The organism is Caloranaerobacter sp. TR13, assembly GCF_001316435.1.
Taxonomy (GTDB): domain Bacteria; phylum Bacillota; class Clostridia; order Tissierellales; family Thermohalobacteraceae; genus Caloranaerobacter.
Genome location: NZ_JXLL01000010.1, coordinates 1 through 57,671 on the forward strand (window position 1 = coordinate 1; position 57,671 = coordinate 57,671).

Annotated in this window: 48 protein-coding genes and 1 riboswitch (1 of these 49 running past the window's edge); of the genes, 44 read left to right on the forward strand and 4 right to left on the reverse strand. The window is 30.8% G+C overall.

The window, feature by feature from the left end:
• Window positions 1-204 precede the first annotated feature (204 nt).
• The 31 genes from TR13x_RS07640 to tsaD all read left to right on the forward strand — a co-directional run bounded on the left by TR13x_RS07640 (window position 205) and on the right by tsaD (window position 38,372).
• A complete protein-coding gene (locus tag TR13x_RS07640; protein WP_054871330.1) occupies window positions 205-570 on the forward strand; it encodes a flagellar protein FlaG in 366 nt (121 codons plus the stop codon).
• Between the two features lie 188 nt (window positions 571-758).
• On the forward strand, window positions 759-2,456 hold the full coding sequence (fliD, locus tag TR13x_RS07645; protein ID WP_054871331.1) for a flagellar filament capping protein FliD: 1,698 nt from the start codon (window positions 759-761) through the stop codon (window positions 2,454-2,456).
• Between the two features lie 184 nt (window positions 2,457-2,640).
• Window positions 2,641-3,033 carry a flagellar export chaperone FliS gene (fliS, locus tag TR13x_RS07650; RefSeq protein ID WP_054871332.1) on the forward strand — a complete coding sequence of 131 codons (393 nt, stop codon included), beginning with the start codon at window positions 2,641-2,643 and terminating at the stop codon, window positions 3,031-3,033.
• A 15-nt stretch (window positions 3,034-3,048) separates the two neighbouring features.
• Complete coding sequence (locus TR13x_RS07655; protein ID WP_161802937.1) at window positions 3,049-3,534, forward strand: flagellar protein FlgN; 486 nt, start codon at window positions 3,049-3,051, stop codon at window positions 3,532-3,534.
• 799 nt (window positions 3,535-4,333) lie between these two features.
• Window positions 4,334-4,864: a ribosome hibernation-promoting factor, HPF/YfiA family gene (hpf, locus tag TR13x_RS07660; protein WP_054871334.1), complete on the forward strand. Its 531-nt coding sequence runs from the start codon at window positions 4,334-4,336 to the stop codon at window positions 4,862-4,864.
• A 301-nt stretch (window positions 4,865-5,165) separates the two neighbouring features.
• Window positions 5,166-7,907 (forward strand): preprotein translocase subunit SecA, encoded by a 2,742-nt coding sequence (gene secA / locus TR13x_RS07665; RefSeq protein ID WP_255351326.1) that lies wholly within the window; start codon window positions 5,166-5,168, stop codon window positions 7,905-7,907.
• Between the two features lie 251 nt (window positions 7,908-8,158).
• Window positions 8,159-9,263, forward strand: a protein-coding gene (gene prfB, locus TR13x_RS07670) for a peptide chain release factor 2 (RefSeq protein ID WP_242851744.1) whose coding sequence is annotated in 2 segments (ribosomal slippage) — window positions 8,159-8,224 and window positions 8,226-9,263 — 1,104 coding nt in all. Because the reading frame shifts where the segments join, the coding sequence is not laid out codon by codon here.
• A 125-nt stretch (window positions 9,264-9,388) separates the two neighbouring features.
• On the forward strand, window positions 9,389-11,506 hold the full coding sequence (locus tag TR13x_RS07675; RefSeq protein ID WP_054871336.1) for a methyl-accepting chemotaxis protein: 2,118 nt from the start codon (window positions 9,389-9,391) through the stop codon (window positions 11,504-11,506).
• A 131-nt stretch (window positions 11,507-11,637) separates the two neighbouring features.
• Window positions 11,638-13,791 (forward strand): Tex family protein, encoded by a 2,154-nt coding sequence (locus TR13x_RS07680; protein ID WP_054871337.1) that lies wholly within the window; start codon window positions 11,638-11,640, stop codon window positions 13,789-13,791.
• 226 nt (window positions 13,792-14,017) lie between these two features.
• Entirely contained in the window at window positions 14,018-15,304 is a 1,287-nt protein-coding gene (locus TR13x_RS07685; RefSeq protein WP_054871338.1) for an MFS transporter, read from the forward strand.
• Window positions 15,305-15,556: 252 nt separating this feature from the next.
• Window positions 15,557-16,822 (forward strand): sugar ABC transporter substrate-binding protein, encoded by a 1,266-nt coding sequence (locus TR13x_RS07690; RefSeq protein WP_054871339.1) that lies wholly within the window; start codon window positions 15,557-15,559, stop codon window positions 16,820-16,822.
• An 81-nt stretch (window positions 16,823-16,903) separates the two neighbouring features.
• Window positions 16,904-17,797 carry a carbohydrate ABC transporter permease gene (locus tag TR13x_RS07695; protein WP_054871340.1) on the forward strand — a complete coding sequence of 298 codons (894 nt, stop codon included), beginning with the start codon at window positions 16,904-16,906 and terminating at the stop codon, window positions 17,795-17,797.
• Window positions 17,798-17,876: 79 nt separating this feature from the next.
• Window positions 17,877-18,785 carry a carbohydrate ABC transporter permease gene (locus TR13x_RS07700; RefSeq protein ID WP_082394834.1) on the forward strand — a complete coding sequence of 303 codons (909 nt, stop codon included), beginning with the start codon at window positions 17,877-17,879 and terminating at the stop codon, window positions 18,783-18,785.
• Between the two features lie 63 nt (window positions 18,786-18,848).
• Window positions 18,849-20,471, forward strand: coding sequence for an alpha-glucosidase (locus TR13x_RS07705; RefSeq protein ID WP_161802938.1), 1,623 nt, complete (start codon window positions 18,849-18,851; stop codon window positions 20,469-20,471).
• 134 nt (window positions 20,472-20,605) lie between these two features.
• Window positions 20,606-21,613 carry a substrate-binding domain-containing protein gene (locus TR13x_RS07710; RefSeq protein ID WP_152912135.1) on the forward strand — a complete coding sequence of 336 codons (1,008 nt, stop codon included), beginning with the start codon at window positions 20,606-20,608 and terminating at the stop codon, window positions 21,611-21,613.
• A gap of 90 nt (window positions 21,614-21,703) precedes the next feature.
• Window positions 21,704-22,387: a YesL family protein gene (locus TR13x_RS07715; protein ID WP_054871342.1), complete on the forward strand. Its 684-nt coding sequence runs from the start codon at window positions 21,704-21,706 to the stop codon at window positions 22,385-22,387.
• A 16-nt stretch (window positions 22,388-22,403) separates the two neighbouring features.
• A complete protein-coding gene (locus tag TR13x_RS07720; protein ID WP_054871343.1) occupies window positions 22,404-23,312 on the forward strand; it encodes a glycosidase in 909 nt (302 codons plus the stop codon).
• Window positions 23,313-23,328: 16 nt separating this feature from the next.
• Complete coding sequence (locus tag TR13x_RS07725) at window positions 23,329-24,273, forward strand: DUF1861 family protein (RefSeq protein ID WP_054871344.1); 945 nt, start codon at window positions 23,329-23,331, stop codon at window positions 24,271-24,273.
• A gap of 171 nt (window positions 24,274-24,444) precedes the next feature.
• Complete coding sequence (locus TR13x_RS07730; protein WP_054871345.1) at window positions 24,445-26,733, forward strand: ATP-binding protein; 2,289 nt, start codon at window positions 24,445-24,447, stop codon at window positions 26,731-26,733.
• Window positions 26,711-27,871 carry an amidohydrolase gene (locus tag TR13x_RS07735; RefSeq protein WP_054871346.1) on the forward strand — a complete coding sequence of 387 codons (1,161 nt, stop codon included), beginning with the start codon at window positions 26,711-26,713 and terminating at the stop codon, window positions 27,869-27,871. The genes TR13x_RS07730 and TR13x_RS07735 overlap by 23 nt, the downstream gene beginning before the upstream one ends.
• 331 nt (window positions 27,872-28,202) lie before the next feature.
• A riboswitch (FMN riboswitch) is annotated at window positions 28,203-28,320 on the forward strand.
• A 97-nt stretch (window positions 28,321-28,417) separates the two neighbouring features.
• On the forward strand, window positions 28,418-29,020 hold the full coding sequence (locus TR13x_RS07740) for an ECF transporter S component (protein WP_054871347.1): 603 nt from the start codon (window positions 28,418-28,420) through the stop codon (window positions 29,018-29,020).
• 336 nt (window positions 29,021-29,356) lie between these two features.
• Window positions 29,357-30,544: a pyridoxal phosphate-dependent aminotransferase gene (locus TR13x_RS07745; RefSeq protein ID WP_054871348.1), complete on the forward strand. Its 1,188-nt coding sequence runs from the start codon at window positions 29,357-29,359 to the stop codon at window positions 30,542-30,544.
• 318 nt (window positions 30,545-30,862) lie between these two features.
• A complete protein-coding gene (tsaE, locus tag TR13x_RS07750; RefSeq protein WP_054871349.1) occupies window positions 30,863-31,321 on the forward strand; it encodes a tRNA (adenosine(37)-N6)-threonylcarbamoyltransferase complex ATPase subunit type 1 TsaE in 459 nt (152 codons plus the stop codon).
• Window positions 31,321-32,043 carry a tRNA (adenosine(37)-N6)-threonylcarbamoyltransferase complex dimerization subunit type 1 TsaB gene (gene tsaB / locus TR13x_RS07755; protein WP_054871350.1) on the forward strand — a complete coding sequence of 241 codons (723 nt, stop codon included), beginning with the start codon at window positions 31,321-31,323 and terminating at the stop codon, window positions 32,041-32,043. Before tsaE ends, tsaB begins: the two co-directional genes overlap by 1 nt.
• A complete protein-coding gene (rimI, locus tag TR13x_RS07760; protein WP_054871351.1) occupies window positions 32,036-32,482 on the forward strand; it encodes a ribosomal protein S18-alanine N-acetyltransferase in 447 nt (148 codons plus the stop codon). Before tsaB ends, rimI begins: the two co-directional genes overlap by 8 nt.
• Window positions 32,483-32,647: 165 nt before the next feature.
• Window positions 32,648-33,904, forward strand: a complete 1,257-nt coding sequence (locus TR13x_RS07765; protein ID WP_054871352.1) for an efflux RND transporter periplasmic adaptor subunit — start codon at window positions 32,648-32,650, stop codon at window positions 33,902-33,904.
• The gene (locus tag TR13x_RS07770) at window positions 33,901-34,578 is read left to right on the forward strand and encodes an ABC transporter ATP-binding protein (RefSeq protein ID WP_054871353.1); all 678 of its coding nucleotides are present in this window, start codon (window positions 33,901-33,903) and stop codon (window positions 34,576-34,578) included. Before TR13x_RS07765 ends, TR13x_RS07770 begins: the two co-directional genes overlap by 4 nt.
• A 37-nt stretch (window positions 34,579-34,615) precedes the next feature.
• A complete protein-coding gene (locus TR13x_RS07775) occupies window positions 34,616-35,839 on the forward strand; it encodes an ABC transporter permease (RefSeq protein ID WP_054871354.1) in 1,224 nt (407 codons plus the stop codon).
• Window positions 35,840-35,943: 104 nt separating this feature from the next.
• On the forward strand, window positions 35,944-36,678 hold the full coding sequence (locus TR13x_RS07780) for a Yip1 family protein (RefSeq protein ID WP_054871355.1): 735 nt from the start codon (window positions 35,944-35,946) through the stop codon (window positions 36,676-36,678).
• A gap of 84 nt (window positions 36,679-36,762) precedes the next feature.
• Window positions 36,763-36,966, forward strand: a complete 204-nt coding sequence (locus tag TR13x_RS07785; protein WP_054871356.1) for a hypothetical protein — start codon at window positions 36,763-36,765, stop codon at window positions 36,964-36,966.
• Between the two features lie 380 nt (window positions 36,967-37,346).
• The gene (gene tsaD, locus TR13x_RS07790; RefSeq protein ID WP_054871378.1) at window positions 37,347-38,372 is read left to right on the forward strand and encodes a tRNA (adenosine(37)-N6)-threonylcarbamoyltransferase complex transferase subunit TsaD; all 1,026 of its coding nucleotides are present in this window, start codon (window positions 37,347-37,349) and stop codon (window positions 38,370-38,372) included.
• Window positions 38,373-38,754: 382 nt separating this feature from the next.
• Here tsaD and TR13x_RS07795 read toward each other — a convergent pair whose 3' ends face one another.
• Both TR13x_RS07795 and abc-f read right to left on the reverse strand, forming a co-directional pair.
• The gene (locus TR13x_RS07795; protein ID WP_161802939.1) at window positions 38,755-39,306 is read right to left on the reverse strand and encodes a biotin transporter BioY; all 552 of its coding nucleotides are present in this window, start codon (window positions 39,304-39,306) and stop codon (window positions 38,755-38,757) included.
• Between the two features lie 106 nt (window positions 39,307-39,412).
• A complete protein-coding gene (gene abc-f, locus TR13x_RS07800) occupies window positions 39,413-41,332 on the reverse strand; it encodes a ribosomal protection-like ABC-F family protein (protein ID WP_054871358.1) in 1,920 nt (639 codons plus the stop codon).
• Window positions 41,333-41,664: 332 nt separating this feature from the next.
• Between abc-f and TR13x_RS07805 the strand changes: the two genes are divergently transcribed.
• The 11 genes from TR13x_RS07805 to groL all read left to right on the forward strand — a co-directional run bounded on the left by TR13x_RS07805 (window position 41,665) and on the right by groL (window position 54,493).
• A complete protein-coding gene (locus TR13x_RS07805; RefSeq protein ID WP_054871359.1) occupies window positions 41,665-42,303 on the forward strand; it encodes a redox-sensing transcriptional repressor Rex in 639 nt (212 codons plus the stop codon).
• A gap of 164 nt (window positions 42,304-42,467) precedes the next feature.
• The gene (locus tag TR13x_RS07810; protein ID WP_054871360.1) at window positions 42,468-44,486 is read left to right on the forward strand and encodes a methyl-accepting chemotaxis protein; all 2,019 of its coding nucleotides are present in this window, start codon (window positions 42,468-42,470) and stop codon (window positions 44,484-44,486) included.
• A 113-nt stretch (window positions 44,487-44,599) separates the two neighbouring features.
• A complete protein-coding gene (locus tag TR13x_RS07815; protein ID WP_054871361.1) occupies window positions 44,600-46,198 on the forward strand; it encodes a spore germination protein in 1,599 nt (532 codons plus the stop codon).
• A 1-nt stretch (window position 46,199) separates the two neighbouring features.
• Complete coding sequence (locus tag TR13x_RS07820; protein ID WP_054871362.1) at window positions 46,200-47,378, forward strand: Ger(x)C family spore germination protein; 1,179 nt, start codon at window positions 46,200-46,202, stop codon at window positions 47,376-47,378.
• A 14-nt stretch (window positions 47,379-47,392) separates the two neighbouring features.
• The gene (locus tag TR13x_RS07825; RefSeq protein WP_054871363.1) at window positions 47,393-47,605 is read left to right on the forward strand and encodes a hypothetical protein; all 213 of its coding nucleotides are present in this window, start codon (window positions 47,393-47,395) and stop codon (window positions 47,603-47,605) included.
• A gap of 5 nt (window positions 47,606-47,610) precedes the next feature.
• On the forward strand, window positions 47,611-48,702 hold the full coding sequence (locus TR13x_RS07830; RefSeq protein WP_054871364.1) for an endospore germination permease: 1,092 nt from the start codon (window positions 47,611-47,613) through the stop codon (window positions 48,700-48,702).
• 268 nt (window positions 48,703-48,970) lie between these two features.
• On the forward strand, window positions 48,971-49,783 hold the full coding sequence (locus TR13x_RS07835) for an Asp23/Gls24 family envelope stress response protein (RefSeq protein ID WP_054871365.1): 813 nt from the start codon (window positions 48,971-48,973) through the stop codon (window positions 49,781-49,783).
• Window positions 49,784-49,958: 175 nt separating this feature from the next.
• The gene (locus tag TR13x_RS07840; protein ID WP_054871366.1) at window positions 49,959-51,212 is read left to right on the forward strand and encodes a Glu/Leu/Phe/Val dehydrogenase; all 1,254 of its coding nucleotides are present in this window, start codon (window positions 49,959-49,961) and stop codon (window positions 51,210-51,212) included.
• A gap of 61 nt (window positions 51,213-51,273) precedes the next feature.
• Window positions 51,274-52,152, forward strand: coding sequence for a DNA-3-methyladenine glycosylase (locus tag TR13x_RS07845; RefSeq protein ID WP_082394835.1), 879 nt, complete (start codon window positions 51,274-51,276; stop codon window positions 52,150-52,152).
• 279 nt (window positions 52,153-52,431) lie between these two features.
• Entirely contained in the window at window positions 52,432-52,713 is a 282-nt protein-coding gene (groES, locus tag TR13x_RS07850) for a co-chaperone GroES (RefSeq protein WP_054871367.1), read from the forward strand.
• Window positions 52,714-52,864: 151 nt separating this feature from the next.
• Window positions 52,865-54,493: a chaperonin GroEL gene (gene groL, locus TR13x_RS07855; RefSeq protein ID WP_054871368.1), complete on the forward strand. Its 1,629-nt coding sequence runs from the start codon at window positions 52,865-52,867 to the stop codon at window positions 54,491-54,493.
• A 34-nt stretch (window positions 54,494-54,527) separates the two neighbouring features.
• On the opposite strand, the gene TR13x_RS07860 is transcribed toward groL, so the two are convergent.
• Both TR13x_RS07860 and TR13x_RS07865 read right to left on the reverse strand, forming a co-directional pair.
• Window positions 54,528-54,794: a spore coat protein gene (locus tag TR13x_RS07860; RefSeq protein ID WP_054871369.1), complete on the reverse strand. Its 267-nt coding sequence runs from the start codon at window positions 54,792-54,794 to the stop codon at window positions 54,528-54,530.
• A gap of 207 nt (window positions 54,795-55,001) precedes the next feature.
• On the reverse strand, window positions 55,002-55,244 hold the full coding sequence (locus TR13x_RS07865; protein ID WP_054871370.1) for a hypothetical protein: 243 nt from the start codon (window positions 55,242-55,244) through the stop codon (window positions 55,002-55,004).
• A 417-nt stretch (window positions 55,245-55,661) separates the two neighbouring features.
• Between TR13x_RS07865 and TR13x_RS07870 the strand changes: the two genes are divergently transcribed.
• Both TR13x_RS07870 and TR13x_RS07875 read left to right on the forward strand, forming a co-directional pair.
• Complete coding sequence (locus TR13x_RS07870; protein ID WP_054871371.1) at window positions 55,662-56,663, forward strand: LacI family DNA-binding transcriptional regulator; 1,002 nt, start codon at window positions 55,662-55,664, stop codon at window positions 56,661-56,663.
• Between the two features lie 237 nt (window positions 56,664-56,900).
• Window positions 56,901-57,671 carry the 5' portion of an ABC transporter substrate-binding protein gene (locus tag TR13x_RS07875; RefSeq protein WP_054871372.1) on the forward strand. It continues 480 nt past the right edge of the window, so 771 of the gene's 1,251 nt are visible here — the first part of the coding sequence; the start codon lies at window positions 56,901-56,903; its stop codon lies beyond the right edge, outside the window.

Here is a 57,671-nt window from a genome sequence, read left to right on the forward strand (position 1 = left end):
AAAGTACTACAAAGTACTACAAAGTACAAGGTTACAAAGTACAAAGGTATTAATATTAATTAGTTTAGTTTTTATTAGTTTAGTTTTTGTAGCGCACAATTCATTGTGCGGTATACAATTTTAGTTTCAAAATTTTTTTATTAAAGTTATCGCTGTATTTTGTCGATATAATGTATAGAAAAGGATAAATAAGGAGGAAATCAGATGAGGATTAATAGTGTTGTTTCAACAACGCCTGTACAAAAACCTCAACAGGTTTCATCTGATGAAAATTTAGAAAAACGACCGATAAATAGTGGGGAAGTGGGCGTTGAAGTACCTTCTACTGATGAACAAAGAAAAATAAGTGAAGAAGAACTAATACATGCAATAGAGGAAGCAAATAAAAGTGTTAAGATATATGATAGAAGATTAGAGTTTTCAATCCATGAAAAAACTAAAGAAATAATGGTAAAGGTTATTGATACAAATACTGATGAAGTAATACGAGAAATACCTCCAGAAAAGATATTAGATATGGTTGCAAAGCTATGGGAAATGGCTGGTATATTAGTGGATGAGAAAGTATAAACAAAACTATTTATGGTTTTGAATTTTAAATTGTAAATGCTAAATGTTAAATATTTAGGAAATTAGGATTATTTTTACTAAAGTTGAGCTTATTTATAATCCATGATTTATTTAAATCAAAGATTTTGTTCAAATTCAAAATTTAAAATTTAGAATTCTCCTGAAAGGAGTTTCGGGGTGGTGTTAAAATGAATAATCTTAGAATTGGTGGTTTAGCTTCCGGCATGGATATAGATCAGATAGTAAGCGACCTTATGAAAGCAGAAAGAACAAAGGTAGATAAATTAGAACAGGACAAGCAGTTAATTGAATGGAAACAAGAAGCGTATCAAGAAATAAATTTAGACTTTGCAAACTTTATTTTGGATACTAAAAAAGAGTTTGGATTAACTACTACAACATCTACTGGAACATTAGTAAACAAATCAGTTAGTAGTTTAGATTGGGTAAAAAGCGCAACATCTTCAAATGAAAGTATAGCTACAGTTAGCGCAATTTCAAGTGCAGTTAGAGGTACCTATAATATAACTGTAGATAGATTAGCAGAAAACTTCTCTGCAGCAAGTAGTAGCAATATATCAACTGGTGACACATCAAACATAGCTAGTCAATTTGGTTTAGCCGCAGGTGATACAATAGAATTTACTATTACAACTAATACAGGGCAAAAGACATTTACATATACTAATTTGGATACAGTATCTTTAAGCGATATTGTTAGCGATATTAACAGTGCTAATTTAGGTGTAACAGCAGTTTATGACAGTACAATTGATAGATTTTTCTTACAGACTGATAACACTGGCTCATCTAATTGGGTTAAAATAACAGATACAAGCATCGATTCAGGAGGAGGAAACATAGATTTTATAACAGGTGCAGGAAGTTTACTTAAATTAACTTATGATAATGCTGGTACTCCAACAACCCTATCAGATGGTACAACATATTCAGGTGTAGATGCTCAAATTGACTTTGGTCAAGCACAAAATATTATAATGAGTTCAAACCAATTTACGATAAATGGAATAAGCTTTAATTTAAAATCTACTGGTAGTTTTACAGTTCAGGTAGCTACTGATGTAGATGCAGTATATGATAAAATAAAAACTTTTGTTGAAAAATATAATGAAATTGTAGATAAAGTTAGTACTAAGCTTAATGAGAAAAAATATAGAGACTATTTACCACTAACTAAAGATCAAAAAGAAGAATTGTCTGAAAAGGAAATAGAGCTTTGGGAAGAAAAGGCTAAAAGTGGACTTTTAAGAAATGATTCTATATTGTCAAGAACTATGTATAGTATTAGAAGTGGAATGTATGAACAAGTTTCTGGAGTGACAGGTTCTTATGACCAGCTTACAGAAATAGGTATAACAACTGAAAGTTATGTATCTGGTTCTGTAGGTGGTAAATTGGTAATTGATGAAGCTAAGCTTAAGGAAGCAATACAAAATGATGTTGATGGTGTTTTAGAATTATTATTTAAAGAACCAAGCGATACTTTAGCAAGCAAATCGGAAAGTGACATGACAGCAGCAGAAATTCAACAAAAGAGAAGTGAAAGTGGTCTTATAAATAGGCTTTATGATAATATGATTGCTGGGATGAAAGAAATAATCAATAAATCAGGACCTGGAGATGATTCCGAAACTTTCAGGAATGTAAAATCTAATATATTAATTGATTTCATTACTCAATATAGTGGTATAAGTATGTTAGACAAAGATATTATTGATATTAATGAAAGAATTGATGACATGTATGATTATTTAGATAGTGTTGAGGACAGATATTGGAGACAATTTACTCAAATGGAGAAGGCAATTTCACAAATGAATCAGCAGAGTGCGTGGCTGATGTCACAACTAGGTGGAGGAATGTAGGCATAAAGAATGCAAAACATTCTTTATGAATTTTAAATTTAAAATGTAAAATTGAAAATAAAAATATAAGAATGAGGAAATAACGAAATGAATAACGTATAGTAGCTTCGAATTTATTCGAAGCTTAGAATTATATATAAAGTATATATAGTAACGCAAAGAATTTATGGAAGGATGAAAAAGTATGGCAATAAAAAATCCATATGCACAGTATCAGCAAAATTCGATAATGACAGCAACTCCTGAAGAATTAACTTTAATGCTATATAATGGAGCTATAAAATTTATAAAGCAAGGCAAAATATTTATAGAGCAAAATGATATACAGAATGCTCATAATTCTATAATTAGAGCTCAAGATATAATTAGTGAATTAAATATTACTTTAAATATGGATTATGAGATATCTAAAAATTTAAGAAGTTTGTATACATTTATTTTAGACAAGCTAATGGAAGCTAATATAAAAAAGGATTCAAAAATATTAGAAGAGATATTACCTATTGTGGAAGATTTAAGAGATACCTGGAAAGAGGCTATGAAATTAGCTAGACAAAGCAAAAGGGCTATTAAATAGTTGGGAGCTGATAAAGTGTCAGATGATCTGATAAAAGAACTTATTGATTTTAGTGAAATAAAGCTATCTTTAGTTAAAGAGATATTAGAAATTACTAAAAAGCAGTCAGAGTGTATAAAAAATAACGATATCAAAAGGCTCCAGGTTTATATTGATATAAAACAAAATAAAATAGAAGAAATAAACAAGATAGATAGTGCTTTTGTAGAAAAGTATGAAGAATTTAAAATGATAAATAAAATAGATTCTATTGAAACGATTGATGTTGAAGAATATCCTAACTTAAAGCGTCTTAAAGAAACAATAAATAAGATTTTATTAATATTAAAAGAAGTGCAAGTAATAGAAACTGATAATAATGAGAAAATTAAAAATGAATTTGATAGTGTTAAACTTAAACTGAAAAATGTTAAACAAGGTAAAAAGATTGTAAAAGGATACGACAATGCTTATAAAATTAGAAATATGAATAGTTCGATATTTATTAATATAAGGAAATAGAAACTTGTAGCCCACATTTAAATGTGGGTTTTGAATTTTTTTAAATATTTTTTTTTTGAATATTTGTAGCTCACATTTAAATGTGAGCTACTCGATTTCTTTTCCCTGATCTCTGTCCCCTGTCCTCTGTTCCCTGTTTTTTATTCTAGTACCCAGTACCAAGTACTCATAAACTCCACATATTGTATATAAAGAAAATGTAACTACTAGCAAAAAAATAAATATAATTGTTAAAAAATTTCATATTATGTCTAAAATCAGATAAAAAAGGAAAAATTTTTTTATCCACTACATATACACATAGTTTTCCACAATAAAATATGTACAAATATACTTTTTCCACAGACTTATCAACATTATCCACAGAACGACACGCATTTTATCCACATATTATTAATAATTTTATTGTGGATAAGTTGTATTAATATTTATGCAACCAGCTGTATATCGAAAAATAATGTATATATCTGTATTAATAAATAAAAAAACATAATTATTTGTTTGTTTTTTGAGTAAATGTAGAAATGATTTGAAAATTTTAAAAAGAAAATAGAAAAATTTTTCTTTTTAAAATTTATTGTTAGTTACTCTGTATATGTGGGTATCATAAGAATATAAAGTCTTAAATAAAAATATATTAAATAAAATATATTAAAGAAAATATTTTTGGGGGGATTAAATTAAAAACAATTACAAAATTAAAGTCTTTTTGACGAAAGACAAAAATTAATTATCAAAGAACTTGAAGTAGTATTTAATCTTTTAATAACTTATATAAATTGAAAGGGGTTGGAAATACATGAAAATCATAGTAAGTGGAAAAAATATAGAGGTTACAAGTGCCCTAAAGGATGTAGTAGTAAAGAAGATGGAAAAGTTAGATAAGTATTTTCATAAAGATGTTGAGGCACATGTTACAATGAATGTTGAGAAAAACAGACAGATAATAGAAGTGACTATACCTTTTGCGGGTGGTATCATTAGAGCTGAGGAATCAAATGGTGATATGTACACTTCAATTGATAAAGTGATAGATATTTTAGAAAGACAAATAAGAAAGCATAAAACTAAATTACAAAAAAGAAATCATAGTGGAGCAACAATAAGATTTGAAAATATAATACCTTTAGAAGAAAACGGAAATGATGAGCCAAAAATTGTTAAAACTAAACGTTTTGCTATTAAACCTATGGATACTGAAGAAGCTGTACTACAAATGGAGCTTTTAGGTCATAATTTCTTCGTTTTTAGAAACGCAGTAACTGATGATGTAAATGTAGTATATAAAAGGAAAGATGGGAATTATGGTTTAATAGAGCCAGAGATTTAAAATAGAGTGTAGAAGACGGTGGAGATTACTCTCCACCGTTAAGTTTTTTGACAGAATAGCTATTTATGAAAATAAATTTGTTTATAACTAAACGGTGGAAGTTGTTTTTACCGTTTTACTATTGTAGCCCACATTTAAATGTGGGCTACATAATGATAATTAAAACAAAATATTATTTATATAACTAATAGCGAAAATTGAACGACCAATATCGAATGACAAATGACGAAAAGCGTTCCACTTGTTCCTTACAAATTTTAGTGATAAAATATAAAGATAAGGTAAAAATAACCGAAGGGTGATGAGAGTGAAAGGACTATTTAAAAAGATTTTTGGAACTTATAGTGAGAGGGAAATTAAAAGATTAAATCCGTTAGTTGAGAAAATAGAATCATTAGAAGATGAAATGAAGAAGCTTACCGATGCACAATTGAAACAAAAAACTCAAGAATTTAAGAATAGATTGGCAAACGGAGAGAATTTGGATGATATTTTGCCAGAAGCTTTTGCAGTTGTTAGAGAAGCTGCTGATAGAGTTCTTGGTATGAGACATTATAGAGTTCAGTTAATAGGTGGTATTGTTCTTCACCAAGGAAGGATAGCTGAAATGAAAACAGGCGAAGGTAAAACTTTGGTAGCTACTTTGCCTGTTTATCTTAATGCTCTTACAGGAAAAGGTGTTCATGTAGTAACAGTAAATGACTATCTAGCTAAAAGAGATAGAGATTGGATGGGTAAAATTTACGAATTTTTAGGACTATCTGTAGGTTGTATAGTTCATGGATTAGAAAGCAAAGAAAGACGTGAGGCTTATAATTGCGATATAACATACGGTACAAATAATGAATTTGGATTTGACTATTTAAGAGATAATATGGTTATATACAAGAGTGAGATGGTGCAAAGGGAATTAAACTATGCAATAATAGACGAGGTTGACAGTATTTTAATAGATGAGGCAAGAACTCCTCTAATTATTTCAGGAACAGGAGATAAGACAACTAGTCTTTATTTTGCAGCTAATTCTTTTGTACAGACATTAAAGGGAACAAAAGTAGATCCTAATGAGAAAAAAGATCGTTTTAACTTCGAGATGAAGGAAGAAAAAGGAGATTTTGTTATAGATGAAAAGGCACGTACTGTAGTTCTTACTGAACAAGGTGTAAAAAAGGCAGAGAAATTTTTTAATATAGAGAATTTAGCTGACCCTGTGAATATGGAACTAACTCATCATATTAATCAAGCTTTGAAAGCTCACAATCTTATGAAAAGAGATAGAGATTATGTAGTTAAGGATGGCGAAGTTATAATAGTTGATGAATTTACAGGAAGACTTATGTTTGGTAGAAGATACAGTGATGGTCTTCATCAGGCGATAGAAGCTAAAGAAGGTCTTAATGTAAGAAGAGAATCAAAGACTTTAGCAACTATAACATTCCAAAATTACTTTAGAATGTATAAAAAGTTAGCTGGTATGACTGGTACAGCGAAAACAGAAGAAGAAGAGTTCAGAGAAATATATGGTATGGATGTAATAGAAATACCTACAAATAAACCAGTTATTAGGATAGATTATCCTGATGTTGTATATAAAACTGAAGAAGCTAAATTTAAGGCAGTTGTAGAAGAGATTAAAGAGAAAAATGCGAAAGGACAGCCTATTCTTGTAGGTACTATTTCTATAGAAAAATCTGAAGTACTAAGTAAAATGCTTAAAAAAGAAGGAATAAAGCATGAAGTGTTAAATGCTAAGCATCATGAAAGAGAAGCTGAAATTGTTGCTCAGGCAGGTAGATATAAAGCTGTAACAATTGCAACAAATATGGCAGGTAGAGGAACTGACATTGTTTTAGGTGGTAATCCTGAATTTTTAGCTAAAAGTGAAATGAGAAAGAGAAATTATAGTGACCATTTAATTTCTCTTGCAGATAGTTTTGAAGATACTGATGATCCAGAAATTTTAGAAGCTAGAAGGGTATACAAGGAAATATTAACTAAAACTAAAGAGGCTTTAAAAGATGAACAAAGAAAGGTAATTGAAGCTGGAGGGCTTCATATTATAGGTACAGAAAGACATGAGTCACGTAGAATTGATAATCAGCTTAGAGGGCGTTCTGGACGTCAGGGAGACCCTGGTTCTTCTAGATTTTATATTTCGCTTGAAGATGATTTAATGAGGCTGTTTGGCAGTGACAGAATTAAAGGCTTGGTTGAATCTTTAGGTATGCCAGATGATGAACCTTTAGAGCATTCTCTACTTTCAAAATCAATAGAGACAGCACAAAAAAGAGTTGAAGCTAGGAACTTTAATATAAGAAAACATGTTCTTCAATATGATGATGTTATGAATAAACAGAGAGAGGTTATATATGCTGAGAGAAGAAAGGTTCTAGAAGGCGAAAATATTAAGGACCATATAATTTCAATGGTAGAAAATATTATAGATGCAGCTATCGGCATTTATACAGCTGATGCTAAATATCCCGAAGAGTGGGATTTGAAAGGTCTTGAAGATTATTTAGCAAATATATTCTTACCTAAAGGAATGCTTAAAATAGAAGACATAGAGTCTTTAACTAGAGAAAGTTTAAAAGATATAATAATGGATGTAGCTACAAAGTTATATAAACAGAAGGAAAATGAAGTAGGAGAGAAGCAGTTAAGAGAACTTGAGAGGGTAATACTACTTAGAGTTGTAGATACTAAATGGATGGACCATATTGATGCTATGGACCAATTAAGACAGGGTATTGGCTTAAGAGCAATGGGTAATGAAGATCCTGTTAGAGCATATCAGATTGAAGGATATGATATGTTCCAAGAAATGATAAAAAATATTCAAGAGGATACAGTAAGATATTTATTTAATCTACAGCCTGCTGAAAGAATAGAAAGAGAAAGGGTAGCTAAGATAACTAATGCAAGTCATGGAGAAGGTGGTAAACCTAAGACTGTTGTTAAAGGTAAAAAAATAGGAAGAAATGATCCATGTCCATGTGGTAGTGGTAAGAAGTATAAGAAGTGTTGCGGGAAGAATGTTTAATGGGTACTAGGTACTGGAATTGATGATAGGGTACAGGGGACAGAGAACAGGGAACATGGAACAGGGTTGCTGTTCCCTGGCAACTGGTAACTGGCAACTAAAGAAAGCTGTCCGACATTAAATTGTAGCGCAGAATTAATTCTGCGCTACTAATGAATAGCCAATATTGAATAGCGAAAAGCGAAAGGCGAAATTAATCCTGTCCTCTGTACCCTGTCCCCTAACAAACTAATAAATAGCGAGGTGTTACAATGATAGATTTAGTAGAATTTAAAGAAAAAGTATCTAGTTTTAGAGAGCAAATACAAGAAATAGGTGTTTCTCTTTGACGTAGAAGGATTAGAGCATAAAATTAAAAAACTTGAAGAGGAAATGTCAAAACAAGATTTTTGGAATGACCACAAAAGAGCTCAAAAAGTAGCTCAGGAACTTAAAAATATAAAAGACAAAGTGAAAGAATACAAAGATATTATTAAGGAAATTGAAGATGTTGAAGTGCTTTTAGAATTAGCTCAAGAGGAAGAAGATTTATCTTTAATTGATGAGATAAAAGAGACAATTGATGTTATTGATAAAAAAGTTAATGATATAAGGATAAATACTCTTCTTAATGAGGAATATGATAAGAATAATGCTATATTATCAATACATTCAGGTGCAGGTGGATTAGAGGCTCAAGATTGGGCACAGATGCTACTGAGAATGTATCGAAGATGGTGTGAAAGAAAGGGTTATGCAGTTGATGTTTTAGATATATTACCAGATCCAGAAGCTGGGATTAAAAGCGTAACCTTGCTTGTAAAAGGGCTTAATGCCTATGGATACTTGAAATCTGAAAAAGGGGTTCATAGGCTTGTTAGGATATCTCCATTTGATTCATCTGGAAGAAGGCATACGTCTTTTGCATCGGTTGATGTAGTTCCTGAGATAGAGGATGATGTAGATATAGAGATTGCTCCTAGTGAAATAAGAATTGACACATATAGAGCAAGTGGTGCTGGCGGTCAGCACGTAAACAAGACAGAGTCAGCTGTAAGGATAACTCATATACCTACTGGGATTGTTGTACAATGTCAAAATGAAAGGTCGCAGCATAGCAATAAAGCGACAGCCATGAAGATACTAAAAGCTAAATTAATAGAGATAAAAAGGCTTGAACAGAAGGAAAAAATTGAAGATTTACAAGGAGAATATAATCAAATTGCTTGGGGTTCTCAAATAAGATCTTATATATTTCATCCATATAATCTAGTAAAGGATCATAGAACTGGCGCAGAAGTTGGAAATGTGAATAGTGTTATGGATGGGGATATAGATTTATTTATAAATGAATATTTGAAGTCTAAAGCTAGATAAGCCACCATTTTTGGTGGTTTTACTTTTTTAAAAACAAAAATATTCAGAAAATAAAGAGGATTATGTAAAAAAACGTAGAATATAATTTAGGATAGTGAAAATTTTAATTAAGGGGTGTTACTTGAGTGGGGTTATTTAAGAGAAAAAAATCAAAACTTACTTTTTCGAAAAAACTATATAAAAAAGATAAAAAGAAAACACCAAAGAAAAAAAGTGTATTGTTATCTAAATTTGTAAAAAAAGAGAAAAAGAAAACTATAAGAAAGCATAAAATTAAAAATCAGATAATGGCGATTGTTTTAATACTCACAATAATACCTATCGTTTCTGTAGGATTAATAAATTACTATTTCCAAACTAAAAATGTAGAAAAGAGTATAGAAACTACAAATCTTGCTATAGCTAAATCTCTTGCAAAGCAAGTAGATATATTTATTTTAAGCTCTTTTGATATTTTAGAGACTTTAACCGCAACTCATGATTTCATGAGTATGAGTAAATTTGATTGTGCAACTGTACTAAATTCTACAGTAAATAAAATAGATCAAATACAAATGCTATACATATATGACATGAGAGGTAATGAGTATATATCTACATCTAATAAAAAAGATAGTAGAAATGTAAGTAAAGAGGAATGGTTTAAGAAGGCTTTAAAGGGAGAAAAGGCAGTTTCTGATTCTTATGTTGACGAAACTAATAGGCTTTCCGGAGTAAATATAGCTATGCCTATGAAAAATATGTTTGGAAAGCAAACAGGTGTGATAGTTGCAAAAATAGCTTTAAATGATTTAGTAGAGTTATCAAAAGCACATAAGATCGGGCAAACTGGTATAGCTTATATAGTTGATAAGACCGGAGTTGTAATTGGACATCCCGAGTTTAGGGAAAAGGTATTAAATAGATTTAATGCAAAAGAGAACGGAATTATAGGTGCAATTAATGCGCTTGATGGAAAAACAGGTATTGAATTAACATATAAAAATGATAAAGGAGTAGATGTAGTAGGAGCATATACAGTAGTGCCTTCAACAGGTTGGGGTGTTATAGTTGAGCAGAATAAAGATGAAATAACACAAAGTTATCTAAAAGATTTATATAGAACCTTGTATGTTACAATAGCTGCAATTATTTTAGCTATTATATTTACATCTATTGTAGCTAAAATATTCTCAAATCCTATTGTAAAATTAGTAAATGTAGCAAATAGAATTAAAGATGGAGATTTAACTAACAGAGCAGATGAAAATGCAAAAAATGAGATTGGAGACTTACAGAAAGCTTTTAATCAGATGCTTGATGCATTGCATATGATAATATCTAATGTTCAAGCTGCTGGAGATGAGATAAATATATCTTCTGAAGAATTAAAAAACAGTGCTGAGCTTACCGTTAAATCTTCAGAAGAAATTTCAAATATCATTGAACAAGTTGCTGCTGGAACAGAAAGACAGCATAGAAGTATGGATGAAGCTGGTGAAGTTATAAATAGAATGGCAGAGAGTGTGAAAAATGTAGAAAATAAAACTAGACATATTTTACAAGCTACAAATACTGCTTCAGATATAGCTAAAGCAGGTTCTGATGATGTAAAGATGTCAGAAGAAACCATGGATTTAATTACGAAAAGAGTTAGAGAATCAGCTGACAAATTAGAAAAGTTAAAGCAGCATACAATGGAAATTGGCAATATAGTTACATTTATTGATAACATATCAAAACAAACTAATCTTTTAGCGTTAAATGCTGCTATTGAGGCAGCGAGAGCAGGCGAATATGGAAGAGGCTTTACGGTTGTTGCTGAAGAAGTAAGACAACTTGCAGAACAGACAAGCAATGCATCAAATGATATAGTTAAGATAGTAAATGAAATACAAAATGAGATGAATGAAGTTGTAAAATCTATGGACGAAGGAATAAGTGAAGTAGATAGAGGAAGAAAAATAATTAGTAATACGACAAAGTCATTTAACAATATTATTGCTGAAACAAATAAAGTATCTAATATTGTTGAAGAGTTTTACGGTATAGTAGAAGAGTTATCTCAAGAAATGAATGGAATAGAAACAGCATTTGTTCAAGTTGGTGAGATTTCTCAAGAAACGGCTTCAGGAACTCAAACAATATTAGCGAGTACAGAAGAACAGCAGTCAATTATTCATCAGATAAATGAATCTGCTGAAAAATTACGTGATATGGCTTATAGATTAGATACGTTGATAAAAGGGTTTAAGTTAGAATAGTTGAGAGTATATGCGGCTTTTAGCCGCATTTTGTTTGTGGATAAAGTATGTGGTAAGTAGCCTCATCCCTTGTTTAATAATGCATAAAATTATATAATTAAGTGGGAGATTGCGTGAAGGAGAGAAAAAATATGGATATTGTTAAAAAGCTAATAGAAGAGTTCGGACTGAAACGATATCAGGTAGAAAATACTATTAGGCTTATTGATGAAGGAAATACTATTCCTTTTATAGCTAGATATAGAAAGGAGCAGACAGGAGAATTAAGTGATGTTGTTTTAAGAGAGTTTAGTCAAAGGCTTTCTTATTTAAGAAATTTAGAAAGTAGAAAAGAAGAAGTTATAAGGCTTATTAGTGAGCAGGGTAAATTGACTGATGAGTTAAAAAAGGAAATTATTGAGGCGGATGTACTTCAAAGAGTAGAGGATTTATATAGACCTTTTAGACCTAAACGTAGGACAAGAGCTACAATTGCGAAGGAAAGAGGACTTGAGCCTCTAGCAAATATAATATTAGCTCAAGAAACAGTAGAAATAAGTTTAGAAGATTTAGCTAAACAATTTGTAAATGAAGAGAAGGGTGTAAATAATATTGATGATGCTTATAATGGAGCTAAGGATATAATAGCTGAAATTATTTCTGACAATGCAGAATTTAGAAGAGTTATAAGGAATGTGACTTTTAACAAAGGTCTAATAGTATCAAAAGTGGTAGATGAAGAAATAGAATCTGTATATGAGATGTATTATGATTATAAAGAACCTGTTAAGAGAATTCCAAATCATAGGATACTAGCTATTAATAGGGGAGAAAAGGAGAAATACTTAAGAGTAAAGATAGATGCGCCATATGAAGAGATAATTACTTATCTTATGGATAATGTTATTACTAATGATAAAGCTATTACTACAGAACATCTTAAAGAAGCAATAGAAGATGGCTACAAAAGATTGATTGCACCATCTATAGAGAGGGAAATTAGAAATAGTTTAACTGAAAGAGCAGAAGAGCACGCTATAAAAGTATTTGCTAGAAATCTTAAAAATTTACTTCTTGGGTCGCCAGTTAAAGGTAAAGTAGTTATGGGATTTGACCCGGCGTTCAGAACTGGGTGTAAGATAGCTGTAGTTGATGAAACAGGTAAGTTATTAGATACGACTACTGTATATCCTACTGAACCACAGAATAAAGTTGAAGAAACTAAAAAAGAGCTTAAAGAGCTTATAGATAAATACGATATAGATATAATTGCAATAGGCAATGGAACTGCATCGAGAGAGTCAGAGCTTATTGTAGCTGAAATGCTAAGTGAAATAGATAAAAATACATGTTATACAATAGTAAGTGAAGCAGGAGCATCTGTTTATTCAGCATCAGAAGTTGCCAATGAAGAATATCCTGATATTAATGTATCATTAAGAGGAGCAATATCTATAGCTAGAAGATTACAAGACCCATTAGCTGAACTTGTAAAAATAGACCCAAAACATGTAGGTGTAGGCCAGTATCAGCATGATATAAACCAGAAAAAATTAGATGAAGCTTTAAAGGGTGTTGTTGAAGACTGTGTTAATAGTGTAGGAGTAGATTTAAATACTGCTTCAGTATCATTACTTCGCTATATAGCTGGGATATCTTCTAGTGTTGCTAAAAATATAGTTAAATACAGAGAACAAAATGGGAAGTTTAAAAATAGAGAGCAGCTTAAGAAAGTACCTAGACTTGGAGATAAGGTTTTTGTGCAATGTGCTGGTTTCTTGAGAATATCTGATGGAACTAATCCATTAGATAATACTTCTGTTCACCCAGAGTCATATGATGTTACGATTAAACTTATTGAAAGACTAGGTTTTTCAGAGGCAGATATAAAGAATGGAAGTTTGAAAGAGATAGACAAAAATTTAAAAGATATTAATATAGAAATTTTAGCTAAGGATTTAGGTGTAGGTTTACCAACTCTAAAGGATATTATAAAAGAGTTAAAAAAGCCTGGCAGAGACCCAAGAGATGAGATGCCAAAACCAGTATTTAGAACTGATGTATTAAAAATTGAAGACTTAAAACCAGATATGGTACTAACAGGAACAGTAAGAAATGTAGTAGATTTTGGTGCATTTGTTGACATTGGAGTAAAACAAGATGGTTTAGTACACATATCTCAATTAAGTAACAAGTTTATCAAGCATCCTATGGAAGTAGTTTCAGTAGGTGATATTGTTAAGGTTAAGGTAATAGAGGTAGATGTAAAGAAGGGGAGAATAGCACTAAGCATGAGGGAAGTATAGGTACTAGGTGCTGGGTACTAGGTACTGGGTACTAGATACTGGGTACTGGGTGCTGGGGACTAGGTACTGGGTACCTATTCCCTGTCCCCTGTTCTCTGTTCCCTATAAAAAAATGAAAGTAGCGCAGAATTAATTCTGCGCTACTACAATTGACACTTGGTACCTGTTTCCTGTCCTCTGTACCCTGGTCTCTATCTCCTATAAAAAAACGAAAGGAGTTTTTGAAATGAATACAGAAAGAAACAGATTGTATACTTATCGCTGGTATATATGGGGAATACTTGCATTAGCATACGTAATAGTATTCTTCCATAGAGTTGCAGCGGGCGTAGTTAGACAAGATTTGATTAAAGCATTTAATATTACAGATGTTGAATTTGGAAACTTAGGTTCAATGTATTTCTATGCTTACATGATTATGCAGATACCGTCAGGAATATTGGCAGATACTTTGGGAGCTAGGAAAACGGTTTTTGTAGGTACACTACTGGCAGGTATAGGTTCTATAATATTTGGATTTGCTACAAACATAACATTAGCTTATATTGGAAGATTGATAGTTGGATTAGGAGTATCTGTAGTATTTATTTCTATTTTAAAGGTTTTATCACAGTGGTTTAGAGAAGATGAGTTTGGAAGGATGTCAGGGCTAACTTCTTTTATTGGCAATGGTGGTGCTTTACTTGCACAGTTTCCTCTAGTAGTAATGGTTACAAATATAGGCTGGAGATTATCTTTCGCTGCAATAGGGGTTATATCGTTAGTTGTAGCTGTATTAGCGTATTTAATTGTAAGAAACAGTCCAGAAGATATGGGATTTGATCCAATAATTAAAAAAGTTGAAAAGAAAAATGTATCATTATCAGAAAGTATAAAAAATGTTTTTTCTAACCCAAAAACTTGGCCAGGTTTCTTTGCTTTTGGAGGGATGTTTGGTTCAGTAATAGCTTTTGTAGGTGCTTGGGGAGTTCCATATATGATACATGTATATGGTATATCAAAAGCTAAAGCTTCAACTTTTACTATGATAGTAACAGTAGGGCTTATGATAGGCAGTTTGGTTGTTGGTACAATTTCAGACAAGATTGGAAGAAGAAAAGCTCCATTTTTAGCCTTTTCTTTAGTATATACATTAACATGGGTAATTTTAATGTATGTTAACCCTGGTAGAATGTCTTTTTCATTACTTTATATATTATTATTTATAATGGGCTTCTCATCATCAGGTTTCGTACTATCTTGGGCATGTTCTAAAGAAGTGAACAACCCTAGCTATGCAGGGATATCTACTGGAACAGTAAACATGGGTGGTTTTCTTTTTGCAGCAGCTATACAGCCTGTTATTGGTTATATACTAGATAAAAGCTGGACTGGTAAGCTAATTGACGGAGTTAAAGTGTATACAGTAGCCTCATATAATAAAGCATTTTTAATATGTTTAATAGCTTCTATAATTGCTGTTATAAGTATATTATTTGTTAAGGAAACAAGATGTAAGAATATATATAGTTAAAAAAGGATCCTGAATTATCAGGGTTCTTTTTTTGATATATAAATAATATTTTTTAAAAAATATAATTGACAAGGTAAACGCTTTCAATTATAATAAAGTTAGGTAACCGATAAACATAAATTAACTTAACAAAACTTCAAAGAAATAATTAACAAACTTTATCATCACATTCCATAATTAATACTATTTGTGTATTTTCAGGTTATTTCAAGGTTTAACCACGATTAACAATTTAAAGAAGGGGGAAATAAAATGAAAAAAACTTTAGCTATGATTTTGGCATTAGTTATGGTATTCTCTTTAGTGTTAACTGGATGTGGAGCTGATAAGAGTAAAGAAGATACAGCTTCTAATTCAAATCAAAAAGTAGAACTTAAATTTGCTACTTGGGCAGGAGCACAAGAATTAAAAGAACTTCAAGAAATAGTAGACAGATTAAATAGTCAATCAAAAGAGTATAAAATTGAAGTAATGAGTATACCATCAGATTATTACGTAAAAATTCAAACTATGATAGCAGGTGGTACTGCACCAGACCTTATATGGTTATCACAAGAATACATACCAGCGTATGCTAGTATGGGTGCTATATTAGATATTACTAAATTTGCACAAGAAGATAAAAGTTTAGATTTAAGTGATTTCTATGAAGCAACTTTAGCTACAGCAAAATATCAGGACAAGCTATATGGTTATCCATGGATTTCACAGCCAGTAATTATGTATTACAATAAAAAGTTATTTGATGAAGCGAATATCCCATACCCAACTGATGATATGACATGGGAACAATTTATCGAAGTAGGTAAAAAGTTAACAAAGGATACAGATGGTGATGGTAAAGTAGATCAGTACGGATTTATAGTAAATGGTTGGCCACCAATTCACTTATGGTTATGGACTCATGGTGGTGATATAATTAATAGTGAAGGAAAAGTTGTTATCGATTCTAAAGAATCAATTGAAGGAATTAAAGTATTAAATGACATTATAAATGTTGATAAGATTACTCCAAGTAAAGCACAAATAGAAGCTCAAGGATTTGGTGAGCAGTTTAAGACAGGTAAGATTGCAATGTTCATGGGTGGAGCTGCTGATGATTTTGAAAAAACTATAAAAGACTTTGAGGTAGGAACTGCTCCAATACCTCATGGTGTAAAAAAAGCTACTTTTAACTGGATTGCTTCAACTGTAATTTCTAGCCAAACTAAGAATAAAGAAGTTGCTTATAAAGCTTTAAGAGACTTAACAAAAGCATTCTTAGATTGGAAAGTTGTACCTCCAGTAAAATCAAAAGTTGATGATATTGTAAAAATTAGACCTGATAAGAAAGATGCAATTCCTGCAATTAGAAAGTCAATGGAATTTGGTAGAGGTTTCAATAACCAAATTAAACAAGCAGAAATTGATTCAATAGTATGGGATAACTTATATGATCCTATTTTAAGAGGAGAAGCTAAACCAGAAGAAGCAGCTAAGAAAACTGCTGATAAACTAAGAAAACTTTTAGGTCAATAATTTTGGGCATAGAAGAGTAGCATTAATGTTACTCTTCTATGTTTGCTTAGTCTATATTTTATTATTTAAGAAGGTGAAGAGATGAAGCAAAAGAATAAACTATATAAAAAACTAAAAAAATACGAAGGTTACTTTTTTATTTTACCTTGGATATTAGGAATGTTACTTTTTACAATAGGACCTATTTTATTTGCAATATATATAGGATTTACTGAATGGAAAATTTTAACCAAACCTAACTTTGTAGGATTTCAAAATTATATTGACATATTTCATGATGAGAACTTCTGGAATTCTCTAATGGTAACAGTGAAGTATGCTATATTTGCTGTTCCGTTAGGTATAATTACTTCACTAACAATTGCTATTTTAATGAATACAGAAATAAAAGGGATTAGATTTTTTAGAACGATATATTATTTACCAGCAGTTGTTTCGGGAGTTGCTGTTGCACTTTTATGGAGATGGGTATTAGATCCAGAATTTGGACTTATAAATCTTATGCTTGCTCAAATTGGAATACAAGGGCCTGGCTGGTTATCTGATCCTGATTGGGTATTACCATCGTATATACTTATGGCTCTTTGGGGAGCAGGTGGAGGAATGATTACGTATTTAGTAGGATTAAGAGAGGTACCACAAAATTTATATGAAGCTGCTGAAATTGACGGAGCTGGTCCATTGACAAAGTTTTTTAAGATTACTTTGCCTTTGATGACACCGATATTATTCTATAACTTAATAATGGGTATAATAGGTGCATTTAGAAAGTTTACAGATGCCTATATTTTAGGTGGTGCTGGAAATCAAGGAAAATTCTATTTAGTTTATTTATATGATAATGCTTTTAAATACTTTAAGATGGGTTATGCTACAGCATTGGCATGGATTTTATTTGTCATTATTTTCTTATTAACACTTATTATATTTAAATCATCTTCCCTATGGGTTTATTACGAATCAAACGATGATTAATCAAAATACCCAGTACCAAGTACCTAGTACCCAGTACCAAGTATCAAGTACCCAAATCTATTATCAAGAGGTGACAAAAATGATTTCTAAAGTTGGAACGGTAGTAGAGAATGATATACAAGTAAGTGAGGAATTGAAAAGGATAAAACGTAGAAAAAAAAGACGTGAGATAATTAGGAAAACTATTTTATATATAATAATTTCTATAGGTGGTATTTTAGCAATGCTTCCTTTCTTGTGGATGTTATCAACTTCTTTGAAGGATAGTTCAGTGGTTTTCCAGATACCACCTCAGTGGATACCAGAGCGTTTTGCATGGGAGAATTATCCTAATGCTATAAAGGCTATTCCTTTTATCCGTTATACTTTTAATAGTGCTTTTATTACAGTTATGAAAATGATCGGTGAAGTTTTCACAGCTGCATTAGTAGCTTATGGTTTTGCAAGATTTAGATTTCCTGGAAGAAGGATATTATTTTTAATATTACTTGCAACAATTATGATACCAGGAGAAATTACTTTAATACCTGTATTTATTATGTTTAAACAAATTGGATGGATAGATTCATTTAAACCTCTTATTGTACCAGCTTTCTTTGGAGGTTCTGCAGTTTTTATTTTCTTCTTAAGACAGTATTTTGCTTCTATTCCTAAGGAATTAGAAGAAGCTGCAAGAATTGATGGATGTAGTTCTTTTCAGATATTTTATAAAATATTTCTTCCTATTTCAAAGCCAGCTTTAGCAACTATTGCTATTTGGTCGTTTCAAGGAAGCTGGAATGATTTACTAGGGCCACTAATCTATTTAAATAGCTTGGATAAATTTACTTTACAGATTGGTTTAACAATGTATCAAAGTTTAAATAAAGTAGAGTGGGGACAGTTAATGGCGGCTTCATTATTAGTTTTATTACCAGTGCTTATATTATTCTTTTCAGCACAAAAGTACTTTACTGAAGGTATTAAACTTACAGGAATAAAAGGCTAATGAGGAAAGATCACTAGAGGAGAATATTCCCCTAGTGTTCATTTGTTTAAAGGAGGCATACATGTGAAAAACTGGTGGAAAAAAGCTATCTTTTATGAGATATATATTAGAAGTTTCTGTGATGGTAATGGAGATGGAATAGGAGATTTTATAGGGATTACAAAAAAACTAGACTATTTAAAAAGTTTAGGGGTAGATTGCATTTGGCTTACACCTTTTTATAAATCTCCAAAAGTAGATAATGGTTATGATATTTCAGATTATTACGAGATAGATGCTGATTATGGAACCATGGAAGATTTTGAAACTTTTTTGAAAGAAGCACATAAAAGGGATATAAAAGTTATAGTAGATTTAGTTTTAAATCATACTTCAGATAAGCATCCGTGGTTCATTGAATCTAAGAGTTCTTTACAATCACCTAAACGAGACTGGTATATTTGGAAAGATCCGAAAGATGGTGGAGTACCGAATAACTGGGAGTCTTTTTTTGAAGGGTCTGCATGGGAATATGATTCAAATACAAAGCAATATTACTATCATGCCTTTGCGAAGGAACAGGTAGATTTAAATTGGAGAAATGAAGATGTAAAAAAAGCTATGTTTGATGTCATTAAGTTTTGGCTTGACAAGGGTATTGATGGCTTTAGATTAGATGTAATAAATTTTCTAATGGTAGATGAACAGTTTAAAGATAATCCTTATGATGAAAAAGGCAAACAAATTCATAAGTATGATAAAGACTTACCAGAAACACTTGATATAGTAGAAGAATTAAGAAAATTAGTTGACCAATATCCAGACAAAGTATTAGTAGGTGAAGTAGGAACTGAAAATGTTTTGGAAGCAGCACCTTATTTGGATGAAGAAAAAAGACTTCATTTGGTATTTAATTTTAATTTAGGAAGCATTCAAAAATTTGATGTAAATAAAATATTTAAAGAACTGAAATCATTAGAACAAAATTTAAATGGAGGACTACCAACTATATTTTTTAGTAGTCATGATATGCCAAGACATGTTACAAGATTTGGAAATGATAATAATAGGGAAGATATGGCTAAATTGTTCTCTATGCTTATTTTAACAGCAAGAGGAGTTCCTTTTATATATCAGGGCGATGAATTAGGAATGACTGATATTTATATAAAAGATATAAAAGATATGAGAGATGTTGCTGGTATATTAGCCTATGAAAAAGCTATAAAAGAGGGCAAAACTGAGGATGAAGCTATAAAAATAGCAAACGAAGCGGGAAGAGATAGTGGTAGAAACCCTGTTCAATGGGATAGCAGCAGGTATGCTGGTTTTTCTTTAACTACTCCGTGGCTTCCTGTAAATGAAAATTATAAAGAGCTAAATGCAAAAAAGCAAAGTGAAGATGAAAATTCCGTATTAAATTTTTATAAAAAATTAATCCGAATAAGGAAAAATAGTGATGCTTTATTACAAGGTGAATATATTGTTTTACAAAATAAAGATGATTTAATATATTTTATCAGAAAAAGTGGAAATGAGAAATGTGCTGTATTTCTAAACTTCTCTGATGAGTATAAAGAAGTAAGTTTAGATAATTTAGATGCGGATAAAATAGAAATGCTTATTTCAAATAAAAGGGAAGTATTAGATGCAAAATATAATATAAGATTATTCCCATATGAAGCATTATTAGTCAGATGTTTATAACTAACATAATATATTATATAAAGTAACAGAGTTATTATTGTAACTTTAGATGAATTAAGTTAATATATATTTAAATATATGTTTTCTATTGTCATATAATGGCGTTTACTTTATTCGTAAAGGGTGAGTTGATAGTGAGTAAGAAGGTAACAATGCAGGATATTGCAGATAGATTAGGAGTAAGTAAGGTTACAGTATCTAAGGCCTTAAACGATAAACCGGGTGTTAGTGAAGAATTAAAACAGAAAATAATAGACTTAGCTGTAGAAATGGATTATAAATTTAATTCCATAGCAAAGGCATTAAAAACTAGACGAACAGGAAATATTGGAGTTATTGTTCCAGAAATATTCTTTACTAAAAATGAGTTTTTCTATACAAAAATATTCCGCTATATTGAAATGGAAGCCACAAGACAAAAAATGAATACAATACTTACAATATTAACAGAAGAAGAAGAAACTAAAAATAAAATTCCTTTAATGTGTCAAGAGCAGAAGGTAGACGGTCTTTTGTTATTAGGACAAGTTTCACCTAGATATGTTACTTTTTTAAATAAACTTAATTTACCTATGATATTAGTTGACTTTTATTATAGAGATATTAAGTTAGACCATATAGTTACAGACAATTTTTATGCTAGTTATAATATTACGAGTTATTTAATTGAAAAAGGTCATAAGAAAATAGGATTTTGTGGAAATATTAATTTATATAGTAGTATTCAGGATCGTTATTTAGGCTACCATAAAGCTTTACTAGAGTATGGTTTAGTTTTTAATGGAAAGTATTTGATTAAAGAGAGAGATGATAAAGGAAATTATATTGATATAAATATTCCAGATGAGCTTCCTACTGCATTTGTATGCAATTGTGATAAAGCTGCATATCTTTTAGGAAGTAAATTAAGTGCTATGGGCTATAAGATTCCTGATGATGTATCTTTAGTAAGTTTTGATGATGTTGAATATAGTACTATGTTTAATCCTCCGATTACAACTGTTAAGGTTAAAAGAAATGAAATGGCTAGACAAGCTGTAAAACAATTATTATGGAGGATTGATAATAATGAAGACTTAGGACAGAGAATAGTTATAGGAACAGATATTGTATTTAGAGATTCAGTTAGAGAGATTAAATAAAGAAATTGACAAGTAAAACGTTATCAATTATAATTTTATTAGAGTAACCGGTTAACCAAAAACGCTTAACAAATTAATCTAGGTGATATTATGGATGAATGGAAAAAGCAAGATATTAATGAATATGAATGTTTAGAGCCTTTTGAAGAACAAAAAGAAACAAAGGGTCCCTTTAGAAAGTTTTTAAGAAGATTTAGTGATGAATATGGTAAGTTTATTTTTGTTAATTTTTTGTTTGTTATTTGTTCTTTACCTATAGTTACTATAGGATTATCTATTACCGGTTTATTTTATGTTATGATGAGATTTGTAGAAGATGAGTATGTAGATGTTTTTTATCATTTTAAAAAAGGGATTGTAGATAACTTCAAGAAAGGTTTGATAGCTGGCATTGTTGTTTTACTGACTATTACTGTTGTTTACTTTCTTTTCTATATAGGTTATTACAATGGGGTAATACTTGATAACTTTATTGGTAAGCTTATTTTAATTATGAGTTTTTTTATATTGTTTACAGGTATAATGGTTCATTTATTTGTTTTTACAATGATTGTAAGATACGATATACCGCTTAGAAGAATTTATAAAAATACATTTGGTATTTTAATGTTGAATATGGCTAAAGGTATTGTAATTACTTCTATACCTTTAATCATATCAATTATTCTATTAATGATACCATATGCCAGTACTTTTTATTTTATTTTATATTTCAGCATTGTATCTTATATAGTTATTAGTAATATTTTAAATATTTTTATACGATATGAATAAAGAAAGGAGTCTCGTAATGTTTAAACTAAGACGTTTAAGTAACAAACCGATACTATCACCGATAAAGGAACATGAATGGGAGAAAGAAGCAGTTTTCAACTGTGCAGTTATATATGAAGATAATAAGTTTCATATGTTTTATAGAGCTTCAAATAATAAGTTTATACTTGATTCTGAAAAACCAGAAGAAGAGAATAAGTTCGTTTCTTCAATAGGATATGCTGTAAGTGACGATGGAATTAATTTCAAAAGATTTGATAATCCTGTATTTGTAGGAGAGACAGAACAAGAAGCCTGGGGCGTAGAAGATCCAAGAATAACCAAAATAGACGATACATACTATATGTTGTATACGGGTTTTGGTGGCAGATCATGGGATGATTTTAAGATTTGCATGGCTTGGTCAAAAGATATGAAAAATTGGACAGGACACAGAGTTGTATTAGATGAGTCAAACAAGGACGCAGCAATATTCCCAGAAAAGATTAATGGCAAATATGTTTTACTGCATAGGAGAGTACCGGATATTTGGATTGCCTATTCTGATGATTTAATAACATGGACAAACCATAAAATAATCATGACTCCTATTAAAAATACATGGGAGTCAAAGAAAATAGGTATTGCAGGACCTCCAATAAAAAGAGAAGATGGTTGGCTTTTAATATACCATGCTGTAGATGACAATCATGTTTATAGACTTGGTGCTGCACTATTGGATTTAAATGACCCTTCTAAAGTTATTGCAAGACAATCTGAGCCAATTTTAGAACCAGAATTAGATTGGGAGGTTAATGGATTAGTTCCAAATGTAGTATTTAGTTGTGGTGCTGTAGAAGCTAATGATAATTATTATGTATATTATGGTGGAGCTGATACTCATATTGGAGTAGCAGCGATTGAGAAAGATAAAGTTAAATTTTAGTTTTAGGAGGCGCGAAATGAAGTTTTATAAAAGATTAGAGCCAAAAACTTGTGAGCAGCTACTTTCAATTTTTAGAGAAAAAAATTATGAAATAAAAGGAGAAAAACTAGAATTTACTGGTGTTGGAAATAAGGATGTATACAACATAACTGCACCATTTGAAGATGATAATGACATGGTTATTGCTGGAAGAGTAGAGGACAGAGATAGCGAGCATTCTCAAGTTGTATTCTTTGTATTTAGAGATGGTAAATGGCAGCCAAGAGAGAATACAAAAATATTTTCTCTACAAGATCCATTTGTTACAAAAATCGGTTCAGAGTTAGTCTTTGGTGGAGTTGAAGTTTTTCCACATCCTACAATAGAGAATGCACTTTGGTATAGAACAGTATTTTATAGAGGTAAAAATATTAATTCCTTAGAAAAATTTGCAGTTGGGCCTGATGGAATGAAAGATATTAGGCTTATTGAGCTTTCAAATGGTAAAATAGGAGTATTTACTAGACCACAAGGAGAAATAGGAGGAAGAGGAAAGATAGGTTTTACAATAATTAATTCTCTTGATGAGCTTAATTCGGAAGTTATTATGAAAGCTAATCTAATTGAAAAGCAATTTATTGATGAAGAATGGGGAGGGGCCAATGAGATTCATTTATTAAATAATGGGCTACTAGGTGTTTTAGGACATATTGCTCGTTTTGATGAAGAAGGTAATAGACATTATTATCCTATGGTTTTTGCATTCAATCCGAACACTAAAGAAGCAACTGAAATGAAAATTTTTGCAACAAGAAGCAATTTTCCAGATGGTCCTGCAAAAAGACCTGATCTAGTAGATGTAGTTTTTAGTGGAGGTATAAGAAGGCTTAAAAATGGAAAAGCAGAATTCTATGCAGGGATAGCAGACGCAGAAGCTCATAAAATTTTAATTCCTGATCCATTTTTAGAATATGAAGAATAAAAAATTTTTATAAATAAAGGAATCCCCCTTTATTGTAAAAGGCACACGTAAGTGTGTCTTTGTTTAATTATTAAGAAAATTTAATATTTTTTAACAAAAAAAGAGGGATATTTGTAATTTTGTAGAATTTATACAAAAAAAGTTCTCTATTTAGTGTGGGGGGTAGTCATTTTGTTTAAAGGGAGTGAAATTAAATATATTAAAGGGGCTTTTTGTGGAATTTTAAATTCAAGCATACTAGATTCTAACAAGGACCCTTTAAAAAATCTGATTTTGGAGGTTATTGAAAATGATGGATGTTTTGTATATGTGTATAATTTCACCGATCAACTTAATATAACGAAGAAAAAGTTTAGAGAATGGGGATTGGCAGTAGATTATCTAGTTAAAAATGGGAAACTTATATTTATCTCTGCTGAAAAAAAATATTTTAAAGATGGACTACTCCTAATAGAAGATATAATAAATTATTATATTAGATTAGTTGACAATTATCGTAAAAAAAATGGATTTAAGCGAATAGTAATACAAGGAGTTAGAGATGATTTCTATAATGAAATAGTTGATTTGGATATTTTATATAGGTTTCATAAAAGGATTAAACAGTTTGCTAAACAGAAGGAAGTAATGGTTATAAAAGAATATTTGATAGATAACTTTATAGAAGAGCGTTTTTATAGACTAGTGCCGCTACATGATACTTTTATTATGAACAACAACGACAATGTAAGTATATTCCAGATAGATAGTGCTAATGATATAGAACTTTTTTATAAATATTTGAGAATTTTATATTTAGATAAAGTTGAATTATATAAAGAGAATAAAAAGCTTGAACTTTTAAATGAACTTATTTTGGATATTTCATATAAACATAACAGTAGACATTTATTAGAATCAGTATTGGAAAAAATTTGTAAAGTAGTAAATGCCGACTTTGGGCTAATCTTTACATATTCAGATATTGAATTTAATTTAGAATATATAATAAAATATAATTTACCTTATGAAATTGATAAATGTATTACCGATGGAGCTTTAAATAAAAATAGACTTCAAGAAAAATTTAGACGAGGAATAAAAGTTTATGATTATAGTCAATTGGGAAGTTGCAATAAGGCTAAATTAATAACTGAACTTGGCATAAAGTCATTTGTTGAGATACCTATAGGTAAAGATGAAAACAACCCTATTGCCTTTCTTATATTAGCTTCTTTTAATTGTAAAAAACATTTCTGTAAGCACATGTCTTTTTTAAAAGCAATTGGCAATACAATATTAGCATTATTAGATAAGCAAAAGCAGATTGAAAGGCATCAAGAGGATTTATTAAGAGCTGAGAAATTCAAGACTTTAGGTGAGCTTGCTGGAGGAATAGCGCATGATTTTAATAATATATTGACTACGATTATAGGCTTATCTCAACTGCTTTTATATCAGGTACAAAACCCAAGTATAAAGAAAAATCTTGAAATAATATATAATTCGGCTCTTGATGGCAAGGCGATAGTTAATAAGATACAGAAAATCACAAGGAAAAAAGTAAGTTCTAACAAGAAGGTAATACTTCTTAATAGTATTGTTGAAACTTCATTAGATATGGCAACACCAAAATGGAATAATACATATGCCGTAAAAGGAATGGAATTTTCTGTAGTAAAAGAACTAAAATCAAATAGTTACATATACTGTGATGCACATGAGATAAGGGAAGTAATTCTTAATATAATACTAAATGCCATAGATTCTATGGAAAATGGAGGGAAGCTAATAGTAAAAACTTATGACAAAGGGGACAAGGCTTATATTCATATTGAGGATACAGGATGTGGAATGCCTAATGAAATTAAAGATAGAATTTTTGAGCCGTTTTTTAGTACAAAAGAGTCTAGAGGAACAGGTTTAGGTTTAAGTATAGCTAAAAATATAATTGATAGCTATAATGGAAGTATAGAAGTAGAGAGCGAAGTTGGAGTAGGAACAAAGTTTATTATTTCATTTAATAAGTATCAGAAAGAAGAAAAACATTCGGATAATGATAATATTTTACCAAAGTTTAATGGGCTAAATGTATTAATTGTAGATGACAAGGCTCATGTAGCATATTCTTTAAAAAAAATGCTTAAGATAATTGGAATAGAATCTGATATAGAAACTAATTGTAGTAATGTTTTAAAGAGGCTATCTAGAAGGGAATATGATATAATGATTTGTGATTTAGCTATGCCGAAGATGAATGGTATTAGGCTTTCTAAACAAATAAAAAGTGTCAAAAAGGATTTGAAAATTATCCTAATGACAGGATGGCCTAATGATTTAGATGGACAAGATTTAAATGAAATAGAATATATAATACATAAGCCTTGTACAATAAAAGAAGTTATTAAAGCTATAAAAAATATAGTTGATGAAAAGAAAAAATTGGAGGGGAAAAAGGATGTTATTAATTCAAAATGGTAGAATTTTGACTATGGCTGGAGAAATAATAGAAAATGGAAGTATTTTGATAGAAAATGGAAAGATTAAGGAAGTAGGTAAAGATATAGTTGTGCCACTAGATGTTGAAATAATTGATGCTAAAGGAAAACTTGTAACTCCAGGATTAATTGATGCACATTGCCATTTAGGATTATGGGAAGATGGCATAGGTTTCGAGGGAGATGACGGCAATGAATGGGTTGATCCAATAACTCCACATTTAAGAGCTATTGATGGTATAAATCCTATGGATAGGACATTTAAAGAGGCATATGAAGGTGGTGTTACATGCGTAGCGACAGGGCCAGGAAGTGCCAATGTAGTTGGAGGACAATTTGCAGCTATAAAGACGTATGGAGATAGAATAGATGATATGATAGTAAAAGAACCTTTAGCTATGAAAATAGCTTTTGGAGAAAATCCTAAGAGGGTTTATCATAGTCAAAAGAAATCTCCGATTACAAGGATGGCAACTGCTGCAAAGCTTAGGGAAACACTTTTTAAAGCTAAAAGGTATGTTGAGAAATTAGAAAAAGCTAAAGAAGATGAGTCAAAAATGCCTGAATTTGATATAAAAATGGAAGCTATGGCAAAGGTAATTAGAAAAGAAATACCGCTTAAGGCTCATGCTCATAGAGCAGATGATATACTAACTGCTATAAGGATAGCTAAGGAATTTGATGTAGATATAACTTTAGACCATTGTACTGAAGGTCATTTAATTGTAGAACATTTAGTAAAAGAGGGTAAGTATGCTATAGTTGGCCCAAGTTTAACTGATAGAAGTAAATTTGAACTTAAGAATTTAACATTTGAAACTCCTGGAATATTACAAAAAGCTGGTGTTAAAGTTGCAATAATGACAGATTCGCCAGTAATACCATTACAGTATTTGCCTCTTTGTGCAGGACTTGCTGTAAAAGCAGGCATGGATGAAATGGAAGCATTTAAAGCTATAACTATAAATGCTGCTGAAATATTAGGAGTAGACGATAGAGTTGGAAGTATTGAAGTGGGTAAAGATGCTGATATCGTAATATTTGATGGTAATCCATTAAAAGATGTTGATTGTAAAGTATATACAACAATAATTGATGGTAAAGTGGTTTATAAAAGATAGGTACTAGGTACTGGGTACTGGGTGCTGGGTACTGGTTTGAATTGAAAATTGAAAAAATAGAGATTAGAGAACAGAGATCAGGGGACAGGGAACAGAGGACAGAAAACTGTAAACTGTTCTCTGGTAACTGGCAACTAATTTTTATTTTCTGACAACTGTGTAGCGCAGAATTAATTCTGCGCTACATAGTATTGTAGAGCACAATTCATTGTGCGAAATTCTTGATTGGCTATTCGTTGTTGGCTTTTCGAATAGTGAAAGACGGTAATTTGCTTCTTGACAAAAATAGAGAATAATGTGATAATAAAGTTAAGAATTAAATATATTTTTTTCTAGTCTTCAGGGCAGGGTGAAATTCCCGACCGGCGGTATAGCCCGCGAGCTGCATTGCAGTTGACCTGGTGAAATTCCAGGGCCGACAGTTAAAGTCTGGATGGGAGAAGATTAGTACAGTTATTGTGTATGTACGCTCCTGAAGATTATCTTCAGGAGCTTTTAATTTGCTAATCCTCCCATAAAAGAACAAAAAATCGATGGAGGGATATCATGTTAACACTAAAAGAAAGACTTAACACTAGAATGCTTACCAAAATATCTGTTTTATCAGTACTTGCATTTCTTATTATGTACATTGAAGTACCTTTATGGTTTACACCAGAGTTCCTAAAGATTGACTTGAGTGATATACCTGCTTTAATAGGAGCCTTTGCATTAGGTCCTATGGCTGGAGTTATAATTGAATTTGTTAAAAATATACTTCATCTTGTAATTAAAGGAACTGTAACTATGGGAGTTGGAGAGTTAGCCAATTTCTTAATAGGAAGTGTGTTAGTTTATACTGCAAGTTATATCTATCATAAAAACAGAACGTTTAAAAATGCGGCTTTGGGTATGATTATAGGTACTATAATGATGACGATTGTAGCTTCTTTATCAAATTATTACTTCTTAATACCGTTTTATGCAAAGTTATTTGGGGCTCCAATAAACGCTTTTGTTGAGATGGGTGCTAAAGTTAATAAATTTGTTGCTGATTATAAAACTTTTATCTTATTTGCAATAGTTCCTTTCAATTTATTAAAAGGAACAGTTGTATCACTTGCTACAATTGTATTGTATAAGAAAATATCACCAATTTTACACAAGTAATTCAAATCGAGGGCATAGCCCTCGGTTTTTTTGGTATTGAAAATGTAAAAATTTTTTTGGCTATTCGTTGTTCTGTTTTTGTTTTTCGATAGTTAATAATTGAAATCCATTACGGAAATATATTTGAATTTATTCTTGATTTGATATGGAAAATAATTTCCTATGGATTATAATAAAATCCTTAAAAATAAATAAAGATTATAATGGAGATTTTATTGAAATCCATAACGAAAATTATATTTAGAAATTATCTTTAAAATTAATAGGAATATAATTTTCTATGGATTATAATAAAAGTATATAGTGATAAAGAAGAATATAAAGGAGAGAGAATAGATGTTATCTAAAAGATTGAATAATATTACTCCGTCATTTACAATTGGTATAAGTAGTAAGGTTCAAAAACTTAGAGAAAAAGGTATAGACATAATTAATTTAAGTATTGGAGAGCCAGATTTTTTTACTCCAGATAAAGCGAAAGAAGAGGCGATTAATGCTATACATAATAATAAAACAAAATATGATTCAGCTTCAGGTCTAAAGGAATTAAAAAAAGTTATTCAAAACAAACTTTGGACTGAAAATGGAATCAGCTATGAAGTTGATGAGATAGTGGTGTCTAGTGGAGCTAAACATTCTATAACTAATTCATTATTAGCTTTGTTAGATAAAGGGGACGAGGTGCTTATACCTAAGCCATATTGGGTAAGTTATCCTGAGATGGTTAAATTAGTAGGAGGAAAGCCTGTATTTGTTGAAACAGACAAATCTAATAATTTCAAGGTTACAGTTAATAAGCTGAAAGAGGTTGTAAGTTCAAGGACAAAGGCGATAATAATCTCGAATCCATCAAATCCAGCTGGAAGTATATATAGAGAAAAAGAGCTGATTCCTATAGTTAAGTTTTGTTTAGAGAACAATATATATATAATTTCAGATGAAATATATGAAAAGATACGTTATATTGACGACTATAAAAGCATTGCTGCTATTTCTAAGGAAGCTAAAGATATAACAATAACTATAAATGGATTTTCTAAATCGGTTTCTATGACTGGATGGAGAGTAGGGTATTCAGCTTCTAATAAAGAAATAGCTAAAGCTATTTCTACTATACAAGGGCATTTAGTTTCGCATCCTTCAACAATATCACAATGGGCAGCAGTTGGAGCACTATCTTATTGTGAAGAAGAAATAAATGAGATGGTTAAGATTTATAAGAGTCGTAGAGATAAGATAGTTTCAATATTAAGTAAAATAAAACCATTATCATTTATTTACCCTGAAGGAGCTTTTTACTTGTTTATTGACATTTCACAATTAAAGCAAAATATGAATTATGACGGAAGTTTTTCGGTTTATTTTGCAGATAGATTGCTTGAAGAAAGTAAGGTAGCTGTTGTACCTGGTATAGCTTTTGGAATAGATGATTATATAAGGATTTCTTATGCATGTAGTATAGATACGTTGACAGAAGGATTAAATAGAATTGCAGAATTCATACATTCTTTATATTGCAGCTAATAGATGAGTTTGTTGGCAAAAATTATTTATGAAAATAACGCTTATGCGAAAGAATTTAGAAAAAACTATAGGCTTAAATTTTTAGAAAATCCTAACGCACCTAATCAAGACGTCCTGTCTTGTAGGATGCTGGCTTAGCGTCCTGCTAAGCCTACGGATTTTCTTAAAAATTTTCACCTGTTTTTTTAAACTAAATTCTTTCAAGCATTCGCTTTTATTTTCATAGATTTTTTAAAATAAGTTTATGTCTGATTCGATAGCTATCAGCAGACAGCTGTTGGTTATTAGCGATATTTATGAATTAGGAAGGATGAAATTATGGTTAATATAAAAACGAACAGTCCTGAAGAAACCTATTCTTTTGGATACAAATTAGGAAAACTTTTAAAGAGTGGCGATATTTTATGCTTAAATGGTGATTTAGGAGCAGGAAAAACAACATTAACACAATCAATAGCTAAAGGACTTGATGTCAAAGATTATGTTACTAGCCCTACTTTTACATTGATTAATGAATATGAGGGGAGATATCCAGTATATCATTTTGATGTATATAGGATAGATGATATAGATGAGATGTATGATTTAGGATTTGAAGAATATATATATTCAGAAGGGGTTACTATTATTGAATGGGCTAGTATAATAGAAGATATACTACCTTTAGAAAGATTGGATATTACTATAAAAAGAGGGAAAGAATTTAACGAAAGAGAAATAATAATAGAAGCTAAAGGGAAACGATATGAAGAAATTGTTAAGGAGTTGATCAAATAGTGAAAATTCTTGCGATAGATACGTCTAGTATTGTTGCAACTTGTGCTATACTTGACGAAGATAAATTGATTGGTGAGTATATATTAAATAATAAAAGAACTCATTCGCAGAAAATAATGCCTATAATAAAAGAAATTTTGGAAAATAGTGAATTGAAACTGGAGGATATAGATGTTTTTGCAGTATCAATTGGACCAGGTTCATTTACAGGTTTAAGAATTGGAGTAGCAACTATAAAGAGTTTAGCTCATGTTTTGAATAAAAAAGTTATTGGTATACCTACTTTAGATGCTCTAGCATTTAATTTACCTTACTCTGATGGTATTATCGTGCCAATGATGGATGCTAGAAGAGATAGAGTATTTACTGGAATTTATAAATGGGAAAATGGCGATCTTTGTGTTATAAAAAAAGCAGATACAATAGAGTTAGATGAATTAATGGATATTTTAAGTGAAAGAGATGAAAGTATTATTGTTAATGGAGATGGTACATTAGTTTACAGACAAAAAATACTTGAGGCTTTAGGAGATAAAGTATTATTTGCACCAAAATCTGCAAATATGGCAAGAGCATCATCAGTTGCAGAATTAGCTCTATCAAGGGCAAAAGAAGGAAGACTAGAAAGCTTTTTTGATTTAGTTCCTGATTATCTTAGAAAGTCCCAAGCTCAGAGAGAGTATGAAGAAAAAATTAAGTGTTGTGGTGAAAAAAATGAGTAAGATCATAATTAGAGATATGACAGAAGAAGATATTGATGAAGTTCTTGATATAGAAAAAAAGTCATTTAAAACGCCATGGTCAAGAGATGCTTTTGTAAAGGAAGTCAATCAGAATAAACTTGCTAAATATATAGTGGCTTCAATTGAGGGTAAAGTAGTAGGTTATGGTGGCGTTTGGATTATTGTTGATGAGGGACACATAACGAATATAGCTGTTCATCCTAATTTTAGAGGATTAGGAATAGGAAATTTATTAGTAGAAGGTCTTATTGGAACTTGCAGAGAAAGAGGAATAAATAGAATGACTTTAGAGGTTAGAAAATCAAATAATATAGCTAAGTCTCTATATAAAAAATATGGTTTTAAAGAGTATGGCATAAGACCAGGTTATTATTCTGATACAAAAGAAGATGCAATAATAATGTGGAAAGAGATGTGATTTTTATCGCATCTCAAATTTTTTTAATTCATCGTAAATAATATAACTTTTATTACATTAAATTCAATGTTTTGGCAGGAAATTGAAGAAGTTTGTAGAAATAGAATAAGATTAGTACTTAAAATGAGAGCGATAAACATATTTAAATAGACTGGGGGTTTTTATATGGCAAAGAGAAAAAAGATTTTAGTAATTTCTCTATTAGTGATTTTAGGAATAGTAATGATAGGGGTAGGAGCATATAAAGCAGCAAAAAAGGAAGATAAAAAAGGAGCTTTTGTAAAAGTGGTTGAAGTATCTAAAGAGGATATATCTTCAACAATAATTTCAGATGGTACTATAAAATCTAAAAATCAGAGAAATGTAGTAACAACACTTCCATATACAATAAAAGAAATATTAGTTAAGGAAGGAGATAGAGTATCTAAAGGTCAAATACTAGCAAAGTTAGATACAGAGGATATTGAATTTAGGATAAGGACTGCAGAAATCAATTTGGAAATTGAAAAGCAGGTTTTAAAGGATATGCTTGAGGCAAAAGATACTTTTCAACTCGAGAAGAATTTAGAAAATGCAAAATTAAATTATGAAAATGCTCAAAAGAAATATCAAAATTCTGTTAAATTATATAATGCAGGGGCGATAAGCAAAGTACAATTAGATGCTGATGAGTCAGCACTAACTGCAGCTAAGATTAGTTTCGAATTAGCTCAGAAACAGTTAGAAGATGCAAACAAGACTAAAAATGTAGAAAATCAAAGAAAGAGAGTTGAACTGCAGCAGTTAAATTTAAATAACCAAAAAGAAGCTCTTAGTAAATGTATAATAAAAAGTCCAATTGATGGAGTCATTGTTTATTCAAGTGCTAAGCTTGGTATACCAGCCAATACAGCTTCACCTTTATTTGTTATTGATGATGTAAGCGATTTAGAAATTGAAGTAAATATCAGTGAATACGATGTAAATGATATAAAATTAGGGCAAAAAGTTAAAATAACTGGAGAAGCGTTTAAAAATCAGGAATATAAAGGAAAAGTTTCGTATATAGCACCTATAGCAACTGAAATGAATACAGGAAGAGGTATTGAAACAAATGTAAAAATAAAGGTTGATATATTAAATCCTAATGAAAAGATAAAACCAGGGTTTTCAGCAGATGTTTCTATTAATACTGCAAACAAAAAAGATGCTTTAGTAGTTCCATACGAAGCTTTGTATCATAAGAAAGATGGAAGTGTAGTTGTATTTAAAGTAGAAGAAGGTAAAGCAGTAGAAATACCAGTTTTGATAGGTGTTGAAGGCGACTTAAAAGTAGAAATAATTTCTAAAGATTTAAAAGAAGGAGACCAAGTCATACTAAATCCTAGTGAAAAGATAAAGGATGGAATGGATGTTAATATACTGAAAGGTGATAAGAAATGATTAAATTAGAGGGCTTGACTAAGATCTATAAAATGGGAGATATTTCTGTTACTGCATTAAAAGACGTTAATCTTAGTATTGAAAAAGAGGAATTTGTAGCTATTATGGGTCCGTCAGGTTCTGGAAAATCGACTTTGATGAATATAATTGGATGTTTAGATAAGCCAACAAAAGGCAAATATGCATTAGATGGAGTAAGTATTCAAGGCTTGAATGACGATGAACTGGCAGCGATAAGAAACAAGAAGATAGGTTTTGTATTTCAAGCATTTAATTTACTACCGAGAACAACTGCATTAAGAAATGTTGAACTTCCAATGATGTATGCAGGAGTCCCAGCTAAAGAAAGAAGAAAGAGAGCCATAGAGTTATTAGAAAAGGTTGGACTTGGAGATAGAATAGATCATAAACCTAATGAATTATCTGGAGGACAAAGACAGAGAGTTGCTATAGCTAGAGCTTTGGTTAACAATCCAGCAATAATATTGGCTGATGAGCCGACAGGTAACCTAGATACGAAATCTGGAGAAGAAATCATGGATATTTTTAAAAATCTCAATGAGGAAGGAGTAACAATAATTATTGTTACTCATGAAGCAGATATAGCTCAGAAGGCTAAAAGAGTTGTTACATTCAGGGACGGAGTGGTTATAGAAGATAGGAAGCTTAAATAAGCTTTTCTAATATGAGGATAGGAGAAGAGGTGATAATATGAATTTTTTAGAAAGCGTGAAAGTTGCACTTTCTAGCCTCTGGGCTAATAAAATGCGGTCATTTTTAACAATGCTGGGAATAATAATAGGCATTGCATCTGTAATTGCTATTGTATCCTTAGGGCAAGGTAGTCAAGCAAAAATTGGGAGTGAATTTGAAAAATTTGGTGCAAATAGGGTTATATTCTGGATGAATTGGAGTGCAAATCCAAGGTATAGAGATCGCTTTGATGATGGTGATATTGAAGATATTAAAAGAGTATTTAAAGATGATATAAAGGCGATATCTCCCAATTTTAATATTAATGGCAAGGCAAATAAAGGTAGAGAGACAGCTTCAGTTACATTATATGGAGTAAATGAAGACTACAACAAAATTGAGAGCATAGATATTGTTGATGGAAGATTTTTACTAACATCAGATATAAAAGGAAAAAGAAGTGTTGGAGTAATAGACAAAGAACTTGCAATGAAAATTTTTAAAAGAACTGATGTAATAGGAGAGAAAATTCTTGTAGATACTGGGTATTCGAAAATTTCATTTACAATAGTTGGGATATATGAATCTCAAGCATCTTCATTTGAGAAGTTAGCTGAAAGATTTGGTCAAGAAATACCTACAAATATATATTTGCCTGTTACATATATGAAAAAATTAGGTTATGGTGATAGGTACTGGGCTATTGAAGTAAATATGGCAGATAGCAGCAAAATTGAGAAAGTTTCTAAGGATATAATAAAGCTTGTAGAAAGGCGTCATAGAAATTCCGGTAATAATTATTACAGGAGCCAGAGTGCAAAACAACAAATGCAGATTATGGACAATGTTTTAGGGATTTTGTCAAAAGTTGTTGGAGCAATTGCAGCAATATCTTTATTAGTTGGTGGAATTGGTGTAATGAATATAATGCTTGTATCTGTAACAGAGAGAACCAGGGAAATAGGTATAAGAAAAGCAATAGGAGCTAGACGAAAGGATATTTTAATGCAGTTTTTAGTTGAAGCTATGATAATATCAGGTATAGGTGGTTTAATAGGAACGATTTTAGGTTTAATTATTGCAAATGTTATTGCTGTTTCAATGGGATTACCACCAACAGTATCAATAGTTACTGTTTTAATAGCGGTATTGTTTTCTGCTGGTGTTGGGATATTTTTTGGAATATACCCAGCTAATAAGGCTGCAAAACTTGACCCAATAGAAGCATTAAGATATGAATAAGATATTTGAATGAATTTGGTAATAATTTTTAGCTTTTCGCTTTCTAAATTGACGAATAGCGAATGGCGAATGACTAATGACTATAATTAAAAAGGAGTGGGATTATGACTGAAAATTTAAATCAAAATAATAACGAAATTCTAAATGAGAATTTTAATGAAACTAGGCCATTTACTTGGTTAGAAAGGCTAAAGTATGTATTTACTGATCCTGTTAAACTATTTGATAATTTAAGAGAGTATCCTAAAGTTTTATTTCCAATATTGTTAGTTGGTATTGGAATGATGTTATTAATATTATTAAGATTAGGTAGTTATAGAGAATTTTTAAGTAGTAAGATGATGGAACAGTTAGCAAAACAGGGTACTGAAATGCCAAATTTAGAAAGTCTAGTTAATACACAGGTATATGTATCTATAATTGTAATAGCTGTTACTCCTATGGTTGTTTGGGTGTTTAAGAGCTTTTTAACTAATGGGCTTGCATCTGTTTTTGGAGGAAATGGAAAATTTAAAGATGCTTTTTCAGTTATTTCACATGCTTTTATACCTGTATTATTAGGTCAGGTTATTATAACTATCATTTCTTTAATAATAGGGAAATTTGATGTACTTATTAATTTTGCAGTACTATTGCCAGAATCAATGACTGGTGGTTTACTATACAGCATATTATCTCAAATTGATATATTTATAATTTGGTATCAAATATTAGCTATTATAGGTATTTCTCAAGTATATGGAATATCAAGAAAAAAATCTGCTTTAGCGGTATTATTACCTTGGATAACTTGGATTTTAATAGTTGGAGGGTTATCTACTGTAAAAGCTGCAATGTAATATTAAACCGTCACAACCTATAAAATGAATAATAATAATATTTATTTGAAACAATAAATGCAAAAGATAAGAGGAGGGTGACGGATGGCCAGCAGAGAACAATTAAAAATGGTAGCTAAAAACTGTAGTCAATATAGACCCAAAGGAGCTTCTATGATAAGCTCTACAGCAGTAACTGACGATAGAAATAAAAGTTGCGTAAATTGTGAGCATTTTACAGAAGATAATAAATGTGATATTAATTTAGTGGATGAAATACTTTCGAATATGGATGTAAAACTAGATTAACTAGATTAAGGGCACCGTATGGTGCCCCAAATTATTTTAAGTTTTTCTCTTCGTTTTTTGAAGATAACGGTATTATAAAAGTTGCCAGTTGCCAGGGTACAGAGGGCAGGATAAACAGAGTTACCAGAGAACAGTTTACAGTTTTCTGTCCCCTGTCCCCTGTCCTCTGTTCCCTGCTTTCTATTCTCTGTCCCCTGACCTCTATTTTTTCAATTTTCAATTTAAACTAGTACCCAGCACCCAGTACCAAGTATCCAGTACCCGGCACCCAGCACCCAGTACCCAAAACCACCCAGTACCCAACCCCCCCTAGTATCTCTTCAAATGTTAGGTTATAATATACCATATATGAAAAGAAGGAGTGGTGAAATTTGGAGAGCATGAGAGATATTATAACTTTAGCCATAGAAACTTCATGTGATGAGACATCTGTCGCTATTGTAAAGAATGGTAGAGAAGTATTATCTAACATTATTTCCTCTCAAATAGAGATACATAAAAAATTTGGTGGAGTTGTTCCAGAGGTTGCTTCAAGAAAGCACATTGAAAATATTAATATAATTATTCAAGAGGCTTTAGATAAAGCTAATGTTACATTCGATGATATAGATAATATAGGGGTTACATATGGTCCAGGACTAGTTGGAGCTTTGTTAGTTGGGGTATCTACAGCTAAAGCCATAGCTTTTGGGAAAAATATACCTTTAGTAGGAGTAAATCATATAGAAGGACATATATGTGCTAATTTTATAGAAGATAAAGAACTAAAGCCTCCATTTATTTGTTTAGTTGTATCAGGAGGACATACACACTTAGTTTTAGTTAAAGATTATGGCGAATATGAAGTAATTGGTAAAACGAGAGATGATGCAGCCGGAGAAGCTTTTGATAAAGTTGCAAGAGCATTAGGGCTTGGATATCCAGGAGGTCCTATTATAGATAAATTGGCTGCAATAGGTAATAAAAATGCTATTGATTTTCCTAGAGTATATTTAGATGATGGGAGTTTTGATTTTAGCTTTAGTGGATTGAAATCTGCTGTGTTAAATTATTTAAACAACTCTAAACAAAAGGGTATAGAAATAGTGGTAGAAGATGTAGCAGCTAGTTTTCAGCAATCAGTTATAGAAGTATTAGTAGAAAAGACGATAAGAGCAGCTAAGGATAAAGGAGTTAATGTAGTTACTTTAGCTGGTGGTGTAGCAGCAAATGAGGGATTAAGAAATCTTATAAGTAAAAGATGTAATGAAGAGAGGTTAGAATTAAGATATCCATCAAAAAAATTATGTACAGATAATGCAGCGATGATAGGATGTGCTGCATATTATGATTATTTAAAAGGGTATAGGGCTAATTTGAACTTAAATGCAGTACCTAATCTTAAACTTGGAGACAAAAAATATTAAGTTATGTATATATATTTATGTTAACTAGACACACAACTGCTTCGACAAAATTTATAATAATTAGACACAGCTTGTCCACAGAACATAGTTTCTATTTCAACAAATAATTGTGGATAATGTGGAAAATAAATATAAATTTGTTACTGACTTAATATACAAATGTGGATAACCGTGTGGATAATGTGAATTTTTTGTGGATTATTTGGATAAAATAAAAATTCTATGAAGTATGAGATAAAAAATGTGGACAAGTTGCATTGTAGAATGTTGACATAATTTGCTCCTTGTCCACAATTAGTACCTAGCACCAAGTACCCAGTACCAAGTACCCAGTCCCCTGTTCTCTGTACCCTGTCAACTAAATACAACGAAGTTGTATTTTCTATATCAACTTTGCATTTTTCAAAGCTTTTTTAACAGGTTCAGCTATTAAAACAGCAGCAATTAATTTAAGTAAGTCTGCAAAGATAAAAGGTAATACAGTTACACTTAATGAATTAATAAAGCTAACTTTAGCGACTATTGCGTATTGAGCTGCTCCCATTAAGTAAATAATAATTAGTCCTGCTAACATAGCTAAAGTGTTTACAGCTAAGTTTAGCTTTGGAGAAGTTTTACTGAAAGAATTAACTATTTTTCCAATTACAAAACTAGCTATAGGGAAGGCAATTAAAAAACCTCCTGTATATCCAACTAATACTTGTAAACCACCAGAAAAGCTAGCGAATACAGGAATACCAATTGCACCTATAAATAAATAAACTAATTGGGATAAAGCTCCTATTCGACTACCTAATATAATCCCTGATAAGAATACAGCTAAAACTTGTAGAGTGACAGGGATAGGTGTAAAAGGTAAGTTAATAAATATTTGAGCACATACTGCAGTTAGTGCAGCAAACATAGCTGAAAAAACTAAGTTTCTCGTTGACATATCAATACCTCCCATAAAAAATAATTGTCAACTTAATATTATATCAAGTTGACAATTAAATCATACAATATAAAGTTTAATATGTCAATTTAAAATTAAATTTGGTTTATATATTGTTTTCAGTTAATTCCATCCATTCATTATAAAGCTTATCAAGTTCTTTTTTTAAGCTATTGGCTTCTAGGCTAATTTCTATACTTTTAGTTGGGTCATTAAATACCTCTGGTTTGCACATATATTCTTCTAATTCTGATATTTTTTCTTCGTATTCACTAATTTTAGATTCTAAATTTTTAATTTTTTCTCTAAGTTTTTTTTCTTTTTTCTTCTGTTCTTTCAATTTTTTTCTTTCGGCTTTAATTTGAGTTTTGGTTTTATCATTAAAAATTTCTTCTTCAGTTTCACTAGTCTTTTTTTTATCTAAATAATAATCATAATTACCAAGGTATTCTTTAATTCCTTCGCTACTTAGTTCTAATATTTTATTTGTTACTTTATTTAAGAAATATCTATCATGAGATATGATAAGTAGTGTTCCTTCATAATCTTTAAGAGCATCTTCTAAAACTTCTTTAGAGTCTATGTCAAGATGATTAGTAGGTTCGTCCATTAAAAGGAAATTTGCTTTAGACAGCATTAGTTTAAGCAGGGCTAGGCGACTTTTTTCGCCACCACTTAAAGTGTTTATTTCTTTAAAAATATCATCTCCTTGAAATAAAAATCTTGCAAGGATAGATCTTATTTGATAATGATCAAAATTAGGGTTTTCATCCCAAATTTCATCTACAATAGTTTTTTCAGAAGTAAGATTTGATTGTTCCTGATCATAATAACCTATATTTACATGATGTCCTAGAGTAATTTCACCACTTATTGGATTAATCTCATTCATAATAATTTTGAATAATGTTGTTTTTCCGATACCATTAGGACCAATAAGTCCTACTTTTTCTCCTCTGTATATAGAAAAGCTTAAATCTTTGAAAAGTTTGAAATCACCAAAACTCATGGATAAATCTTTTACTTTAATAACTTCATAACCACTTTTTATTTTAGGCTCAAAAACTATTTTAGCCTTTTTACGATCTTGTATAGGTTTGTCGATTTTTTTCATTTTATCAAGCATTTTTTGTCTGCTTTGTGCTTGTCTTATATTTCGTTTACCACCATAAGACATAAACTTTCTAATAATTTCTTCTTGTCTTTTAATTTCCTTTTGTTGTTCTTCATATTTTTTTTGCATAAGCTCTCTTTCTTTTTTTCTCTTTTTCATAAAAGTCGAGTAATTTCCATTGTAGGATTTAAGTGTAGAATTTTCGATTAAGAATATTCTATTTGCAATAGAGTCTAGAAAATATCTATCATGAGAAATTATTATTGCAGTGCCTTTATAGTCTTTTATAAACTTTTCAAGCCAGTCTATAGCTTCTATGTCGAGATGGTTTGTGGGTTCATCTAAAAGTAGAATGTCGGGTTTTTCAAGCAATAATTTTGCTAAGGAAATTCTAGTTTTTTGACCTCCACTTAGCTTGTTTATAGGTTTATCAAACTCTTCTTCAGTAAATCCCAGACCTTTTAAAACTCCTTTTATCTCACTTTTATAGCCATACCCATTTTTGTTAGTAAATTCTTCCATTAATTTTGAGTATAGATTCATTAGATTTTGTAGTTTTTCTGATGAACCATTTTCACCTTCAATACTTATTTCTTTTTCTAAATCTCTTAATCTTTTTTCCATATTAATGAGATGTTTAAAGACTTGTAAAGATTCTTCAAATATTGTATTATTACTTTCGATTTGTGTATTTTGCTCAAGGTATCCTATTTTATGGTCTTTAGCTATATAAATTTCCCCTGAATCTTTACTTAACTTACCAGTTAATATTTTAAAAAGTGTAGATTTACCTGTACCATTTAAACCAACTAAACCTATTTTTTCTCCACTATTTATAGTAAATGATATATTATTTAAAACTTTATAGGCAATATATGATTTGGATAAATTAGTGCATGATAATACAATCATAATGACAACTCCTTTAATGTATGCTAAATTAAACTTTGTATATAATTTTAACAGAAAAAGGATATAAGTTAAACTATAAACTGATGCAGTAAACTTAGGGATTATATTAGTTTTTGTGTATAATGTTTTACTTTAAAGTTAATCATTAATGTTATAAAATAATAATAAGCAGAAGTGTTTAATAGTACATATGTAAAAAGTTTGACAGAATATTGACAAAATGGTACAATATGCCTATAATTAGGGAAATAAACACCATATTAAAATATACTCTTAATAATTTTAAATTTTGAATTTTTAATTTTAAATTTCTTAAAGTGAGGGATATAAAAATGAAAAAGGGCAACAAAGTATCAATGGCAGTTATAAGAAGACTACCTAAGTATTATAGATATCTTGGAGAATTAATGGAGAGTGATGTAAAGAGAATTTCATCTCAACAGTTAAGTCAACTTACAGGATTTACTGCATCACAGATTAGACAAGACTTAAATAACTTTGGTGGTTTTGGTCAGCAAGGATATGGTTACAATGTTGAAGACTTGCATAATCAATTAGGAAAAATATTAGGTCTTGATAGAGTATATAATACTGTAATAGTAGGAGCTGGTAATTTGGGGCATGCGATAGCTAATTACCGTTCGTTTGAAGAAGAAGGTTTTAAGGTTAAGGCTATATTTGATGCAGATCCTAGAGTCATAGGAACTGAAATAAGAGGTATAAAAGTTAGAGATGTTAAAGAATTAGAGGACTTTGTTAAAGAAAACCAAATAGAAATAGGGATAATTTGTACACCTAAAGTTGTTAGTCAAGAAATAGCAGACAAACTAATAAATAGTGGTGTGAAAGGAATTTGGAACTTTGCACCTGCTGATTTAAAAGTTCCAAACGATGTTATTGTTGAAAATGTTCATTTAAATGAAAGTTTATTTACATTATCATATATGTTAAAAGAAAAAATGAGTGAATAGGTTACTTAAAGCTTTTTAGTACTTTAGTCCTATTTATAGATTTATCAATAGTTTAGGAACATAATGTTCCTATTTTTTTATGTAAAAAAAAGAAGGAATACACAATTTTTTGTCGAAACCTAAAGTACGACATAAACATAAAATAAAGTAAAGGAGGTAAAATTATGAAGAACAAGAGAAAAATTAAAATGGGATTAAGTTTTAAAATAACGTTTCTGTATATTATAATAATAACATTACTAATGTCTGGGTTTGGAATAATGTCTTATTTAAGATCGGTTGAAGTATTGAAAAGAGAATTAAAATCTACAACTTTGCAGTTAGTTAAACAAGTAGAATCAACGGTTGATAATTACTTAAACGGAATTGAAGAAAGTTTTATTACAATGACTCATGACCAAAATGTTCAAAAAGCTATTGCTGATCCTGATAGTATAGATAGAATGCTTAAGAGTTTTGAAGGTTATATGAAAGCTCATAAGGATATAAAAAACATTTATTTAGGTACAAAAGATGGAAAAATGTATTTGTATCCTGAGGTAAAGTTAAGTGAAGGGTTTGACCCTACTGTAAGACCTTGGTATAAGAAGGCTGTAGCAAATAAGAAATTAATATGGACAGATCCATATATAGATGCAAGTACTGGAGAACTTGTTGTTTCTGCAGCAATGCCAATATACAACAAGTCAGGTTTTAATGAATTTGTTGGAGTATTAGCTATAGATGTTTCTCTTGAAACATTAGCGAACATGGTAAATAATATTCAAGTTGGTAAAAAAGGGTACCCGGTTTTAATAGATAAAAATGGAAACATTATGACTCATAAAAATAGAGAACTAGTTGGGAAGCCAGTACCTGTTAAAGAAATAGTAGAAGCGATGAATAATAATAAAGAAGGTATTGTAGATTATAAGTTTGATGAAAATGGTAAATTGTATGACAAATTCGCTGTATTTACAACTGTTAATAGATTGGGTTGGAAAATACTCGCAGTTATGTATGTTAACGAAATAAAAGAGAACGTTATGATAATTTTGAAAAACACATTGCTATTTGGTATTATTTTCCTATTAGTAGGTATTGCAGCTTCTTACTTATTATCAAAATCTATAACTAAACCAATTAAGTCTTTAGTTGTTGAAATGAGAAGAATAAAAGATGGGGATTTAACTGCAAAATGCAATGTGAAAACTAAAGATGAAATTGGTGAACTTGCAGAGAATTTCAATATTACTACATCAGAATTAAATAAGTTGATAAGAAATGTTAAGCAAGTAGTAAATGAAGTTACTTCGGCTTCTCAGAATTTAGCTGCTACTGCTGAAGAAGTAAGTGCTTCAGCAGAAGAAGTTACAAGTGCTGTGGAAGAAATTGCAAATGGTGCAACTGAACAGGCTGCAGATACTGAAAAAGGAGTTAAAATAGTAAATGGTTTAGCTGAAAAAATTGTTGAATTAAATACAAGTGCAGATGAAATGCTAAATTCAGCTAAAGAAATAATGGATGTAAATACTTCTAGCATAGATTTAGTTGAAACACTTAAGGACAAGACAAAAGAAAATGAAGATGCAATTAACAGAATTGAAAGAGCGATTATTGAGCTAGATAACAAGACTAAAAATATTGGAAATATTTTGGATACTATAACTTCAATTTCTGAACAGACTAATCTTTTAGCATTAAATGCTTTAATTGAAGCTGCTAGAGCAGGTGAACACGGAAAGGGATTTGCGGTTGTTGCAGATGAGATAAGAAAACTTGCTGAAGACTCTGGTAGTGCAGCAGATAGAATTAAAGAGATTATAACTGAAATTCAAAAAGAGAGTAAGAATACAGTTGAAATAATGAAAGAAGTTAAATCTAGGTCAGAGGAACAATCTCAAAATGTATTTGAAGTTAATAAAGCATTTGAACTTATATCTCAATCTATAGAAAAAATAACAGAAAAAATCGAAAACCTGTATGAATTTGTAAATGGTATAAATAAAGATAAAGACTTGATTGTAGATTCTATAAGTAGTATTTCTGCTGTGTCAGAACAAACAGCAGCTTCATCAGAACAGGTAAGTGCATCAATGCAGCAACAGGCTTCAGCTATAGAGGAAGTTGCTAGAGCAGCAGATAAGTTAAGTGGATTAGCAACAAACTTAGAAGAAGAAATGAATAGATTTAAGGTAGATTAAAGAAAGATTAAAGCCAACTCTAAATGGGTTGGCTTTTTTTCTGTTTGAATATATTTTTTATTCCATGAAATACTAATAATTGAGTTTAATGTATTATTTATGAGGTGATTAAGGTGTTAAGATATTTTAGTAGATTGTTGAATTATTTTGTATTAAAAGCTAAAAATGATAGCGTATTAGATTCAAAATACTATCTAGAGACTGAAAAAATACCAAGGTCTATTGATGCTGTTAAAGAGAAACTTAAAAGGATATTTTCCGATTCAGGTGATTTTGTTTTACGCGAGATAGCATTGGGTGAAAATTCAGAAGTTAAAATATTAGTTGCATTTATTGATGGCATAACCAATAAGCAGACTGTAAATATAAATATTTTAAAAGCATTGATGGTAGAGTCTAGAATATCAAATCTAAATAGAGTAGTAAACAAAGAAACTATTGTAGATATACTTAAGGATAACTTATTAAGTGTTGGGGATCTTAAAATTATTAGTGATTTTAAACATACAGTAGATGATATTCTTGCGGGAGATACTATTATATATATAGACGGTCAAGATGTCGCATTTAAGGCAGATACTAAAGGTTGGGAATCAAGAGGCGTTGAGGAACCTGATACAGAAGCTGTTGTAAGAGGGCCTAGAGAAGGCTTTACAGAAACGTTAAGAACTAATACAGCACTTTTACGTAGAAAAATTCGGAATCCTAATTTGAAGTTTGAAATGATTAAGTTAGGAGAGCAGACTAATACGGATGTATGTATTTGTTATATAAAAGGTATAGCTAATCCGGATATCATAGAAACTGTTAAGAGAAGATTAGAAAATATAAAGATAGATGCAATACTTGAGTCAGGATATATAGAAGAATTTATTGAAGATGAACCATTTTCGATATTTCCTACTGTAGGAAATAGTGAAAAACCAGATGTTGTAGCAGCTAAGCTGCTAGAAGGTAGAATTGCGATTTTATGTGATGGGACTCCTTTTGCATTAACAGTTCCATACCTGTTAATAGAAACAATACAAGCAAGTGAAGACTATTATTCAAGACCATATTTTGCTTCGATAGCAAGATTTGCACGTGTGTTAGCTTTCTTGGGTTCAGTTATACTGCCTAGTTTTTATGTAGCATTAATTTCATTTCATGCTGATGTAATTCCATTTAAGTTATTATTGTCAGTATCTGCATCGAGAGAGGGATTGCCTACATCTGCTTTTACTGAAGCTTTATTAATGGTGCTCTCTTTTGAATTGTTAAGAGAAGCAGGTGTTAGAATGCCAAGACCAATTGGGCAAGCCGTAAGTATAGTAGGTGCTTTAGTACTTGGTGAAGCCGCAGTTAAAGCAGGCCTTGTTAGTAATTTGATGATTATGGTTACTGCATTGACTGCAATTAGCAGTTTTGTTGTACCTCCTATGGGTGGTACTATACCGATATTAAGAGTGCTATTTCTCATTCCTGCAAATATATTAGGGTTTATGGGGCTATTTTTATCTATATTTGTAGTTCTCATTCATTTATGCTCATTAAGGTCATTTGGAGTGCCTTATACATCTCCATTTGCACCTCTTGACGGTATGGGATTAAAAGATTCCATTGTAAGATTTCCAATATGGAGTATGTTTACAAGGCCTAAGGCTATTATTGGAAATAAAAATAGAAGGGCTAAGTATAGAATGAAAATTAATTATATAAAGAAAGAGGATTGATATGATTAAGCTAAAGAAAATTTCAGTTCTATTGCTGATGATCATATTTAATATTGCAATATTTACTGCTTGTTGGGATAATAAAGATTTAACAGAAAAAGCTTTTGTTACAGCTGTAGGTGTAGATAAAACTGATGAAGGTAAAATACAGTTGACTTTGCAAATAGTGAAACCTACTGTAGTAAAAGCTGGAGAGCAAGGGGCTCCACAAGAGGAAGCATTTTGGGTTTTTACAACTACTGGAGATACTATATTTGAAGCAGCTAAAAATCAATTAACTACGGTAAACAGAAAGCCTTTTTATAATCATGCAGATTTAATGGTTTTAGGAGAGAAGTTTGCACGAAGTGGTATTATGGAAGCATTAGATTTTTGGGAGAGAAATCATGAACCGAGATTAGGAGCTGACATTATTGTTGCTAAAGGTACAACTGCAGAGGAAATATTAAAAGCTAAAAGTGATTTGGAAAAAATACCTTCCATGCATATAAAAAGCATATTAGAAAATAATAAAGCACTTGCGAAAATAAAGAAAATTACTATTATTGATGTTTTAAAGCAGCTTATTCAGCCAGGTTTAAGTCCAGCCATAGGTGCAATAGAGGTTGTCAAAAAAGAAAAAGTACAAAAAATTGAAAACATGAAAATAGAGAGTACTGCTGTTTTCAAAATGGATAAACTAATAGGATGGCTTAATGCTACTCAAACTCGAGGGCTTTTATTTATACAAAATGAAGTTAAAAATGCAGTTTACAGTATAGATAACCCTTTAGATGAAAGTAAGAAAATTTCAATAGAGATATCAAGTTCAAAAGGAAAAATAGATGTTAAAACAGTTGATGGAAAGTTAGTTTTGTTGATAGAAATTAAAGCAATTGGGAATATAGCAGATCAGCAGGGAAATGGTGATTTAACTAAAAAAGAGATTTTTAAAAAGTTAAGTAAAGAGACAGAAAAAGCTATGAAAAAGGATATTGAAGATGTTGTAAATATTGCACAAAAGAAATATAAAAGTGATATTTTTGGATTTGGAGAAGTTGTTTATAAGAAACATTTAGACTATTGGAAACAAGTTAAAGACGATTGGTCAGATGTTTTTAGTAATGCTCCGGTTGAAATAAAGGTAGAAGTGAAAATTAGGGGGACTGGAATTGTGGGAAAGCCATCTAAAGTTAGGTGAAGGCAGGGGTCAGTATGGTAATAGGTTTGATTACTATATATATTTTGATTGTAGTTTTTGATATACCAGTAATATCAAAAACAAATAAAAAGAAAAAAACTATTATTGTATATTCGATATTACTAGGATTAAGTTTTATTATAAGTATACTTTTGATGCTTGAGAAAATGCCAACAACTCCTTCTATTGTTATTGAGAGTTTAGTAAAATCTGTTTTTACGAGGTGAAGAAATTGATTAGTAATGAAAAAATTTCACCAGTTCAATTATCATTTATTATAATGGGATTTATTTTTGGTAGCTCTGCTATAATAACGCCAGCAGCAGCTGCTTGTCAAGATTCGTGGCTAGCCTATATTATCGGTTGGGCTGGAGGTTATATATTAATTGGGATGTATGTATATATATCGATATTAAATCCATCAAAAACATTTATAGAAATATTAAAAGATACTTTTGGAAAATATATAGGTAGTATTATTGGGATATTTTATGTTTGGTATTTTCTTCATTTAGCAGGACTTGTCTTTAGAAATTTGGGAGAGTTTATGGTGACATCTATTTACACTGAAACTCCACTTATTTTTATTATAGTTTCTATAGCCTTAGTATTAATTTATAGTTTAAAAAAAGGATTAGAAGTAATTGTTAAAGTATCACAGATAACAGTTCCAGTAATGTTGATTTTGGTTATTTCAATATTTTTATTGGTAATGAAACATTATGAAGTGAAAAATCTACTGCCGTTTTTAGAATATGGATTTTCAAAAGTATTAAAGGTAGGTTTTTCTGTATTAACTTTTCCGTTTGGAGAAACTGTAGTACTCTTAATGATATTCCCTTATATAAATAAACAAAAAGATTTATTTAAGGTATCTTATATTTCGCTTACAGTTATTGGCTTTATTTTACTAAGTGTAGTAATGAGTAATTTGATGGCTTTAGGAGCAGATATGTTAAATAGAGATATGTTTCCATCGCATGTTACAATAAGCTTAATCCCTGGAATAGCCGTTGAACCATTTATTTCTGTAAATTTGCTTATAGCTGGAAGTGTCAAGATAGTAATATGTATTTATGCTGCACTTATTGGAATTACACAATTATTTGACTTAGATGATTATAAACCATTTATTATTCCTGTAGTTACAATTGCAATTGTAATTTCTATATGGATATATGATAGTTTGCCAGAAATGGTAAGATGGGCTGGGGAAGTATATCCGTATTATGTTATTCCATTTCAAATTATAATACCAGCATTAGTATTGGTTATTTCAATTGTGAAAAATAGGGGGCAGAGAACAGAAAAAAGTAGGTACTAGGTACTGGGTATTAGATACTTGAGTAGAGAAATGTAAAATTGAAAATGTAAAATTAACTTGGCTATTTGTAATTTGCTGTTTGTCTTTTGCAGTAGAGAATCAGTTCTTCACTACTGCTGATTTTTTGAGAGTTGAATTTTGATAATTGATAATCAACAATTGATAGATGCCAATTATCAATTGTAAATTGTTCATTATCAATGGGCTATTGACTATCAACTAATATATGATACTATTTTTATATAGTTGAATTTCTGGAGGAATGTTTATGAAAGTAACAGCCCTTATTGGTGAAAGTGGTACGGGCAAGAGCTACAAGGCTATTATGTTGGCTAAAGAACTGGGTATAGAATATATAATTGACGACGGATTATTGATAAAAGGGACGAATGTTTTGGCAGGAAAGTCTGCTAAGAGGGAAGACACTATTGTAAGTGCAGTAAAAAGAGCTTTATTTATGGACAAGGATCATAGAAAAGAAATGAAGGAAGTTATAAAAAAACTTAGGCCTAATACTTTATTAATATTAGGTACATCTAATAGAATGGTAGATAAAATTGTTGAAACATTAGAACTCCCTGCAATAACTAAAAGAATATATATACAAGACATATCTGATGAATATGAAATTGATTTAGCAAAAAAACAGAGGCAGTTAGAAGGGAAGCATGTTATTCCTGTACCGACTTTTGAGATAAAAAAAGAGTTTTCTGGATATTTTATAGATACCTTAAAAGTATTTTTTAGAAAACCAAATAATGATAAGCAGTATTTTGAAAAAACAGTAGTAAGACCTACATTCAGTTATTTAGGTAAATACACCATATCACGCAATGTAATAAGAGATTTAATTAAGTATGCTGCTTACAAGGTTATAGGTATTTCTAAGGTTGGGAATATAGATATAAAGACTAAAGAACAAGGAATAATAATTTCTTTAGATGTAGAAATGGTATATGGGAATCCAATAAGACCTCTTGTGAGAAGAATGCAGGAGCAGATAGTAAATGAAGTTGAATATATGACTTCTCTAAACATATTGTCTGTTGATGTTAGTGTCAAAAAAATGATAAAAATTTAATATTTATTTACAAAAAAATATATATGTGTTATAATTCCCATGTGGAACGAAGATACTACATATCAATAATGTTATATAAGGTTAGGTTTTCAACATGAAAACCTTTTCCTAAAATATATAAATGTTAATGTTTTAACAAATATTAAATTACTATATATTATAAGGAGGTCCTATAATGGCTGAAAAAACTTTAAATCCATTTGAGATTGCTCAACAACAAATTAAGACAGCATGTGATAAGCTTGGGGCAGAACCAGAAGTATATGAATTATTGAAAGAGCCAATGAGAGTTCTAGAAGTGTCAATCCCTGTAAGAATGGATGACGGAAGTATCAGAGTATTCAAAGGATTCAGATCACAGCACAATGACGCGCCTGGACCAACAAAAGGTGGTATAAGATTCCATCAAGATGTAACTAGAGACGAAGTAAAAGCTTTATCAACTTGGATGACTTTCAAATGTGGAGTAATTGGTCTTCCATATGGTGGAGGAAAAGGTGGAATTATAGTTGACCCACGTGAATTATCAGAAGGTGAATTAGAAAGATTATCAAGAGCTTACGCTAGAGCAATAGCTCCAATTATTGGAGATAAAAAAGATATACCAGCGCCAGACGTTAACACAAATGGACAAATAATGGCTTGGATGGTTGATGAATATTCAAAATTAAAAGGATACAACGTTCCTGGAGTATTTACTGGAAAGCCTGTTAGCTTCGGAGGTTCATTAGCAAGAACTGAAGCTACTGGATATGGTGTTGCTATAATGGTTAGAGAAGCAGCTAAGAGGTTAGGATTAAACTTAGCTGACTTAAAAGTAGCTGTTCAAGGTTTTGGTAACGTTGGAAGCTATGCAGCTATGTATATGGAAGAAATGGGAGCTAAAGTTATAGGTGTATCTGATTCATCAGCTTGTATAATCAATGAAAACGGATTAAATGTTAAAGAATTAATGGAATACGTAAAAGAAAACAGACATGTAAAAGGCTTCCCTGGAGCTGAAAAAGAAGTTAACAGAGATGAAGTACTTACATTAGATGTTGATGTATTATTACCATGTGCATTAGAAAATCAAATAACTAGCAAAAATGCTAATGATATAAAAGCTAAGATTATAAGTGAGGGTGCTAATGGACCAACAACTCCTGAAGCAGACGAAATACTATACAATAAAGGAGTATTAGTAATTCCTGATATCTTAGCTAACTCAGGTGGAGTTACTGTTTCATACTTCGAATGGGTACAAAACTTAATGAATTACTACTGGAGCTTCGAAGAAGTACAAGAAAAAGAAGAAAGATTAATGGTGAAAGCGTTCAATGAAATATATGAATTAATGGAAGAACATAAAGTTAATATGAGAACTGCAGCATACATGATGTCAATTAAGAGAGTAGCTGAAGCTATGAAATTAAGAGGTTGGTATTAATAAAAAGCTGGCGTAATTGCCAGCTTTTTTTCGTTTGGACGAACTCTAATAGGAAGGGTGTATGGTTTTGAAGATAACTGAAGATAAAGATAAAGTTATCATTGAAAATCTAGAAGATTTTGAACCTGAGCATATATTCGAATGTGGACAGTGTTTTAGGTGGAATAAAGAGGATGATGGTAGTTATACAGGTGTAGCAAATGGGAAAATCATAAATGTAAAAAAAGAAGATGGGATAATTATTTTTTCTAATACTAATCTAAATGAATTTAATGATATTTGGTTTGAATATTTTGATTTAGGTAGGGATTATAGCAAAATAAAAAGAGAGCTTTCAAAGGATAAAATTTTGAAGAAAGCTGTAGAATATGGCTACGGTATAAGAATATTAAAGCAGGATGTTTGGGAGGTTTTAATATCGTTTATTATTTCGGCTAATAATAGGATACCGATGATAAAAAGAGCTATAGAAAATTTAAGTCAAAAATATGGAGAGTTGATTGGTGAATATAATGGGAAAAAATATTATAGTTTTCCTAAAGCAGATGCTCTTAGTAGGCTGACGATAGATGATATAAAAGATTGTAAGACAGGTTTTAGAGCTAAATACATATTTAATGCTGCTGCAATTGTTTCGAATAAGCAGATGGATATCTATAGATTGAAAAACTTAACTACAGAAGAAGCGAAAAAAGAATTGATGTTATTTGCTGGTGTAGGACCAAAGGTTGCTGATTGCATAATGTTATTTTCTATGGAAAAGTATGATGCTTTTCCGATAGATGTTTGGGTGAAGAGGGTAATGGAGTATTTTTATCTTAAAAAAGATACTAAACTTAAAGATATACAAAAATATGCACAAAATAAATTTGGGGAATATGCAGGATTTGCGCAGCAGTATCTATTTTATTATGCAAGGGAGCATGATATTAGGTACTAGGTGCTGGGTGTTAGAAGAGATCAGGGGACAGGGGACAGAGAACAGGGGACAGAAAGCTGGCAACCCCAAAAACAGAGAAAAACAAAGAAAATAGAATAAAAAATGAAATAAACAGACATAATTGGCTGTAATTCGGAAAAACAAAGAATGAAAGTGTTTGCCTACATAATATCTATTTTATAACATATATTTGTAGGCATTAGCACTCGGTGTTAGTGAGTGCTAACAATTAGGAAAGTAATATCATTTAATATAAATTATGATAAGGAGGGTTATAAGATGAAAATTAAACCATTAGGTGACAGAGTGGTTATTAAGAAAATCGAGGTTGAAGAAAAAACTAAAAGTGGTATTGTTCTACCAAGTTCAGCTAAAGAGCAGCCTCAAATGGCAGAAGTAATAGCTGTAGGACCTGGAATTACTAACGATGAGAAGAAAAAAGAAGAATTAAAAGTAGGAGATAAAGTAATATTCTCAAAATATGCTGGTACAGAAGTTAAGGTAGATGGAGAAGAATATACTATCTTAAAATTAGTAGATATCTTAGCGGTAATTGAATAATAGGTACTAGGTACTGGGTACTAGGTACTGGGATAAAGAAATGTAAAATTCAAAATGTAAAATGAAGAATTAGTTAACAGTGAACAGTTCACAGATGGTTAGAAGTGAAAGACGGTTTGATATTAAAAAAAGAAAAAGGAGGTAATTTAATATGGCAAAGGAAATAAAATTTAGTGAAGAAGCTCGCCGTGCAATGGAAAGAGGTATAAACAAATTAGCTGATACTGTTAAAGTAACTTTAGGGCCAAAAGGAAGAAATGTTGTTTTAGATAAGAAGTTTGGTTCACCACTTATTACAAATGATGGTGTTACAATAGCTCGTGAAATAGAGTTAAAAGACCCATATGAGAACATGGGAGCTCAATTAGTTAAAGAAGTTGCTACAAAAACTAATGATGTTGCTGGAGATGGTACTACTACAGCTACATTATTAGCTCAAGCTATTATAAGAGAAGGATTAAAGAATGTAGCTGCTGGTGCTAACCCAATGTTAATTAAGAAAGGTATACATAAAGCAGTAGATGCTGCAGTAGAAGAACTTAAAGCTTTATCAAAACCAGTTGAAGGTAAAGAAGCTATAGCTCAAGTTGCTTCAATTTCAGCAGCTGACGAAGAAATTGGAAAATTAATCGCTGAAGCCATGGAAAAAGTAGGAAAAGATGGCGTTATTACAGTTGAAGAGTCAAAATCAATGGGAACTACATTAGAAGTAGTTGAAGGTATGCAATTTGATAGAGGATATTTATCACCTTACATGGTAACTGATGCAGAAAAAATGGAAGCTGTATTAGACGACCCATACATTTTAATCACAGATAGAAAAATATCAAATATACAAGATTTATTACCTATCTTAGAGCAAATAGTTCAACAAGGAAAGCAGTTATTAATAATAGCTGAAGATGTAGAAGGAGAAGCTTTAGCTACATTAGTTGTTAATAAATTAAGAGGTACATTCACTTGTGTAGCTGTTAAAGCTCCAGGATTTGGTGATAGAAGAAAAGAAATGTTAAGAGATATTGCTATCTTAACTGGTGGAGAAGTTATTTCAGAAGAGTTAGGATACGACTTAAAAGAAGCTACAATTGAAATGTTAGGAAAAGCTAGCAGAGTAAAAGTTGATAAAGAAAATACTACAATTGTAGGTGGAGCTGGTTCAGAAGAAGCTATTAAAGATAGAATTAAGCAAATCAAGATTCAAATCGAAGAAACAACTTCAGATTTTGATAGAGAGAAATTACAAGAAAGATTAGCTAAATTATCAGGTGGAGTTGCTGTTATCCAAGTTGGTGCAGCTACTGAAACTGAATTAAAAGAGAAAAAATTAAGAATAGAAGATGCTTTAGCTGCAACAAGAGCAGCAGTTGAAGAAGGTATAGTTCCAGGTGGTGGAACTGCATTAATCAACGTAATTCCTGCAGTTGAAAAAGTACTTGAAACTGAAACAGGAGATGTTAAGACAGGTGTAGATATAATAAGAAGAGCTTTAGAAGAACCAGTAAGACAAATTGCAGCAAATGCTGGTTTAGAAGGCTCAGTTATAGTTGAAAAAGTTAAATCAAGCGAAAAAGGTATTGGATTTGACGCATTAAATGAAAAATATGTAAATATGATTGAAGCTGGTATAGTAGACCCAACTAAAGTTACAAGATCAGCTCTTCAAAATGCTGCATCAGTGTCAGCAATGGTATTAACTACTGAAGCTGTAGTAGCAGATAAAGAAGAAGAGAAAGATATGGGAATGGGTGGCGGAATGCCTGGCGGAATGCCAATGATGTAATAAAAAACCTCCGGTTTTGCCGGGGGTTTTTTATTTATTGTATAGATTGAAATTTTTCTACTGTATTAAGTAAATCTGACTCACTTACCAAACGACTTCGATTCCATCCTCTTTCATCCATTATCTTATATATTGTATATTGAATATCTTGAATATCGTTTAGACATTCAGATAGTATTTTTCTTAAAACTGGGCATGTCGATTCAACAATTGTATTGTTATAAGAAATTGCTAATTCTTTTTCTGACAAGACTAAGTCATTTAATATTTCTTGTTCTGATAAATTATTAATAATATACATGAGGCATGCCTCCTTTTATGTGAGTTGACAGGAAATAAAAAACAGTTACCAGTTACCAGAGAACAGACGACAGGATAAATAAGTTGCCAGTTGCCAGAGAACAGTTTCCAGTTTTCTGTCCCCTGTTCCTATCAACTATTTACTAAATTCTACATTTTCCATTTTCAATTTTTAATTTTTTTACTCCTGTTCCCAGTTCTCTTGTTTTTAGTTTTTTAATACCTGTTCTCTGTTCCCTGTTATCTGTCCCCTACCAACCAAATAACTAAGTACTTTCTTATAATTTCTCTTATGTCTCTTACTGGCGTTGTAACATAAATTTTTGAGTTCGCTGTCATAACACATTTCTGCATAGTTTAAATATTTTTTATATAGTAATTTTTCTTGTTTTAGTTGCTCTTCGATTAACGAGAGTGTTTTATAATCCAATTTAGAATTTAAATCTGCCATGGCATTACCTCCGTTTGTTTATTCAGTTACCAGTTGCCAGGGTACAGTTGCCAGTTTTCTGTTTTCTAATCTCTGTTCTCTGTCCTCTGTTCTCTATTTTTTTCATTTACTATTAGTATTTTACTTAATAAAAAATATATAGCATGTAAAAAAGAGATAGCAAACAATAAAATAGTTTAAATTGAAAAAAAGGGAAAAATGTATATGGCATAATTTACTTTGACAAAATAGTGATTAAACGAGGTAACTAAATAAAAAATGTTATATTTTGACTGATTATCTGATATAAGTGGAGATATATAAAGTTTTTATTTAATTTTTTGAAAACTTAAAAAATAATATATAGACAAAATAAAAAAAATATGTTATATTAAATTAAGGAAAACGATTACGTAGTGAATAGATGGGTGGTAAGCTATGAAAATAACAATAAAAGATGTAGCTAAAAAGGCAAACGTTTCAGTTGCTACCGTTTCAAGGATACTTAATAATCTAGGAGGATATTCTGAAGAAACCAAAGAAAAGGTCTTGAAAGTAATTGACGAAATAGGATATCAAAGAAATGAGATAGCTAGAGGGTTGATAACCAAAAGTACTAATACAATAGGAGTTTTAGTGCCAAATGTATCAACAAATTTTTATGCAGAAATATTAAATGGTATTGAGGATACTGCCCATAAAAATGGATATAGTGTTGTAGTATGTAATACAGGAATAGGTGGGAAAAGAACATTAGCCTATTTAGACGTTTTATCATCGAGACAAGTAGATGGAATTGTTATAACTAGCCTTACTCCAAAAGAGGAATATGAGAAAGCGATAATATCTACTAGAATTCCTAGTATACTTGTGTCTACAATGTCATTTAGATATCAGCTACCCTTTATAAGAGTAGATGATAAATTAGCTGCATATAGTGCAACAAAATATTTGATAGAAAAAGGACATAGGAAAATTGCAATGATTGCTGGAAATGAAGATGACCCAATAGCAGGCATTCCGAGAGTAGAAGGATATATGCAGGCTCTTAGGGATTATAATGTAGCAATTGATAAAGAACTTATCAGACATGGTGACTTTTCATATGAAAGTGGAATCAAGTGTATGAGAGGATTGCTTGAAGATAAAAAAGATTTTACAGCTGTTTTTGCAGCCAGCGATGATATGGCAATAGGTGCATTGTATGTAGCTTACAAAAATGGAATTTCTATACCTGATGAATTATCTGTAGTTGGATATGACAATACAATGACAGCTCGAATGTCTATTCCACCTTTAACTACTTTAGCACAGCCTTTGTATGAAATGGGCAAAAGAGCAGTAAGCTCATTACTAAAAAAGATATCTAAAGGAGAAAGTATAGAGAGTATAATTATGCCTCATAAAATTATAGAGAGGGATACAGTTAAAAGTATATAATTTTTTTTAATCATATAGTAAACGTTTACGTAAATACCAGTAGACTTAAATTTAATTTTTTAAATAAATCTAGATAAGTGTAGTCCTTTTGAATGTTTGTGGAGTTTTGCAACAAACTAATATATTCAAGAAAAGGGGGGAGGTAACCGAACTTATAAATTATTAAAACTTCAATATTTGAAAGTCAAAATTACTTTAAACTTTTGACACTACCAAATAAAATGGAGGGGGAAGTTTATGAAAAAGAAATTTAAAAAACTTATGTGTATGATGCTAACTTTAATTGTTGTTGCATCTGTTTTTACTGGATGTAGTCAATCAAGTGATGTATCAGGCAAAGACGGAAAGATAGAGTTAGAGCTTTTCTCTAACAAATCTGAAAGTAAGACAACTCTAGAAAACTTTATTAAGGAATTTGAAAAAGAGAATCCAAATATTCATATTGTAGTAAACGTACCACCAGAAGCAGGAACAGTTTTACGTACTAGGTTAACAAAGAATGATATTCCAGATATATTAAGTATAGGTGGTACTGCAACATATGGAGAACTTGCAAGAGCAGGTGTTTTATTGGATTTAACAGATACAGAAATGGTTAAAAAAGTACAACCAGCTTATATAAAGATGATAGGTAAGCTTGTAGGAAATAATGATGGTAAAGTATACGGAATACCATATGCTACTAACGCCAATGGAATCTTATACAATAAAGATATGTTTAAAGAGTTAGGATTGGATGTTCCTAAAACATGGGATGAACTAATTGCTACAGCTGAAAAAATAAAGGCTGCAGGAAAAGTACCTTTCTATTTGACATTAAAAGATGCATGGACAGCAATGATTCCATGGAATGCTCTAGCAGCTAACATACCAAGTGATGATTTTATTGAAAAAAGAAATTCAAACCAAACTACTTTTAAGGCTACACATAAGGAAGTAGCAGAAAAGATGTTAACGCTATTAAAATATGGTCATGACGATAATTTTGGTGTAGGATATTCTGATGGA

Bases quoted from the DNA above. Each gene is read 5' to 3' on its own strand.
- TR13x_RS07715 (WP_054871342.1), top strand. From the start codon at position 21,704: ATGGATGAATGGAAAAAGCAAGATATTAATGAATATGAATGTTTAGAG.
- hpf (WP_054871334.1), top strand. From the start codon at position 4,334: ATGAAAATCATAGTAAGTGGAAAAAATATAGAGGTTACAAGTGCCCTA.
- TR13x_RS07835 (WP_054871365.1), top strand. From the start codon at position 48,971: ATGAAAGTAACAGCCCTTATTGGTGAAAGTGGTACGGGCAAGAGCTAC.
- TR13x_RS07840 (WP_054871366.1), top strand. From the start codon at position 49,959: ATGGCTGAAAAAACTTTAAATCCATTTGAGATTGCTCAACAACAAATT.
- TR13x_RS07700 (WP_082394834.1), top strand. From the start codon at position 17,877: ATGATTTCTAAAGTTGGAACGGTAGTAGAGAATGATATACAAGTAAGT.
- TR13x_RS07745 (WP_054871348.1), top strand. From the start codon at position 29,357: ATGTTATCTAAAAGATTGAATAATATTACTCCGTCATTTACAATTGGT.
- TR13x_RS07680 (WP_054871337.1), top strand. From the start codon at position 11,638: ATGGATATTGTTAAAAAGCTAATAGAAGAGTTCGGACTGAAACGATAT.
- TR13x_RS07685 (WP_054871338.1), top strand. From the start codon at position 14,018: ATGAATACAGAAAGAAACAGATTGTATACTTATCGCTGGTATATATGG.
- tsaD (WP_054871378.1), top strand. From the start codon at position 37,347: ATGAGAGATATTATAACTTTAGCCATAGAAACTTCATGTGATGAGACA.
- fliS (WP_054871332.1), top strand. From the start codon at position 2,641: ATGGCAATAAAAAATCCATATGCACAGTATCAGCAAAATTCGATAATG.
- TR13x_RS07640 (WP_054871330.1), top strand. From the start codon at position 205: ATGAGGATTAATAGTGTTGTTTCAACAACGCCTGTACAAAAACCTCAA.
- TR13x_RS07805 (WP_054871359.1), top strand. From the start codon at position 41,665: ATGAAAAAGGGCAACAAAGTATCAATGGCAGTTATAAGAAGACTACCT.
- TR13x_RS07845 (WP_082394835.1), top strand. From the start codon at position 51,274: ATGGTTTTGAAGATAACTGAAGATAAAGATAAAGTTATCATTGAAAAT.
- TR13x_RS07780 (WP_054871355.1), top strand. From the start codon at position 35,944: ATGACTGAAAATTTAAATCAAAATAATAACGAAATTCTAAATGAGAAT.
- TR13x_RS07785 (WP_054871356.1), top strand. From the start codon at position 36,763: ATGGCCAGCAGAGAACAATTAAAAATGGTAGCTAAAAACTGTAGTCAA.
- TR13x_RS07735 (WP_054871346.1), top strand. From the start codon at position 26,711: ATGTTATTAATTCAAAATGGTAGAATTTTGACTATGGCTGGAGAAATA.
- TR13x_RS07820 (WP_054871362.1), top strand. From the start codon at position 46,200: ATGATTAAGCTAAAGAAAATTTCAGTTCTATTGCTGATGATCATATTT.
- TR13x_RS07740 (WP_054871347.1), top strand. From the start codon at position 28,418: ATGTTAACACTAAAAGAAAGACTTAACACTAGAATGCTTACCAAAATA.
- tsaE (WP_054871349.1), top strand. From the start codon at position 30,863: ATGGTTAATATAAAAACGAACAGTCCTGAAGAAACCTATTCTTTTGGA.
- TR13x_RS07775 (WP_054871354.1), top strand. From the start codon at position 34,616: ATGAATTTTTTAGAAAGCGTGAAAGTTGCACTTTCTAGCCTCTGGGCT.
- abc-f (WP_054871358.1), bottom strand. From the start codon at position 41,332: ATGATTGTATTATCATGCACTAATTTATCCAAATCATATATTGCCTAT.
- TR13x_RS07810 (WP_054871360.1), top strand. From the start codon at position 42,468: ATGAAGAACAAGAGAAAAATTAAAATGGGATTAAGTTTTAAAATAACG.
- TR13x_RS07795 (WP_161802939.1), bottom strand. From the start codon at position 39,306: ATGTCAACGAGAAACTTAGTTTTTTCAGCTATGTTTGCTGCACTAACT.
- groL (WP_054871368.1), top strand. From the start codon at position 52,865: ATGGCAAAGGAAATAAAATTTAGTGAAGAAGCTCGCCGTGCAATGGAA.
- TR13x_RS07695 (WP_054871340.1), top strand. From the start codon at position 16,904: ATGAAGCAAAAGAATAAACTATATAAAAAACTAAAAAAATACGAAGGT.
- TR13x_RS07765 (WP_054871352.1), top strand. From the start codon at position 32,648: ATGGCAAAGAGAAAAAAGATTTTAGTAATTTCTCTATTAGTGATTTTA.
- fliD (WP_054871331.1), top strand. From the start codon at position 759: ATGAATAATCTTAGAATTGGTGGTTTAGCTTCCGGCATGGATATAGAT.
- TR13x_RS07870 (WP_054871371.1), top strand. From the start codon at position 55,662: ATGAAAATAACAATAAAAGATGTAGCTAAAAAGGCAAACGTTTCAGTT.
- TR13x_RS07770 (WP_054871353.1), top strand. From the start codon at position 33,901: ATGATTAAATTAGAGGGCTTGACTAAGATCTATAAAATGGGAGATATT.
- TR13x_RS07825 (WP_054871363.1), top strand. From the start codon at position 47,393: ATGGTAATAGGTTTGATTACTATATATATTTTGATTGTAGTTTTTGAT.
- TR13x_RS07865 (WP_054871370.1), bottom strand. From the start codon at position 55,244: ATGGCAGATTTAAATTCTAAATTGGATTATAAAACACTCTCGTTAATC.
- TR13x_RS07690 (WP_054871339.1), top strand. From the start codon at position 15,557: ATGAAAAAAACTTTAGCTATGATTTTGGCATTAGTTATGGTATTCTCT.
- TR13x_RS07725 (WP_054871344.1), top strand. From the start codon at position 23,329: ATGAAGTTTTATAAAAGATTAGAGCCAAAAACTTGTGAGCAGCTACTT.
- secA (WP_255351326.1), top strand. From the start codon at position 5,166: ATGAGAGTGAAAGGACTATTTAAAAAGATTTTTGGAACTTATAGTGAG.
- TR13x_RS07720 (WP_054871343.1), top strand. From the start codon at position 22,404: ATGTTTAAACTAAGACGTTTAAGTAACAAACCGATACTATCACCGATA.
- TR13x_RS07860 (WP_054871369.1), bottom strand. From the start codon at position 54,794: ATGTATATTATTAATAATTTATCAGAACAAGAAATATTAAATGACTTA.
- groES (WP_054871367.1), top strand. From the start codon at position 52,432: ATGAAAATTAAACCATTAGGTGACAGAGTGGTTATTAAGAAAATCGAG.
- rimI (WP_054871351.1), top strand. From the start codon at position 32,036: ATGAGTAAGATCATAATTAGAGATATGACAGAAGAAGATATTGATGAA.